General features: G+C 63.4%; 60 protein-coding genes (1 of these 60 only partly in view). 38 read left to right on the top strand and 22 right to left on the bottom strand.

Annotated features, from left to right (window positions below):
• The 4 genes in view from V3B30_RS01275 to V3B30_RS01290 are tightly spaced (each overlapping or abutting the next) and all read left to right on the top strand, a layout consistent with a single transcriptional unit that may run on beyond the window.
• Positions 1 to 207, top strand: the end of a protein-coding gene (locus V3B30_RS01275; protein WP_262082551.1) for an acyl-CoA dehydrogenase. Its footprint begins 735 nt before the window's first position; 207 of the gene's 942 nt are visible here — the last part of the coding sequence; its start codon lies beyond the left edge, outside the window; it ends in the stop codon at positions 205 to 207.
• Complete coding sequence (locus V3B30_RS01280) at positions 195 to 953, top strand: PIG-L family deacetylase (RefSeq protein ID WP_262082552.1); 759 nt, start codon at positions 195 to 197, stop codon at positions 951 to 953. The genes V3B30_RS01275 and V3B30_RS01280 overlap by 13 nt, the downstream gene beginning before the upstream one ends.
• Positions 950 to 1,537 carry a class I SAM-dependent methyltransferase gene (locus tag V3B30_RS01285; protein WP_262082553.1) on the top strand — a complete coding sequence of 196 codons (588 nt, stop codon included), beginning with the start codon at positions 950 to 952 and terminating at the stop codon, positions 1,535 to 1,537. The genes V3B30_RS01280 and V3B30_RS01285 overlap by 4 nt, the downstream gene beginning before the upstream one ends.
• On the top strand, positions 1,534 to 2,226 hold the full coding sequence (locus V3B30_RS01290) for a glycosyltransferase (protein WP_262082554.1): 693 nt from the start codon (positions 1,534 to 1,536) through the stop codon (positions 2,224 to 2,226). Before V3B30_RS01285 ends, V3B30_RS01290 begins: the two co-directional genes overlap by 4 nt.
• Positions 2,227 to 2,457: 231 nt before the next feature.
• Here the strand turns inward: V3B30_RS01290 and V3B30_RS01295 are convergent, their stop codons facing one another.
• Complete coding sequence (locus V3B30_RS01295) at positions 2,458 to 2,850, bottom strand: response regulator (RefSeq protein ID WP_100472367.1); 393 nt, start codon at positions 2,848 to 2,850, stop codon at positions 2,458 to 2,460.
• 319 nt (positions 2,851 to 3,169) lie between these two features.
• Between V3B30_RS01295 and V3B30_RS01300 the strand changes: the two genes are divergently transcribed.
• The 4 genes from V3B30_RS01300 (at position 3,170) to V3B30_RS01315 (ending at position 5,447) form a co-directional block, all read left to right on the top strand.
• Positions 3,170 to 3,388 (top strand): hypothetical protein, encoded by a 219-nt coding sequence (locus V3B30_RS01300; protein WP_262082675.1) that lies wholly within the window; start codon positions 3,170 to 3,172, stop codon positions 3,386 to 3,388.
• 100 nt (positions 3,389 to 3,488) lie between these two features.
• Positions 3,489 to 3,956: a BLUF domain-containing protein gene (locus V3B30_RS01305; protein WP_262082555.1), complete on the top strand. Its 468-nt coding sequence runs from the start codon at positions 3,489 to 3,491 to the stop codon at positions 3,954 to 3,956.
• A complete protein-coding gene (locus tag V3B30_RS01310) occupies positions 3,953 to 4,720 on the top strand; it encodes a DUF72 domain-containing protein (protein ID WP_262082556.1) in 768 nt (255 codons plus the stop codon). The genes V3B30_RS01305 and V3B30_RS01310 overlap by 4 nt, the downstream gene beginning before the upstream one ends.
• Positions 4,713 to 5,447 (top strand): DNA-formamidopyrimidine glycosylase family protein, encoded by a 735-nt coding sequence (locus V3B30_RS01315; RefSeq protein ID WP_262082676.1) that lies wholly within the window; start codon positions 4,713 to 4,715, stop codon positions 5,445 to 5,447. The genes V3B30_RS01310 and V3B30_RS01315 overlap by 8 nt, the downstream gene beginning before the upstream one ends.
• 39 nt (positions 5,448 to 5,486) lie before the next feature.
• On the opposite strand, the gene V3B30_RS01320 is transcribed toward V3B30_RS01315, so the two are convergent.
• Together V3B30_RS01320 and V3B30_RS01325 are read right to left on the bottom strand one after the other, a co-directional pair.
• Positions 5,487 to 5,984: a ferritin-like domain-containing protein gene (locus V3B30_RS01320; protein WP_180834663.1), complete on the bottom strand. Its 498-nt coding sequence runs from the start codon at positions 5,982 to 5,984 to the stop codon at positions 5,487 to 5,489.
• A 326-nt stretch (positions 5,985 to 6,310) separates the two neighbouring features.
• Complete coding sequence (locus V3B30_RS01325) at positions 6,311 to 6,592, bottom strand: hypothetical protein (protein WP_262082677.1); 282 nt, start codon at positions 6,590 to 6,592, stop codon at positions 6,311 to 6,313.
• A gap of 174 nt (positions 6,593 to 6,766) precedes the next feature.
• Between V3B30_RS01325 and V3B30_RS01330 the strand changes: the two genes are divergently transcribed.
• Positions 6,767 to 9,415: an excinuclease ABC subunit UvrA gene (locus tag V3B30_RS01330; protein ID WP_262082557.1), complete on the top strand. Its 2,649-nt coding sequence runs from the start codon at positions 6,767 to 6,769 to the stop codon at positions 9,413 to 9,415.
• 220 nt (positions 9,416 to 9,635) lie between these two features.
• On the opposite strand, the gene V3B30_RS01335 is transcribed toward V3B30_RS01330, so the two are convergent.
• On the bottom strand, positions 9,636 to 10,523 hold the full coding sequence (locus tag V3B30_RS01335) for a LysR family transcriptional regulator (protein ID WP_262082558.1): 888 nt from the start codon (positions 10,521 to 10,523) through the stop codon (positions 9,636 to 9,638).
• Positions 10,524 to 10,748: 225 nt separating this feature from the next.
• Between V3B30_RS01335 and V3B30_RS01340 the strand changes: the two genes are divergently transcribed.
• From V3B30_RS01340 to V3B30_RS01350, 3 genes are read left to right on the top strand one after another with little or no spacing between them, the layout of a single operon-like run.
• A complete protein-coding gene (locus V3B30_RS01340) occupies positions 10,749 to 11,711 on the top strand; it encodes an alpha/beta hydrolase (RefSeq protein WP_262082559.1) in 963 nt (320 codons plus the stop codon).
• Between the two features lie 2 nt (positions 11,712 to 11,713).
• Positions 11,714 to 12,922: an MFS transporter gene (locus tag V3B30_RS01345; protein ID WP_262082678.1), complete on the top strand. Its 1,209-nt coding sequence runs from the start codon at positions 11,714 to 11,716 to the stop codon at positions 12,920 to 12,922.
• Positions 12,923 to 12,933: 11 nt separating this feature from the next.
• Complete coding sequence (locus V3B30_RS01350; protein ID WP_329809607.1) at positions 12,934 to 13,449, top strand: cyclophilin-like fold protein; 516 nt, start codon at positions 12,934 to 12,936, stop codon at positions 13,447 to 13,449.
• 99 nt (positions 13,450 to 13,548) lie between these two features.
• On the opposite strand, the gene V3B30_RS01355 is transcribed toward V3B30_RS01350, so the two are convergent.
• The gene (locus V3B30_RS01355) at positions 13,549 to 14,502 is read right to left on the bottom strand and encodes an alpha/beta hydrolase (RefSeq protein ID WP_262082561.1); all 954 of its coding nucleotides are present in this window, start codon (positions 14,500 to 14,502) and stop codon (positions 13,549 to 13,551) included.
• A 169-nt stretch (positions 14,503 to 14,671) separates the two neighbouring features.
• On the opposite strand from V3B30_RS01355, the gene V3B30_RS01360 reads away from it, so the two are divergent.
• The 3 genes from V3B30_RS01360 to V3B30_RS01370 all read left to right on the top strand — a co-directional run bounded on the left by V3B30_RS01360 (position 14,672) and on the right by V3B30_RS01370 (position 16,971).
• Positions 14,672 to 15,241 (top strand): TetR family transcriptional regulator, encoded by a 570-nt coding sequence (locus V3B30_RS01360; protein WP_262082562.1) that lies wholly within the window; start codon positions 14,672 to 14,674, stop codon positions 15,239 to 15,241.
• Positions 15,242 to 15,302: 61 nt separating this feature from the next.
• Positions 15,303 to 15,779: a nuclear transport factor 2 family protein gene (locus tag V3B30_RS01365; RefSeq protein ID WP_262082563.1), complete on the top strand. Its 477-nt coding sequence runs from the start codon at positions 15,303 to 15,305 to the stop codon at positions 15,777 to 15,779.
• A gap of 271 nt (positions 15,780 to 16,050) precedes the next feature.
• Entirely contained in the window at positions 16,051 to 16,971 is a 921-nt protein-coding gene (locus V3B30_RS01370) for an MBL fold metallo-hydrolase (RefSeq protein ID WP_012511063.1), read from the top strand.
• Between the two features lie 115 nt (positions 16,972 to 17,086).
• Here V3B30_RS01370 and V3B30_RS01375 read toward each other — a convergent pair whose 3' ends face one another.
• The 3 genes from V3B30_RS01375 to V3B30_RS01385 all read right to left on the bottom strand — a co-directional run bounded on the left by V3B30_RS01375 (position 17,087) and on the right by V3B30_RS01385 (position 18,983).
• Complete coding sequence (locus V3B30_RS01375) at positions 17,087 to 17,968, bottom strand: RNA polymerase sigma-70 factor (RefSeq protein WP_262082564.1); 882 nt, start codon at positions 17,966 to 17,968, stop codon at positions 17,087 to 17,089.
• A 75-nt stretch (positions 17,969 to 18,043) separates the two neighbouring features.
• Entirely contained in the window at positions 18,044 to 18,448 is a 405-nt protein-coding gene (locus tag V3B30_RS01380) for a cupin domain-containing protein (protein WP_262082565.1), read from the bottom strand.
• A gap of 55 nt (positions 18,449 to 18,503) precedes the next feature.
• A complete protein-coding gene (locus V3B30_RS01385; protein WP_071228236.1) occupies positions 18,504 to 18,983 on the bottom strand; it encodes a carboxymuconolactone decarboxylase family protein in 480 nt (159 codons plus the stop codon).
• A gap of 89 nt (positions 18,984 to 19,072) precedes the next feature.
• Here V3B30_RS01385 and V3B30_RS01390 point away from each other — a divergent pair, with 89 nt between their 5' ends.
• The 10 genes from V3B30_RS01390 (at position 19,073) to V3B30_RS01435 (ending at position 28,135) form a co-directional block, all read left to right on the top strand.
• Positions 19,073 to 19,381, top strand: a complete 309-nt coding sequence (locus V3B30_RS01390) for a sigma factor-like helix-turn-helix DNA-binding protein (protein WP_262082566.1) — start codon at positions 19,073 to 19,075, stop codon at positions 19,379 to 19,381.
• Entirely contained in the window at positions 19,378 to 20,403 is a 1,026-nt protein-coding gene (locus V3B30_RS01395) for a LysR family transcriptional regulator (RefSeq protein ID WP_262082567.1), read from the top strand. Before V3B30_RS01390 ends, V3B30_RS01395 begins: the two co-directional genes overlap by 4 nt.
• 129 nt (positions 20,404 to 20,532) lie before the next feature.
• Complete coding sequence (locus V3B30_RS01400) at positions 20,533 to 21,300, top strand: SDR family oxidoreductase (protein WP_262082568.1); 768 nt, start codon at positions 20,533 to 20,535, stop codon at positions 21,298 to 21,300.
• A gap of 21 nt (positions 21,301 to 21,321) precedes the next feature.
• A complete protein-coding gene (locus V3B30_RS01405) occupies positions 21,322 to 21,837 on the top strand; it encodes an Ohr family peroxiredoxin (protein WP_262082569.1) in 516 nt (171 codons plus the stop codon).
• 126 nt (positions 21,838 to 21,963) lie between these two features.
• Positions 21,964 to 22,296: a hypothetical protein gene (locus V3B30_RS01410; RefSeq protein ID WP_262082570.1), complete on the top strand. Its 333-nt coding sequence runs from the start codon at positions 21,964 to 21,966 to the stop codon at positions 22,294 to 22,296.
• 367 nt (positions 22,297 to 22,663) lie between these two features.
• Entirely contained in the window at positions 22,664 to 23,311 is a 648-nt protein-coding gene (gene paoA, locus V3B30_RS01415; protein ID WP_262082679.1) for an aldehyde dehydrogenase iron-sulfur subunit PaoA, read from the top strand.
• Entirely contained in the window at positions 23,308 to 24,258 is a 951-nt protein-coding gene (locus tag V3B30_RS01420; RefSeq protein WP_262082571.1) for a xanthine dehydrogenase family protein subunit M, read from the top strand. The genes paoA and V3B30_RS01420 overlap by 4 nt, the downstream gene beginning before the upstream one ends.
• Positions 24,258 to 26,462, top strand: coding sequence for an aldehyde oxidoreductase molybdenum-binding subunit PaoC (paoC, locus tag V3B30_RS01425; RefSeq protein WP_262082572.1), 2,205 nt, complete (start codon positions 24,258 to 24,260; stop codon positions 26,460 to 26,462). Before V3B30_RS01420 ends, paoC begins: the two co-directional genes overlap by 1 nt.
• A gap of 9 nt (positions 26,463 to 26,471) precedes the next feature.
• Entirely contained in the window at positions 26,472 to 27,533 is a 1,062-nt protein-coding gene (locus V3B30_RS01430) for an XdhC/CoxI family protein (protein WP_262082573.1), read from the top strand.
• Positions 27,509 to 28,135: a nucleotidyltransferase family protein gene (locus tag V3B30_RS01435; protein ID WP_315973618.1), complete on the top strand. Its 627-nt coding sequence runs from the start codon at positions 27,509 to 27,511 to the stop codon at positions 28,133 to 28,135. The genes V3B30_RS01430 and V3B30_RS01435 overlap by 25 nt, the downstream gene beginning before the upstream one ends.
• 90 nt (positions 28,136 to 28,225) lie before the next feature.
• On the opposite strand, the gene V3B30_RS01440 is transcribed toward V3B30_RS01435, so the two are convergent.
• The 3 genes from V3B30_RS01440 to V3B30_RS01450 all read right to left on the bottom strand — a co-directional run bounded on the left by V3B30_RS01440 (position 28,226) and on the right by V3B30_RS01450 (position 30,265).
• Positions 28,226 to 28,615 (bottom strand): hypothetical protein, encoded by a 390-nt coding sequence (locus V3B30_RS01440; protein ID WP_262082575.1) that lies wholly within the window; start codon positions 28,613 to 28,615, stop codon positions 28,226 to 28,228.
• A gap of 81 nt (positions 28,616 to 28,696) precedes the next feature.
• A complete protein-coding gene (locus V3B30_RS01445) occupies positions 28,697 to 29,053 on the bottom strand; it encodes a hypothetical protein (protein ID WP_262082576.1) in 357 nt (118 codons plus the stop codon).
• A gap of 456 nt (positions 29,054 to 29,509) precedes the next feature.
• The gene (locus V3B30_RS01450) at positions 29,510 to 30,265 is read right to left on the bottom strand and encodes a tetratricopeptide repeat protein (RefSeq protein ID WP_262082577.1); all 756 of its coding nucleotides are present in this window, start codon (positions 30,263 to 30,265) and stop codon (positions 29,510 to 29,512) included.
• 426 nt (positions 30,266 to 30,691) lie between these two features.
• On the opposite strand from V3B30_RS01450, the gene V3B30_RS01455 reads away from it, so the two are divergent.
• Genes V3B30_RS01455 through V3B30_RS01465 form a run of 3 tightly spaced genes read left to right on the top strand, consistent with a single transcriptional unit; the run spans position 30,692 to position 31,904 of the window.
• The gene (locus V3B30_RS01455; protein ID WP_262082578.1) at positions 30,692 to 31,276 is read left to right on the top strand and encodes a TetR/AcrR family transcriptional regulator; all 585 of its coding nucleotides are present in this window, start codon (positions 30,692 to 30,694) and stop codon (positions 31,274 to 31,276) included.
• Positions 31,276 to 31,590 (top strand): SMR family transporter, encoded by a 315-nt coding sequence (locus tag V3B30_RS01460; protein WP_262082579.1) that lies wholly within the window; start codon positions 31,276 to 31,278, stop codon positions 31,588 to 31,590. The genes V3B30_RS01455 and V3B30_RS01460 overlap by 1 nt, the downstream gene beginning before the upstream one ends.
• Positions 31,587 to 31,904, top strand: coding sequence for an SMR family transporter (locus V3B30_RS01465; RefSeq protein WP_201119173.1), 318 nt, complete (start codon positions 31,587 to 31,589; stop codon positions 31,902 to 31,904). Before V3B30_RS01460 ends, V3B30_RS01465 begins: the two co-directional genes overlap by 4 nt.
• Positions 31,905 to 32,026: 122 nt before the next feature.
• Here the strand turns inward: V3B30_RS01465 and V3B30_RS01470 are convergent, their stop codons facing one another.
• The gene (locus tag V3B30_RS01470; protein ID WP_262082580.1) at positions 32,027 to 33,355 is read right to left on the bottom strand and encodes an ATP-binding protein; all 1,329 of its coding nucleotides are present in this window, start codon (positions 33,353 to 33,355) and stop codon (positions 32,027 to 32,029) included.
• On the bottom strand, positions 33,352 to 34,020 hold the full coding sequence (locus tag V3B30_RS01475) for a response regulator (RefSeq protein ID WP_262082581.1): 669 nt from the start codon (positions 34,018 to 34,020) through the stop codon (positions 33,352 to 33,354). The genes V3B30_RS01470 and V3B30_RS01475 overlap by 4 nt, the downstream gene beginning before the upstream one ends.
• A 140-nt stretch (positions 34,021 to 34,160) precedes the next feature.
• Between V3B30_RS01475 and dsbD the strand changes: the two genes are divergently transcribed.
• Genes dsbD through dsbG form a run of 3 tightly spaced genes read left to right on the top strand, consistent with a single transcriptional unit; the run spans position 34,161 to position 37,714 of the window.
• The gene (gene dsbD / locus V3B30_RS01480) at positions 34,161 to 36,098 is read left to right on the top strand and encodes a protein-disulfide reductase DsbD (protein ID WP_262082582.1); all 1,938 of its coding nucleotides are present in this window, start codon (positions 34,161 to 34,163) and stop codon (positions 36,096 to 36,098) included.
• Entirely contained in the window at positions 36,095 to 36,913 is an 819-nt protein-coding gene (locus V3B30_RS01485) for a TlpA disulfide reductase family protein (protein WP_126928425.1), read from the top strand. The genes dsbD and V3B30_RS01485 overlap by 4 nt, the downstream gene beginning before the upstream one ends.
• A gap of 27 nt (positions 36,914 to 36,940) precedes the next feature.
• On the top strand, positions 36,941 to 37,714 hold the full coding sequence (dsbG, locus tag V3B30_RS01490) for a thiol:disulfide interchange protein DsbG (RefSeq protein ID WP_126928426.1): 774 nt from the start codon (positions 36,941 to 36,943) through the stop codon (positions 37,712 to 37,714).
• 249 nt (positions 37,715 to 37,963) lie between these two features.
• Here the strand turns inward: dsbG and V3B30_RS01495 are convergent, their stop codons facing one another.
• Positions 37,964 to 38,332 carry an H-NS histone family protein gene (locus V3B30_RS01495; RefSeq protein WP_262082583.1) on the bottom strand — a complete coding sequence of 123 codons (369 nt, stop codon included), beginning with the start codon at positions 38,330 to 38,332 and terminating at the stop codon, positions 37,964 to 37,966.
• Between the two features lie 295 nt (positions 38,333 to 38,627).
• Between V3B30_RS01495 and V3B30_RS01500 the strand changes: the two genes are divergently transcribed.
• From V3B30_RS01500 to V3B30_RS01510, 3 genes are all read left to right on the top strand, one after another.
• Entirely contained in the window at positions 38,628 to 39,725 is a 1,098-nt protein-coding gene (locus V3B30_RS01500) for a hypothetical protein (protein WP_262082584.1), read from the top strand.
• Between the two features lie 51 nt (positions 39,726 to 39,776).
• Positions 39,777 to 41,756 (top strand): choline BCCT transporter BetT, encoded by a 1,980-nt coding sequence (gene betT, locus V3B30_RS01505; RefSeq protein WP_262082585.1) that lies wholly within the window; start codon positions 39,777 to 39,779, stop codon positions 41,754 to 41,756.
• Between the two features lie 122 nt (positions 41,757 to 41,878).
• Positions 41,879 to 43,150, top strand: coding sequence for a DUF2254 domain-containing protein (locus V3B30_RS01510; RefSeq protein ID WP_126928429.1), 1,272 nt, complete (start codon positions 41,879 to 41,881; stop codon positions 43,148 to 43,150).
• 73 nt (positions 43,151 to 43,223) lie between these two features.
• On the opposite strand, the gene V3B30_RS01515 is transcribed toward V3B30_RS01510, so the two are convergent.
• Genes V3B30_RS01515 through V3B30_RS01535 form a run of 5 tightly spaced genes read right to left on the bottom strand, consistent with a single transcriptional unit; the run spans position 43,224 to position 46,172 of the window.
• On the bottom strand, positions 43,224 to 44,000 hold the full coding sequence (locus V3B30_RS01515) for a sulfite exporter TauE/SafE family protein (RefSeq protein WP_262082587.1): 777 nt from the start codon (positions 43,998 to 44,000) through the stop codon (positions 43,224 to 43,226).
• A gap of 3 nt (positions 44,001 to 44,003) precedes the next feature.
• Entirely contained in the window at positions 44,004 to 44,441 is a 438-nt protein-coding gene (locus V3B30_RS01520; protein ID WP_262082588.1) for a TIGR01244 family sulfur transferase, read from the bottom strand.
• Complete coding sequence (locus V3B30_RS01525; RefSeq protein ID WP_262082589.1) at positions 44,438 to 44,869, bottom strand: DUF6691 family protein; 432 nt, start codon at positions 44,867 to 44,869, stop codon at positions 44,438 to 44,440. Before V3B30_RS01525 ends, V3B30_RS01520 begins: the two co-directional genes overlap by 4 nt.
• On the bottom strand, positions 44,866 to 45,306 hold the full coding sequence (locus V3B30_RS01530) for a YeeE/YedE family protein (RefSeq protein WP_262082590.1): 441 nt from the start codon (positions 45,304 to 45,306) through the stop codon (positions 44,866 to 44,868). The genes V3B30_RS01525 and V3B30_RS01530 overlap by 4 nt, the downstream gene beginning before the upstream one ends.
• Positions 45,303 to 46,172, bottom strand: coding sequence for an MBL fold metallo-hydrolase (locus V3B30_RS01535; protein ID WP_329809632.1), 870 nt, complete (start codon positions 46,170 to 46,172; stop codon positions 45,303 to 45,305). Before V3B30_RS01535 ends, V3B30_RS01530 begins: the two co-directional genes overlap by 4 nt.
• 248 nt (positions 46,173 to 46,420) lie before the next feature.
• Between V3B30_RS01535 and V3B30_RS01540 the strand changes: the two genes are divergently transcribed.
• Both V3B30_RS01540 and V3B30_RS01545 read left to right on the top strand, forming a co-directional pair.
• Positions 46,421 to 46,714, top strand: a complete 294-nt coding sequence (locus V3B30_RS01540) for a metalloregulator ArsR/SmtB family transcription factor (RefSeq protein ID WP_126928434.1) — start codon at positions 46,421 to 46,423, stop codon at positions 46,712 to 46,714.
• A 402-nt stretch (positions 46,715 to 47,116) separates the two neighbouring features.
• Positions 47,117 to 48,322 (top strand): hypothetical protein, encoded by a 1,206-nt coding sequence (locus V3B30_RS01545; protein ID WP_262082593.1) that lies wholly within the window; start codon positions 47,117 to 47,119, stop codon positions 48,320 to 48,322.
• A gap of 275 nt (positions 48,323 to 48,597) precedes the next feature.
• Here V3B30_RS01545 and V3B30_RS01550 read toward each other — a convergent pair whose 3' ends face one another.
• Complete coding sequence (locus V3B30_RS01550; protein WP_262082594.1) at positions 48,598 to 49,467, bottom strand: hypothetical protein; 870 nt, start codon at positions 49,465 to 49,467, stop codon at positions 48,598 to 48,600.
• Positions 49,468 to 50,258: 791 nt separating this feature from the next.
• On the opposite strand from V3B30_RS01550, the gene V3B30_RS01555 reads away from it, so the two are divergent.
• A complete protein-coding gene (locus tag V3B30_RS01555) occupies positions 50,259 to 50,975 on the top strand; it encodes a hypothetical protein (protein WP_262082595.1) in 717 nt (238 codons plus the stop codon).
• Positions 50,976 to 51,349: 374 nt separating this feature from the next.
• Here the strand turns inward: V3B30_RS01555 and V3B30_RS01560 are convergent, their stop codons facing one another.
• Together V3B30_RS01560 and V3B30_RS01565 are read right to left on the bottom strand one after the other, a co-directional pair.
• A complete protein-coding gene (locus V3B30_RS01560; RefSeq protein WP_262082596.1) occupies positions 51,350 to 52,486 on the bottom strand; it encodes a hypothetical protein in 1,137 nt (378 codons plus the stop codon).
• Positions 52,487 to 52,568: 82 nt separating this feature from the next.
• Positions 52,569 to 53,654 (bottom strand): site-specific integrase, encoded by a 1,086-nt coding sequence (locus V3B30_RS01565; RefSeq protein WP_262082597.1) that lies wholly within the window; start codon positions 53,652 to 53,654, stop codon positions 52,569 to 52,571.
• Positions 53,655 to 53,757: 103 nt separating this feature from the next.
• Here V3B30_RS01565 and V3B30_RS01570 point away from each other — a divergent pair, with 103 nt between their 5' ends.
• Positions 53,758 to 54,663, top strand: coding sequence for a DNA-binding protein (locus V3B30_RS01570; protein ID WP_262082598.1), 906 nt, complete (start codon positions 53,758 to 53,760; stop codon positions 54,661 to 54,663).
• The last annotated feature ends 3 nt before the right edge of the window (positions 54,664 to 54,666 follow it).

A 54,666-nucleotide genomic window follows, 5' to 3' on the forward strand; every position in this document is an offset into this window, starting at 1 on the left:
CGGGTACGTTGCGTGGTCGAGCGTGCAGCTACGCGCGTGCTGGATCTGGCGGGTCGGGCCCTGGGCCCGGCGCCCATGTGCCTGGAAGACGCCCATGCCCACCGCTGCGCGGACCTGGCCGTGTTCCTTCGCCAGAACCACGCCGACCGCGATTGGGAATGGTTGGGTGGGCAGCGGGCGGCCCAGGAGGCGACATGGGCGCTGTAGCCAAAGCACCGCTGCAAGGCGAAGGAACCCAGGAGCAGGCATGGCTGCGCTGTAATTGGCTCTGGCAGCAGCCGATCACACCGGCAAGCGCACTGTGCACCGGGCATGACCGCCTGGTAGTGGTCGCGCCGCATCCGGACGACGAGATCCTCGGTTGCGGCGGGCTGCTCCATCACGCAGTGGGGCAGGGCATGGATGTGAGCGTCGTTGCAGTGACGGATGGCGAAGCATGCTATCCGGGCGAGCCGTGGTGGACGCCAGAGCGCCTGCGGTCGGCACGACGGGCGGAGCTTGCCGCGGCACTTCGCGAACTCGGCATCGGGGCCGGCTCGGTGTTTCATCTGGGCATCTCCGACGGCGCGGTCAGCGCGCACGAACAGGGCCTGGAAGGCTGGCTGCAACAGCATCTGCAGCCGCGCGACCTGGTCCTCGCGCCCTGGCGGTTTGATGGCCACCCCGACCATGAAGCGGCAGGGCGTGCTGCCTGCAGCGCTGCGCGGGCAGTGGGTTGCCGCCGGCTGGAGTACCCGGTATGGGGATGGCACTGGCTGGATCCGGCCTGCGCACATATGGCGTGGGAGGTCCCCAGGCTGGTCGACATCTCAGCCGTGGCGGCCGCGAAACGAAACGCGATCGCCCAGTTCCGGACGCAGACGGGCGAAGTGCCGGAGCTGAACAGCCCTCCGGTGCTGCCCGCGCATGTACTGGCCCGGTTTTTCCGAACCTACGAGGTATTCCTTGCATGAGCGCACAGCCGTACTTTGATGAACTGCATGAGCAGGAGGACCCCTTCGGCTACCGCAGCCGCTGGTATGAAGAGCGCAAGCGTGCACTGCTGCTGGCAAGCCTGAGCCAGCGTCAATTCAACCGTGGCTGGGAGCTGGGTTGCTCCAATGGCGTGCTGACCGAGGCCCTGGCCGCCCGCTGCGAGCGCTTGCTGGCGACCGACATAAGCCCGCGAGCGGCATTCCAGGCCCGCCGCAACCTGGCCCACCTGCCGCACGTGCAGGTCCACTGCGCCAGCCATCCTGAGCAATGGCCGCCGGGCCGCTTCGATCTGATCGTCTGCGGCGAGATGGGCTACTACCTGGGAGCCGGCGCACTGCGTGAGCTGCGCGCCGGTATCGGGGAAGCACTTCGCGATGACGGGCTGCTGGTGGCCTGCCATTGGCTGCCTTCGTTCCCGGGACGCGCGAGCCGCACCGAAGTCGTGCATCGATACCTGGGTGAAGGCCTGCAGGAAGCCTTCCACTATCGCGACGCAGACTTCGTACTGCAGGGGTGGACGCGCGGCGCGATGTCGTTGGCCCGTCTGGAGGGCCTGCGGTGATAGGCGTGCTGGTTCCGGCCCACAACGAGGCAGCCAGCATCGAGCGGTGCCTGCAGTCGATCAGGAGGGCGGCCCTGAATCCTGGCCTGGGCGGTGAAGCGGTGGAGGTGATTGTTGCGCTGGACGACTGCTCGGACGCCACGGAATTCATCTGCGGCCAACAGCGGGTCGATACGCTGCGGTTGGATGCACGCTGCGTCGGCATCGCCCGGGCCGCGGCCGCCGCTGAACTGCTGGGGCGGGGTGCGAGGTGGCTGGCGAGCACGGACGCAGACAGCGAGGTGCCCGCGGAGTGGTTGGTTGCACAGCTTGAGGGGCGCTGGGACGCTTTCTGTGGGCTGGTGGACATTGCAACGACCTGTAGCGCCGAGGAGCGCCTGCGCAAGGCGTTCCGGAGGCGGCAGCAATGGGGGGACGATCATGGGCGTATCCACGGTGCGAACCTGGGTGTTTCCGCACAGGCCTATCGTGCGGCAGGCGGCTTTGCGCCACTGCACTGCGGGGAGGACGTCCAGCTGGTGAGGACATTGCAGCGCCTCGGCGCTGATGTGCGATGGGCCGGTGCGCCCGTGGTCATGACCAGTGCGCGCCTGGCAGGCCGCGCGGCAGGAGGGTTTTCAGCCTACCTGGCGGAGATGGGAGTGGCGGGATCCGCCTCGGCGGCAGGCCGGCCGATCGTACTGGCCTGACGATCGGCCGTTCTGGCGCGCCGTGGCAGGCAACAGCGGAAATGCGGTGACGTCCCCAGCTCACCGGGCAAAGTGTGCCCAGTTCACGTTTGGCGTTTGCGGTCTCTCAACCGCACCGCCCTTGGACTGGAATCGATCAGCGGGGTCACCCGGTTCCTGTTGCCAGGACCGGCCGCATCTTCCCACCCAAGCGCCCGGACACTGGAACAGCCGGGTGTCCAGGCAGCACAGTCAGTGCGTGGCCGAAGAGGTGCAGGTGTTACCCACCACATGTTGAACGGCTTGCTGCAACTGGTCGATGTGGAACGGCTTGGCCACAAAGGCCGCACGCCGGTGGCGCTGTGGGACCAGCTGGTCATACACCGCAGAGACAAACAGGAAGGGGATGCCGAGCTCGGCCAGCCGATCGGCAACGGGAAAGACCACACCGTCACGAAGCTCCACATCCAGAACGGCGCCATCAAACGTCTGTGTTTCCAGCAGACCCATCGCATCAAACACGCTGTAGGCATGGGTCACCTGGCCACCGCCGTCTTCCAGCGCTTGCTCCATCAGCGCGGCCAGGTCGAACTGGTCTTCCACCAGCAGCAGGTTGCATCGGTGCTGGTTCGTATCGCGTTGCATGCATGAATGCCTGTCTTGCCTGGGGAGCTGCAGTGTGTGCTGCGCAGCATCAACGCCGCGAGTGTGGAATGTCAGCCCGGTGCGAAGCCACGCAGGTGGCACTGCTGCCGTCGATGTGGCGTGGAAAGAGGCCCGGCGTTTCTTGACGGCGTTTTGGCAGGGGCCATGGATTACTGCCGCCAACTTCGGCAATGGAGCTTCTGACATGCATCGCCCTGATCCTGCTTCGCCACGTGTGCTCCGTGTTGAGAGCATGTCACTGGACTGCGGCGGTGCCGCCGTGGTTGCAGAGCTGGACCGCACACCTGAACGGGCGTGGATGAAGTCGTTGAAGCGAGCCCTTCAGGCTGACAACGTTCTGGACGGCGCGCAGGCCAAGTTTGATGGCCGCTTCGTGTACGTCGTGGGCATGGAAGAGAGCGGGCATCGCGTCCAGCATCGCGTGGTGCAGGCGCTGGTGTCGGCGGAACCGGGGCGGGACCCGGCCAGGCTCAAGGGTTTCCCGGGTGCGGCACTCTCCGGTTCGGTGACCGCCTGAGTGCGGCCAGGCCACAGCTCAACGCAGCCTCCACACGGATCTCACCGCGCGTACGATCCGCGTAGCTAAGGTAGCGCTGTCTGCAGCAACCGGTGGTGTCATGCCCCTTCGTGCGATTGCCTATGTGAGTGAAGCCTCCCGCAACCTGACCGCAGAGCGGCTGCAGCAGCTTGTGGCGGAGGCAGTGCTGTTCAATGAATCTGTCGATGTCACCGGCACGCTGTTGTTCGATGGCTCGCGCTTCCTGCAGTATCTGGAGGGCCCGGAGTCCGGGGTCAATGCGGCATACGCGCGCATTCTGGCGGCCAGCAGCCACAGCGGGATGGTCGAACTCAACCGGGGCAGGCTGGGACGGCGACAGTTTCCGCACTGGCGGATGAACTGCGTGAGGGTGGATGAGCTGGCCCTTGGAAAAATCGCCATTTCCGACTGGACGGGTTTCGTGCGCGGCGGGTCGATGCTCGCCCTTGGGACCAGCGCGCTCGATCGGCTGCAGTGGGTGGCGCAGTCGCCTTCGGAAGGCGGGGGCGGCAGGTTGCTGGAACCGGACGGCCCGACGGCGCGATGAACGCAGTGCCTTCCCCGAATGCGCCAGGCCTGATACGCATCGGCTGCGCCGGCTGGTCGTTGTCGCGGGCTGGGCAGGCAGCCTTCGGCGCAGGCGCCAGCGTCCTGCAGCGCTATGCCACCCGCTTGCCCATGGTGGAGATCAACTCTTCCTTCTACCGTCCCCATCAGGCCGGAACGTATGCGCGGTGGGCCGCGAGCGTGCCAGGCGGTTTCCGCTTCGCTGTGAAGCTGCCACGCACGATCAGTCATGAACGCCGGCTGCGCAACGCGATGCAGCCGCTGGAGCAGTTCCTCGGCGGCGTGATGGCGCTGGGTGACAAGCTGGGTCCGCTGTTGCTTCAGCTACCGCCCAGCCTGGAATACGACCCAGCGACAGTGGCGGAGTTCCTGCAGGGCCTGCGTGTACGCACCACGCGTGATGTCGCCTGTGAGCCACGCCATCCCAGTTGGTTCACCCCGGAAGTGGACGCCCTGCTGAGTGACCATGGTGTCGCCCGGGTTGCGGCAGACCCTGCACGGGTGCCAGCGGCGGCGATTCCCGGCGGAGACCGCACGTGGAGCTACTGGCGCTGGCACGGGCAACCGCAGATCTATCGGAGCGCTTACAGTGAGCAGGTGCTTGAGGGCCTGGCACAGCAGCTGCAGCGTGAATCCGATGCGCAACGTCCCATCTGGTTCGTGCTGGACAATACCGCGCTGGGACGCGCCTCCGGCAACGCCCTGCGCCTGCAGGCCCTGTTGCGTGAGCCTGCGCATGCCTGAGGGCCCGTCCATCGTCCTGCTTCGGGAGGCTGCGGCTCACTTCAGGGGGCACGTGGTACGCGCCGTATCGGGGAACAGCCGGATCGACCTGTCATCGCTGCAGGGCCGCAGGGTCAAGGCGGTCCGCAGTTGGGGCAAGCACTTCCTGCTGGAGTTCAGCCGCCAGACCCTGCGCATCCATCTGATGATGTTCGGCAGCTGGCGCATCGACGAACGGAAGCCAACCCCGGCGCGGGTATCCCTGGTGCTCGACAATGGGGAGCTGAACTTCTATGCCTGTTCCGTAAAGCTTATCGGCGAGCCACTGGACGACGTCTACGACTGGCGCGCGGACGTGATGAACGATGCCTGGGATCCGAAGCTGGCCCGGCGCAAGCTGAAGGCAATGGTGGACGTCCTGGTCTGCGACGCGCTTCTGGACCAGACCGTCTTCGCCGGCGTGGGCAACATCATCAAGAACGAGGTGCTGTTCCGCATAGGCGTGCATCCGGCCACCCGCCTGGGTAACCTGCCGCCACGCAAGCTCACCGCCTTGATCACGCAGGCACGCGCCTACAGCTTCGATTTCCTGGAGTGGAAGCGCCGCTTCGAGTTGAAAAAGCACTGGCAGGTACACACACGCAGGATCTGCCCGTCGTGCGGCGGCCCGGTCAGCAAGCTTTACATGGGGACCACCCGGCGGCGCACCTTCTTCTGCCCGAACGACCAGGTGCTGTACGAACCCTGAGGCCGCCTTCCTTGGCGGCCGGTATGCCAGCAACGTGGCTCAGGCAGCCTGCGCCGCCTTGGCATTGCCGCCACCCTTGGCCAGCAGGGTCAGCTTTTCATCGGTCGCCTTCTCTTCCTCCAGCGTCTCCAGCAGCAAGGGGAGGGCATCCTTGTAGCCCAGCTGTTTGGCCAGCGCGGCGATGGTGCCGTAGGACGCAATCTCGTAGTGCTCGACCTTCTGTGCGCCACCGATCAGTGCGGCATCACGCACAGGGCCCTTGTCGATGCTGTCGATCACTTCCTTGCCTTCTTCCACCAGTCCCTCCATCGCGGCGCATTTGATGCGCTTCAGGCGGATCCCAAGTACCTCCACCACCTGGTCGATGCGCTCGATCTGGCCTTGGGTTTCTTCCAGGTGCGTTTCGAAGGCCGCCGCCAGATCCGGGTTGTCGGCCGCACGGGCCAGGCGTGGGAGAGCCTTGGTCAGCTGCTTCTCGGCGCTGTAGATGTCCGAGAGTTCGTGGATGAACAAGTCTTCCGCCGTCTTGATAGCCATAGTGAGCTCCGTGGTGGATGGAGCACTGAAAATAGGTCCAACCCGGTTGCGATCAGGCGCGTGGCAAGTGAAGACGGCATGTGAGCTCCTGCGGGACCCTACGCACAGTCTTCACGAATGGGGTGCCTGCCGCTTTTCGGCTGGCCGGTGATGGAACCGGCCTTTGCGCTGCCGCAACGGCAACGGGTCATATTCGTGATGCAGCGGCACAACGCCAGCCGCAGGCACGATGACGTTCGTCTACAGGCTGGGTGAGGGGTTGAAGGGCTGGGCAGTGCCCGACGAGATCAACGGCGAAGCAACGCGGCGTCAAACTTTCACCACCATCAGCGGGGTGGGGGTGTTCGGGGTCGGCCGCGACGGCGCCAGGCCATCACCTGGCCAACCACCGCCGTCAACAGCAACATCGCGTTGGTCACCACGAAGACGGTGCTGCCCAGCATCGCGCTGTACACCGTAAACAGCGCGGACGCCGTCATCTGGCCCACGAACAGCCACTTCGATACCGCCTCGGGGTTCGGCGACTGCCACTGTTTCACCATCTGCCGGATCAACGTCGCCATCAGGACCGCCGTGGCGACCCAGCCAAGTACATCGGGGTGCATGATTGCCTCCCATCGTCCAGATTGCCCACGCTAGCCCTTGGTCGGGCAACGGCGTAGGAAGGGGACGTGAAGGCAGCATTCCGCCTCCGGCGCCCTCACACCATTCACCCCGCAGCGGCGAGAATGTCGCATCGGCGTGCCATGCACGTCGCGCCCACCGACTGCAGGAATGCTGAGATGTCCAACACCCCCTTTGGTGAATCGTCATGCGCTGCCGCCGCCAGCGGTTGCGTCGAGGTGCGTGGTGCACGCGAGCACAACCTCAAGAATGTCGATGTCTCCATCCCGCGCAATGCACTGGTGGTGTTCTCCGGCGTATCAGGTTCCGGAAAGTCATCGTTGGCTTTCGGTACCGTCTTCGCTGAGGCGCAGCGGCGTTACTTCGAGTCCGTTGCGCCCTACGCACGCCGCCTGATCGATCAGGCGGGCGTGCCCGATGTGGACGCCATCGATGGCCTGCCGCCGGCAGTGGCCCTGCAGCAGCAGCGCGGCGCCAGCAATGCGCGCTCATCGGTGGGCAGCGTCACCACCCTGTCCAGCCTGGTGCGCATGATGTACTCGCGTGCGGGGGCGTACCCGGCCAACCAGCCCATGCTGTACGCCGAGGACTTCTCACCCAACACGCCCCAGGGCGCCTGCAGCACCTGCCATGGCCTGGGGCATGTCTACGAAGTGACCGAAGCGCTGATGGTTCCGGACCCCTCGCTGAGCATCCGCGAGCGCGCCATCGCCTCCTGGCCGCCGGCCTGGCATGGCCAGAACCTGCGCGACATCCTGGTCACGCTGGGCTACGACATCGACGTGCCGTGGAAGAAGCTGCCGAAGAAGGACCGCGACTGGATCCTGTTCACCGAGGAAGCGCCCAGCGTGCCCGTCTATGCCGGGTTCACGCCCGCCGAGACCCGTGCCGCGCTGAAACGCAAGCAGGAGCCCAGCTACATGGGCACCTATACCGGCGCGCGGCGTTACGTGCTGCACACCTTTGCCAACACCCAGAGCGCGCTGATGCGCAAGCGCGTTTCGCGCTACATGGAAGGCCGGTTGTGCCCGGCCTGTCACGGAAAACGCCTGAAACCGGAGGCGCTCTCGGTCACCTTTGCCGGCGTGGATATCGGCGAGTTCATGCGGCTGCCGCTGGATCAACTGGCGGCGCTGCTGGGGCCCATCGCGCAAGGCGACTTCAGTGCCCACAGCACCGGCGCGCGTACCAGCAGGAGCGCGACACCCCGCGATCGCGCCCGTCGGGCCGCGAGTGGCCAGGCGACCCACGAGGGTGCCCCCGACGTGCGGCTGACCTCCGCCCTGTCGGAAGAGAAGCGCCTGGCAGCACAACGACTGGCAGGCGGGGTCATGGCCCGTGTACGGCAATTGCGTGACCTGGGCCTGGGGTACCTCTCGCTGGACCGGGCGACGCCAACCCTGTCGGCCGGCGAACTGCAGCGCCTGCGGCTGGCCACGCAGCTCAGCTCGCTGCTGTTTGGCGTGCTGTACGTGCTTGATGAACCCTCGGCCGGCCTGCACCCGGCCGACAGCCAGGCGTTGTACGACGCGCTGGAGCGCTTGCGCGACGGCGGAAACTCGGTGTTCGTTGTTGAACACGATCTGGAGCTGATGCGCCGCGCGCAGTGGCTGGTGGATGTTGGGCCAGAGGCGGGCGAGCACGGTGGCCAGGTCCTCTACAGTGGCGAGCCCGACGGCCTGCGCCAGATCCAGGGGTCGCGTACGGCGCAGTATCTGTTCGGCCAGGTGCCCGCACCCGCCAGCCGGCAGCGCAACGCCAGCAGCTGGCTGGAACTGAAGGGCATCCACCGCCACAACCTGCGGGGCGTGGACGCACAGGTGCCATTGGGGCTGTTGACCGCAGTGACCGGCATTTCCGGATCGGGCAAGTCCAGCCTGATGGCGCAGGCGCTGCCCGAGCTGTTGCTGCTGCACCTCGGGCATGAGCCCGCGGACGACAGTGCCGACAGCGCACCCTCTGACGGGCCAACCGTGATTGAAACGACGCGGGGCACATTGGCGGGCGATGTAGACGCCATCCAGCGGGTGGTGCAGGTCGACCAGAAGCCCATCGGACGCACGCCACGCTCCAACCTGGCCACCTACACCGGCTTGTTCGATCACGTGCGCAAGCTGTTCGCCGCGACACCCGCCGCGCGCCGCCGCCGTTTCGATGCGGGGCGCTTCTCGTTCAACGTGGCCAAGGGCCGGTGCGAGACCTGCGAAGGCGAGGGTTTCGTCAGCGTCGAACTGCTGTTCATGCCCAGCGTCTACGCGCCGTGCCCCACCTGCCACGGTGCGCGATACAACGAAGCGACGCTGAAGGTGCAGTGGAACGGCCGCAACATCGCCGAGGTCCTGCAGATGACGGTGGACCAGGCGCATGCGTTCTTCAGCGAGGAAGAGGTCATTGCCCGGCCGCTGCAGTTGCTGCAGGAGATCGGCCTGGGCTATCTGAGGCTGGGCCAGCCGGCCACGGAACTTTCAGGCGGCGAAGCGCAGCGCATCAAGCTGGCCACAGAGCTGCAGCGCAGCCAGCGCGGGCGCACGCTGTACGTGCTGGACGAGCCCACCACCGGCCTGCATGCGTCGGACGCGGACAGGCTGCTGGTGCAGCTGCAGCGGCTGGTGGACGCGGGCAATACGGTGGTGATGATCGAGCATGACATGCGCGCGGTTGCGCAGGCGGACTGGGTAATTGATGTCGGGCCTGGCGCAGGCGGGGCAGGGGGCACCATCGTGGCGAAGGGCACGCCGCAACAGGTGGCTCGGGCCAAGGGCAGCAGGACGGCGCCGTTCCTGGCGCGGGAGCTGGCTTCCGCGTAGCGCCGAGCCATGCTCGGCTGTCGATTTCCGCCGCATCGAGCCTCCCAAGTAGCGGGTGCTGCGAACTCCAGTCCAGCCATGGCACCGGAAGGACAACATCGAGGCCGCGCTTCCAGATCTCGACTTGACCGAGAGTGTCCGCGGCTGACCGAAGTCAGAGGTGCCGGCGCCAGACAACCCGGCCAAGAGTGCTGGAGCCCCCGATCGATCCTGGGCAGGCCTAGACGCGCAGCGCATCGACCACCAACCGGAATGCTGGCGATGACTGCCGTCGGCTGGGGTAATACAGGTGGTATCCGGGAAACGGCGGACACCAGCGTGCCAGCACCCGCACCAGTTCGCCCGTTTCGATGTGGGGCGCGAACTCATCTTCGGGCAGGAAGGCGACACCCAGGCCCTCCAGCGCCGCAGCAACGATATGGTGACTGGCATTGAAGATGACTTGCCCTTCGACGCGCACGTTCTGCTCTCGCCCGGCTCGCTCGAATTCCCAAACGTAAAGGCCGCCATGGGTCGGGAACCGGATGTTGATGCAGCGATGGCCGACCAGATCACGCGGCGCCTTCGGCGGCGGATGCTCTTCCCAGTACGCAGGTGAAGCCACTGCCGCCATGCGCAACTGCGGCCCGATGGGCACGGCGATCATGTCCCTGTCGATCTCTTCGCCCATCCGCACGCCAGCGTCGAAACGATCCGCCACGATGTCCCGCAGGCCATAGGAGACGTCGAACTCGATATGGATGTCAGGGTACTGGTGCATCAACGGCGTGAGCTTGGGCAACAGCGTCGTGCGCAGCACGTGGTCGCCGCTGGTGATGCGCACCGTTCCGGCAGGCTTCTCCCGCAGTTCGGTGATGGCGTCGAGTTCGGCTTCGATCTCGTCGAAGCGATGCCCGATGGCCCGCATCAGGCGCTCGCCGGCAGGTGTCGGCGCCACGCTGCGCGTGGTTCGGGTGAGCAGGCGGATCTGCATCCGCGCCTCCAAGCCGCTGACCGCCTGGCTGACCGCCGATTGGGTGACTCCCAATTGGGCGGCTGCGCGCGTGAAGCTGCCCTCGCGCGCTACCGCGATGAATGCAAGCAGATCGTTGAGGTTGCTCCTGGCCATGGGGCCCAGTGTGCCATGCACATTAATTAGAAGCACTAATAGACGCATTCACTAGTTAGTACCTAGTCGCAGAAGCGTCCTGGGACCAGACTGCACCGGCAATGGTGGTCGCCCGACCCCCAGGAGAGCCATATGAAAGCCCTTGCTCTGTCCGCCGCGCTGCTATTGGCCCAGGTGCCTGTCGCTGGCAGCGCCCAGGACGCCCCGACATCAGGAGGATATGCCATGACACTGACGCAGACCTGGGACAAGGTGTTCCCGAAAAGCGACAAGGTCGATCACCGCAAGGTGATGTTCAAGAACCGCTATGGCATCACGTTGGCGGCCGACCTGTATCGGCCGAAAAATGCCAGTGGCAAATTGGCGGCGATCGCCGTCGGCGGCCCGTTCGGCGCGGTGAAGGAACAGTCGTCCGGCCTGTATGCGCAAACGATGGCCGAGCGCGGTTTCGTCACTCTGGCGTTCGACCCGTCCTATACAGGCGAAAGCGGTGGCGAGCCGCGCAATGTCGCCTCGCCAGACATCAATACCGAGGATTTCAGCGCCGCCGTCGATTTCCTCGGCCTGCAACCCAACGTCGATCGCGAGCGCATCGGCATCATCGGCATCTGCGGCTGGGGCGGAATGGCCTTGAATGCCACCGCCGTTGACAAGCGGGTCAAGGCCGTCGTGGCCAGCACCATGTACGACATGACGCGCGTCATGTCCAAGGGCTACAACGACCGCGTGACGCCGCAGCAGCGCACGCAGACGCTGGAGCAACTGAGTCGGCAGCGCTGGAAGGATGCGGAGACCGGCAAGCCCGCCTACCAGCCACCCTACAACGAACTGAAGGGTGGCGAGGCGCAGTTCCTGGTCGAGTACCACGACTACTACCGCACGAAGCGCGGGTATCACGCACGCTCGGTCAATTCCGGCAACGCCTGGACGATCACGACGCCGCTGTCCTTCATGAACATGCCGATCCTGACCTACATCAAGGAAATCTCGCCGCGCCCGATCCTGTTCATCCACGGTGAGAACGCCCACTCCCGCTACTTCAGCGAAACCGCGTACGCCGCTGCGGCGCAGCCGAAGGAACTGGTGATCGTACCGGGCGCCAACCACGTCGACCTGTACGACCAGATGGACAAGATTCCGTTCGACAGGATGGCGGACTTCTTCAATCAGAACCTGGCGGCGAAATGAGCATGCCGGTGGATATGCCGGCGGTCGTCGGCCAAGGCGGGGGGGCGGCGCAACCTGCACATTGGGGCGGGGTCTTCGCCATGACCCTGTGCGTGTTCGCGCTGATCGCGTCCGAATTCATGCCCGTGAGCCTACTGACGCCGATGGCCGCCGACCTTCGCGTCAGCGAAGGTTGGGCGGGTTACGGCATTGCCATTTCCGGGGCGTTCGCCGTGCTCACGAGCCTGTCCATCTCCGCGCTGGCCGGCAGCAAGAACCGCAAGACCGTGCTGCTGGCACTGACCGGCCTGATGGCCTTGTCGGGCACCGTGGTCGCGCTGGCGACGAACTATTTTGTCTATATGGCCGGGCGTGCGCTGATCGGCGTGGTGATCGGCGGCTTCTGGTCGATGTCGGCGGCCACCGCGATGCGCCTGGTGCCGCCGGACCAGGTGCCGCGCGCATTGGCCATCTTCAATGGCGGCAACGCCCTGGCCACGGTCATTGCCGCGCCCTTGGGCAGCTACCTGGGTTCGGTCATCGGCTGGCGCGGGGCCTTCTTCTGCCTGGTGCCGGTGGCGGCGATGGCGCTCGTCTGGCAGTGGATCAGCGTGCCAGACATGGACGTGGAGCCGGCAAGCAAGCCGGCGAACGTGTTCCGTCTGTTCAAGCGCCGATCGGTCGCATTGGGCATGGCTGCCTGTGGTGCGTTCTTCCTGGGGCAGTTCGCCTTGTTCACCTATGTGCGACCGTTCCTGGAAACAGTGGTGCGCGTGAACGTATCCACGCTGTCGCTCATCCTGCTCGGGATTGGTGTGGCCGGCGTCATCGGCACCGCAATCATCGGGACATTCCTCAAACAAGGTCTGTATCGAACCCTGATTGTCATTCCCGTCCTGATGGCGGCCATCGCCCTGGCCCTGATCCCCTTCGGCACCGGGCTCGGCACCTCGGCCGCCCTCCTGGCAATGTGGGGCCTGCTCGCTACGGCGGCGCCAGTGGGCTGGTGGAGCTGGATCGCGCAGGCCTTGCCGGGGGATGCCGAAGCCGGCGGTGGATTGATGGTAGCGGTGATCCAGTTGGCGATTGCCTTGGGCTCCACCATTGGCGGGATGCTGTTCGACGGCAGCGGCTATCAAGGCACCTTCGTGGTGAGTGCAGCCGTCCTCCTTTTGGGTGCCTTCCTGACCCTGCTGGCATCGCGCTCACAAGCGCCGCGGGGCGTTGCATGAGCGGCACGACCATGACCTCGAATTACTCTCGCCCCACCCTTGGACCGTCGGAGAAGAAGGCTCTGCGCGCGCTTGGCGTAGTGCTCGGCCTGTCGGTCATGGGTGGGTGCAAGGCCAGCCAGCCAGAGGCGTCCGTAGCCGTCGCCCAGGATGCAGTTACGGCATCCACCAGGCAGGAGGAGTCCCGAATGTGGATGACCATCGGCGAACGCCGCTTCGCCATCACCTTGGCCGACAACGAAACCGCAAGGACTTTCGCCACGCGATGCCCATTAACGCTGGACATGGCCGAGCTCAACGGCAACGAAAAGCACGCTGAACTCTCGCAAGCGCTTCCGGCCGATGCCAGTCGCCCCGGGACGATCCACAGCGGCGACCTCATGCTCTATGGATCGAGTACGGTCGTCGTCTTCTACGGAACCTTCCGCTCGTCTTACGCCTACACCCCGCTGGCGCGCGTGGATGATCCTGTTGGCCTGGGTCAGGAGCTCGGTCAAGGCAGTGTACAGGTGACTTTTTCGCAATGACCGCTCCTGGCCGAGAGCGGAAGCACACCAGGGCAGGGCGCCGTAATGACACTCTGCGGCCCGGGACGGGCTCCGGCGCGGTGCCGGAGCCCCTGTTGCTCACTTTTCCTGCAGGAACGTCAGCAGATCCTGGTTGACCTTGTCCTTGTGGGTATCGGTCAGGCCATGCGGCGCACCCGGGTACACAATCAGCCTGGCGCCCTTGATCAGCTTCGCCGACTGGCGGCCAGAGATGTCGATCGGCACGATCTGGTCGTCATCACCGTGGATCACCAGCGTCGGCACGTCGAACTTCTTCAGGTCGGCGCGGAAGTCGGTGGCCGAGAATGCAGCGATCGAATCGTACGTGTTCTTGTGGCCACCCTGCATGCCCTGCGCCCACCAGGCATCGATCAGGCCCTGCGACACCTTCGCGCCCGGGCGGTTGAAGCCGTAGAACGGGCCGGACGGGATGTCCTTGTACAGCTGTGCGCGGTTGTCCATCTGCGCCTTGCGGATGCCATCGAACACTTCGATCGGCAGCCCATTGGGGTTGTCGGCGGTCTTCAGCATCAACGGCGGCACCGAGCTGATCAGCACCGCCTTCTTCACCCGGCCGGTGCCATGGCGACCGATGTAGCGCGCCACCTCGCCACCACCTGTGGAGAAGCCCACCAGGGTGACGTCGTGCAGGTCCAGCGTGTTGATCACCGTGGCCAGGTCATCGGCGTAGTGATCCATGTCGTTGCCATCCCAGGGCTGGCTGGAACGACCGTGGCCGCGACGGTCATGCGCGATGACGCGGTAGCCGTGGTTGGCGAGGAAGATCATCTGCGATTCCCAGCTGTCCGAGTTCAGCGGCCAGCCGTGGCTGAAGGTCACCACCGGGCCGTCCTTCGGGCCCCAGTCCTCGTAGTAGAGCTGCACGCCATCGGCGGTGGTGATGTAGCTGGCGGTGCGCGCGATGCTGGTGACTGCCGCCGGCTTGGCCGGTTCGGCGGCTTGCGCGGACAGGCCGGCCTGGACCGACAGGGCGAGGGTGGCAATGGCCAGGGTGCGGGCGAAGGTGTTCATGCGGAAACTCTCATGGGTGGGTGGTGAGGCGTAATTTGCGCCTGCAAGCAGGCGCCTGGGTGATGAACTGTCCTGATTTCTTGATGGATCGTCTTGCATGGTTGTGCGCGTACGAACCGCCCGCCATGGCTTGTTGACATGAGTAGAACGCGCGTTCTACCTTATGGCCATGAGCAAGGCTGGCACCGACACCCAACAGAAGATCCTGGCTACGGCCGAGGCGCTGATCTACCAGAACGGGATCCATGCCACCGGCATGGACCTGCTGGTGAAAACTTCCGGCGTTGCCCGGAAGAGCATCTACCGTCACTTTGAAAACAAGGACCAGGTAGCCGCTGCGGCACTGAGCGCGCGCGATGTTCGTTGGCTTCAGTGGTTCCAGCAGGAGTGCGACAAGGCCGAGACCCCGGAGGCGCGCATCCTCGGCATGTTCACCGTGCTCAAGGACTGGTTCCAGTCCGAGGGCTATCGCGGGTGTGCCTTCATCAACACTGCAGGCGAGGTCGGCGACGCCGACGATCCGATTCGCCACATCGCCAAACATCACAAGCAGAAGTTGCTGGATTACACGCTGGAACTGACCGCACAGCTGGATATCGAGCAGCCGGCTCCCTTGGCGCGGCAGCTGCTGGTTCTCATGGAAGGCGCCATCACCGTCTCGCGCGTGATGGGCGACTACGGCGCCGCAGACACTGCAAGGGATGTTGCAGCGGTGTTGTTGGAGCAGGCCAGGCGCTGACGCCTGAGTCATCAAAACCCGTCAAAGCACCCCGTTCATCCACTTGATTGGAGGTCCCACCGTGTCCACTGAAGCACCCCGTCCGCCACTCCCCCCGTTCACCCGTGAATCGGCCATCGAGAAAGTGCGCCTTGCCGAGGATGGCTGGAACTCCCGCAATGCCGACAAGGTTTCGCTGGCCTATTCGCTCGACACCGAGTGGCGCAACCGTGCCGAGTTCACTCATGGCCGCGAAGAAGCCCGGCAGTTCCTGGCCCGCAAGTGGAACAAGGAGCTTGAGTACCGCCTGATCAAGGAACTGTGGGCCTTCACCGACAACCGTATTGCCGTGCGCTACGCCTATGAGTGGCATGATGACTCCGGCAACTGGTTCCGCTCCTATGGGAACGAGAACTGGGAATTCGGCGCCGATGGCCTGATGCAGCGCCGCTTCTCGAGCATCAACGACATGCCGATCAAGGAAAGCGATCGCAGGTTCCACTGGCCACTGGGGCGTCGCCCCGATGATCACCCGGGGCTGTCTGATCTGGGCATGTGATTCGCATTGCTTCCCCGAATGCAACATCACGTCCGCCTCCACGGGCCTACCGCAGCACCGGGGCGCTGCCTAGGCTGATCGCACACGGCACACGCCGTGTTCCGGGCCCACCGCTTGCGCAGTGGCCCGTCTTCCCATGAACCCTGCAGCGCTGGCCGCCAGGCATCCGTGCCCTGGCAACGCCACGCCCTGCGCCGTGGGAAAGCGCCCGGAATCGTTCGCGCCAGCCTTGCATCGCTGCCCGCCCAATGCCCTTTCGTGGAGATCCCTCATGTTCAGCCTGGAAAACACCGCCGCGCCCATTGCCCCCGCCCTCGATGAACTGGTGCCCTCGCGCTACGCCCTGAAGGTGGGCGACGTCGAAGTGCTGGTGATCAGCGATGGCGTCCTGCCGTTGCCCACCCAGATGCTCGGCCACAACGTTCCGGCCGCCGACCGTGCCGAATGGTTCGAAGAGATGTACCTGCCGCAGGATGCCTTCGACTGGGCATTGAACGTGATGGTGGTGCACAGCGGTGATCGCACCATCCTCATCGATGCCGGCCTGGGCATGGACCCGGACCTGCAGCTGCCACGCGCCGGCCAGTTGATCCGCCGCCTCGGTGCCGCCGGTATCAACCTGGGCGAAATCACCGACGTGGTGATCACCCACATGCACATGGACCACGTCGGCGGGCTGCTGGTTGAAGGCGTGAAGGAACAGCTGCGCCCGGACCTGAAGATCCACGTGGCCGCGGCGGAGGTGGAGTTCTGGAAGTCGCCGGACTTCAGCCGCACCAACATGCCGCAGGGGTTCCCCGATGCACTGCGTGCCACGGCCAAGCACTTCTGGGCCGAGTACAGCAGCTATGTGCACACCTTCCAGGACGAACAGCAGATCGCGCCGGGCGTGACGGCCCGCCGCACCGGAGGGCATACCCCAGGCCACTGCGTGGTGCGCGTGGCGTCTGCCGGGCAGGCCCTGACCTTCGCCGGTGACGCGGTGTTCGCGGTCGGCTTCGACCAGCCGAACTGGCACAACGGCTTCGAGCACGATCCGGAGGAATCCGCGCGCGTCCGCATCGCCCTGCTGAAGGAACTGGCAGGCACCGGCGAAATGCTGGTAGCCACGCATCTTCCGTTCCCGTCAGTGGGCCGGGTGTCACTGGAGGGCGAGACCTTCCGCTGGGTACCGGTGTTCTGGGACTTCTGATCGGATCCTGCGGCCGTTGCGCAAGCAGACCTTCACGACCGGGGCGCATCGGCGCCCCGGTCGAATCCCGCAAGAACGAGGTCGACAATGGATGCCATCCACGCGGGGCGCGGATCTACTGGATGGCGGTGGGCAGTGCCAGCCGCTGCAGCTTGTGCGGGTTGCGCTGCACCAGGACCTGCGTGATCCGTTCGCCATCGGTCTCGAAAGCCATCGCCGCTTCCAGCTCACCATCGAAATAGCGCAGCAGTCCCAGTCGTCCGTTGAGCATGGCCGGCACCATCCGCAATTGCGCGCTGCGCCGCAGGTGCGGGGCATACAGCAGCTGGGCAATGCGTGCGCCCCCGACCATCGGTTTGGGGAAGCTGGTGACGATGCCGCCGCCGTCACCCACCAGCTGGGCCGACTCGGCCATCAGTGCCTTCATCGCGCGGAAATCGCCACTGGATGCGGCCTCGGCGAAACGGCGCAGCAGTTTCTGGTGCACGTCCTGCGGGACGTTGTAGCGCGGGCGCTCCTGCCTGAGCTGCTGGCGCGCACGATGCACGATCTGCCGGCAGGCGGCTTCTGTCTTGTCCAGGGTGCGCGCGACCACCGCGTAGTCCTGATCGAACACGTCGTGCAGCAGGAAGGCCGCACGCGCGTCCGGTGCCAACCGCTCCAGCACGCTGAGGAAGGCGACCGACAGATCACTGGCGGTTTCCAGCACATACTCAGGGGTGCTGGTGTCATCGGTCAGCAGCGGCTCGGGCAACCACATGCCGACATAGTGTTCGCGCGTATGCCGTGCCAGGCGCAGGCCATCAATGGCGCGACGGGTTGTGGTGGCCACCAGCCAGGCTTCGGGATTCTCGATCTGTGACGGGTCGGCGCCATGCCAGCGCAGCCAGACATCCTGCACCACGTCCTCGGCTTCGTGCGAAGATCCGAGCATGCGGTAGGCCACGCCGAACAGGCGTGGGCGGAGGCGGGAGAACAGCGCAGTGAAATCGTCCATGCCAGCGTAGACGGGACAGGTCCCCGGATTGTGACACCCGGGGACCTGTCGTTGGTGCCAGCGCCGGACGTGCGATCAGTGCGGCGGCAGAACCGCCGGCTTACCGATGTCCTTGATCAAGAACACCACGAACTTCGCCGGCTCGGTAGCGCTGGCGTTACGACCCACGGTGTGCAGATCGGCCGGGCCTTCATGGAAGGCCTCACCCGGGCCGAGGGTGACTTCCTTGCCGCCGGCCACGCCCATCACGATTCGTCCTTCCAGGACGTAGACGAAGCCATGGGCATCGTGGCGATGCACCGGATCGGCGCCACCCGGCGGGTATTCCACGGTAAGGATCAGCGCTTCCTTGCCGGGCTGCTCCGGCAGGGCGCGGGTCATCACCTCGTGCACCAGGGGCCCGGGCGCAGCAGGGGGCGGGGAGGCGGCAGCGCTGCACAGTGGCAGCAGCGCAAGCAGGGCCAGAACAGAACGACGCATGGCAGGTCTCCAGTGCGGTAGGGGAGGGCCGCTGCATGGGGCAGCGGCGGATCGATCAGGCCAGGCCGGCCTTGTCCAGGCCAAAGGCCGCGTCCAGGATGCCGGGCGTAGTACGGAAGGCGACGTTGGCGCGGTTCCAGGCGTTGATCGCCATCACCGCGTGGGTCAGGTCGACGATCTCCTGCTCGGACAGCTGGCCGCGCACGCGCGCGTACAGCTCATCGGGCACACCCTGCGCCGGCAGCTGGGTCAGCACCTCGGTCCAGGCCAGGCAGGCGCGCTCGCGCGGGCTGAACAGCGTCGATTCACGCCATGCCGCCAAGTGATGCAGGCGCAGTGGGCGCTCGCCGCGCAGGGTGGCCTCCTTCACGTGCATGTCCAGGCAGAAGCCGCAGCCGTTGAGCTGCGATGCACGGATGTTGACCAGATCGATGATGGCCGCTTCGATCGAGGCGGTGTGGGCGGCATGCGAGTACAGGCCGAGCTTCTTGAACAGTTCCGGCGATTGCGCGGCGTAATCCAGACGTGCGGTCATGGCGTGTTCCTGTAGCGAGTGAAGGACACAGCGAGGCTAGGCCTGCGTCCGCACAGCCGGTAGGCCGGGGCCGGGCCGCACGCTGTTGCATGAAAAACACCAATGGCCTGTCACAGCGGCCGATGCTCGGCCGTCTGCCGGGCATGGACACCTCATCGCACCTGCGCACCGCATTCCGCCCTGCCAGCGAACAGGTCTGGCAGACCTTCCTGGCCGCACTGCGTGAATTGCCGCCCGATGCACGTGCGGTGCTGTTGCTGCACGACGTACTGGGCGCCGGGTTCGAGGACATCGTGCCCCTGCTGGGGCTCGACCTGTCCGCGTGCAGGCAGCGCCTGGCGCTGGCGCGGAACCACCTGCAGGCGCAACGTGCCCGCCTGGAGCCAGGCCGCCCATGAACACCGCACAGCCCAGCCCGGCCAGCGACGGCCACGATGCGCTCAATGCATCCTTCTCCACCAGCTACGCCGGCGTGCTGGCCTTCATTGCAGTGGCGGCCGAGGGCAGTTTCGCCCGCGCGGCCGACCGCCTCGGCATCGGCCGTTCGGCCGTCAGCCGCAGCGTGCAGAAGCTGGAAAGCCAGCTGGGCGTGCGGTTGTTCCTGCGCACCACGCGCTCGACCACGCTGACCCGCGAAGGGGAGCTGTTCCTGGAGGGCTGCAACCCGGGCGTGAACTGCATCCTGCAGGCGCTGGAGGAAATGCGCGACCTGCGCGAGGGGCCGCCGCGCGGGCACCTGCGCATCAGTGCCAGCCACGGCTTCGGCCGGCGGGTGATCGCCCCCTTGCTGGCCGCCTTCCGCGCCGAGTACCCGCAGGTCTCGGTAGAACTGCTGCTGGACGAGCAGGCCCCCGACCTGGCGGGTGACCGCATCGACGTAGCGTTTCGCGACGGCCTGCTGGAAGACAGCCAGGTGATCGCCAAGCAGCTGGTGCCGATGCAGCTGGTGGTGTGTGCATCACCAGCGTACGTGCAGGCGCAGGGTCTACCGGCCTCGGTGGATGCGCTGTCCACGCACGCCTGCATCGGGCGGCGCCTGCCGGGCGGACGCATGCAGCCCTGGGAATTCCGGGTCGACGGCACCGATGTGCACCTGCAGCCGCCGGCGGCACTGGTGTTCAATGATGCCGACCTGGCGCTGCAGGCAGTCATCGACGGGCTGGGCATCGCCCAGCTGCCCAGCTATCAGGTACGTGAAGCGCTGTGGGCGGGCAGGGTGGTGACCTGCCTGGATCGGCATGCGCCGCTCGATCGCGGCCACTACCTGTGCTACCTCAGCCGCCGCCAGCTGCCCAAGCGCGTGCGGGCCTTCATCGACTTCAGCACGCAGCGGGTGCGCGCGCTCGAACTGGATGTGATCTCGCACTGGGAAGCACGCCAACAGGCCGCCCAGCCAGGCGCACAGCCCGCCTGGGCCTGAACGCATTGGTGCGTGCCGGGCAACAGTGCGCGCCCCAGCGCGGACCTACTGCCCCGCACCCACGCTGCCTACGCTTCCAGCATGCCCGGCCACAGCCGGTCGCCCCTTCTACATTCCAGGAGACACGTCATGAAATTCCTCGTCATCGGTGGTACCGGCCGCATCGGCAGCAAGGTGGTGGAGCGCCTGCGCACCGCCGGGCATGACATCGTGGCGGCCGCGCCCTCCACCGGCGTGGATGTGCTGACCGGTGAAGGCCTGGACGCCGCCATGGACGGCGTCGACGTGGTGGTGGACCTGGCCAACTCGCCCTCGTTCGAAGGCGCAGCAGTGCTTTCGTTCTTCGTCACCGCCGGCCACAACATCCTTGCCGCCGCCGCCCGTGCCGGCGTACGCCACCACGTTGCGCTTTCCGTCGTAGGCACCGACAAGCTTGCGGCCAGCGGCTACTTCCGCGGCAAGATCGCCCAGGAGCGCCTGATCCGCGATTCGGGCCTGCCATACACCATCATCCATTCCACGCAGTTCTTCGAGTTCCTGCCGGGCATCATCCAGTCAGCCGGCAATGGGGCGACCCTGCGCCTGCCCGCCGCCGACGTGCAGCCGATTGCCGCCGAGGATGTTGCCGAAGCGGTGGCACGCATCGCGCAGCAGCCACCCCGCAATGGCGTCGTGGAAATTGCGGGCCCCCAGCGCGCCGCGATGGCGGATCTGGCCAGGCAGTATCTGCAGCAGACCGGCGACCCGCGGCAGGTCGTGGCAGACGCCGAGGCCCTGTACTTCGGTGCGCCGCTGCAGATCGATACGCTGGTGCCGGTGGGGCGGGCGTGGCTGGGGCAGGTCGGCTTCGAAACCTGGCTGCAGCAGTCCGGCCTGTTGCAGCGGCAGCCCGCCTGAGCGGCCATCGATCGCCTGCCAATGACCGAGCTGAAGCCACCTTCGCCCGCCATGCTGGACCGCTACCAAGGCGACGACGTGCAGCCGGTGTACACCGGCCGCGTGCGGGTGAGCGGCGGCCAGACCCGGCACGGGCGCGCGTCCGGCGTGGTGCGATCGGACGACGGTGCACTGGCGGTGGACCTGCGCCTGCCGCCGGAACTCGGTGGGCCTGGCGGCGGCTCCAATCCCGAGCAGCTATTGGCCGCAAGCTACGCCGGCTGCTTCCACGGTGCCATGGTACTGGTGGCCGCGCGTGCCGGCCTGCTGCTGCACAACCCCAGCGTCGAAGTGGCGGTCACCTTCGCCCGTGATCCGGCAGATGGGCTGTACCTGCTGTCTGCCGAGATCGTGGTCCATCTTCCCGGCATGGATGCGAACCTGGCCTGCGAACTGGTGCGCAACACCGAACGTGTCTGCCCATACGCCAAGATGTTCCATCGTGGCATCAGCCATGTGGTGCATGTGCGTGTCGGCCCGCAGGCTGCGCCTCTGTAGAGTCGAACCATGCTCGACTATTGCCCTGACGTCCGCTTCCGGCCAACGGATGCACTCCTCATGTAAATCCGGCTAAGCTGCGGGGCGTCTACGCGTGGAAACGCCAGATCCCCTCAAGAGGCTGCCATGGAACCGCACTATCAGCTGCTGGCGAGCGTGCTCATGGGGGTGTTTGTCTTCCTGTTCTTTCTTGCACGTGACTACTTCAAGAGCCTCGGCTGGATGCTCGGCCCGTTCGACCCCAATCTAGGGTATTCCTCTGAAGCCAAGCTCATCTCAGCAGCCAACAAGACCATGCTCGTGATTGGGGCGCTCCTGCTGATCTGGGCCGTCATCGGGCCTTCTGCGTACCGCAGGAACTGGGAACTCGAGCCCATGGGCCTGGCCCTGGGGGCGTTGGCCTGCTATGTGCTGCTCATCCTTCTGGCGTCTACCCGCAGCCGATCCACACGGCAATGAGTCCAGCATCATGCACGGCCGTGGCAACTCGCCCGGACCACAGCGGTTGCTGACCACCGACGCGACACCATATCCGAGCGCCGCATGGCGCAGTTCCGCAGACCAGCCCACGGCGCGCCGTGGGCCTATCCGGGCGGCTTTACCTGGGCATCACTACGCTGTCCACCAGGCGCACGTTTGCCAGAGGCGGCGTTGAAGATGACCGGCCAGTAGGCTCGGCCGACGATGCCGGCACACCCTGGACAGGCTTCACAGATCTGTACTACCCAGCCGGGCATAGTGCCCCTTGGGTAGTCTGAGCGCGTCCATCCAGCCACGGGGTTTCCCCGAACGCCAGGAGGTCACTGTGCCAAGTTGGGACGAAGGAATGAAGTTGACGCGTCGCCAGGTGATCGCCGGCGGCGCCACGACCATGGCGATGTCCGCCGCACCGGGGGCGTCATCGCTCGCCGCCGAACTGGCGGCGTCCCCGCCGCCCAGGCCGCCGGTCATCAGCACGGTGGCGTTGACCGTCAACGGCGCGCGCCGGGAGCTTGAGCTCGACACGCGGACCACGCTGCTCGACGCCCTGCGCGAACATCTGAAGTTGACCGGGACCAAGAAGGGCTGCGACCACGGTCAATGCGGGGCCTGTACTGTGCTGGTCAACGGTGAGCGCATCAATGCCTGCCTCAGCCTGGCAGTGCAGCACCAGGGCGATGCCATCACCACCATCGAAGGCCTCGGAACCCCTGATGACCTGCATCCGATGCAGGCCGCCTTCATCAAGCATGACGGCTACCAGTGCGGGTATTGCACGCCGGGGCAGATCTGCTCGGCGGTGGCGGTACTGGACGAGATCAAGCGGGGTGTCCCCAGCCATGTGCAGGCGGACGTCAGCGCACGGCCACGGGCCACCAACATGGAAATGCGCGAACGCATGAGCGGCAACCTCTGCCGCTGCGGCGCCTATTCCAACATCGCCGAGGCGATGGAAGAGGTCGCTGGCGTGACGCCTGAAGGGAGGCGCTCATGAGGGCCTTCAGTTACGAACGCGCGAAATCCTCGGCCGAGGCCGCCAGGGCCGTCGCCGGCACCGAGGGCGCGAAGTTCCTGGCGGGAGGAACCAACCTGCTCGACCTGATGAAGCTGGAGGTCGAGACGCCCACGCACCTGGTCGACGTGCAGGACATCGGCCTGGACAGGATCGAACCCACCGACGACGGCGGCCTGCGCATCGGCACGCTGGTCAGCAATACCGCGCTGGCCTCGCATGAGCGCGTGCGCCGCGACTACGCAGTGTTGACCCGCGCGATCGTGGCAGGTGCGTCCGGGCAGCTGCGCAACAAGGCCACCACCGGCGGCAACCTGCTGCAGCGCACCCGCTGTCCGTACTTCTACGACCCCCATCTGCCCTGCAACAAGCGCCTGCCCGGATCAGGCTGCGGCGCGCTCGAAGGGTTTTCCCGGCAGATGGGCGTGATCGGTACCTCGGACAGCTGCATCGCGACCTATCCGGGCGACATGGCGGTGGCCCTGCGGGTGCTGGACGCCTCGGTCCAGACCGTCAAGGGTGACGGCAGCACGCGCAGCATCCCGATTGCCGATTTCCATCGTTCCCCGGGCGACAAGCCACAGCAGGACAACGTGCTGCAGCGCGGTGAGCTGATCACCCACGTCACGCTGCCGGAACCGCTGGGCGGCCGGCACGTGTACCACAAGGTACGTGACCGCGCGTCCTATGCGTTCGCACTGGTGTCGGTCGCCGCGGTCGTGCAACGTGACGGCTCGGCGCGGTTCGCCTTCGGTGGGGTCGCGCCGAAGCCGTGGCGCATCGAGGCAGCCGAACCCCTGCTGCGCGACGGCGTGAAGGCCGCGACCCAACAGGTGTTCGCCGGTGCCCGTCCAACGCGGGAGAACGCGTTCAAGATCGCGCTCGCCGAGCGCACACTCGCCGCCGTGCTGGCCGAAGGAGAGCGCTGATGGCCCTTGAATTCAACGCCCCCGCCGGTGACAACCTGTTCGACAAGGCCAAGGTCGTCGGCAAGTCGACGCCGCGCATCGACGGCCCCCGCAAGACCACCGGCACCGCCCCCTATGCCTACGAGCGTCATGACGTCGCGCCAAACCAGGTCTACGGCTACATCGTCGGCGCGGGCATCGGCAAGGGACGCATCATCTCGATGGATGCCTCCCGTGCACGTGCCGCCCCCGGCGTACTGGCGGTCATCACCGCACCGGAAACCAAGCCGGTCGGCAAATCGAACTGGAACAACGCGCCGCTGTTCGGCGGGTCCGAGGTCGCCCATTACCACCAGGCCATTGCCTGCGTGGTAGCAGAGACCTTCGAGCAGGCCCGCGCCGCTGCGGCGTTGATCCGCACCCGTTACGAGCGCGGCAAGGGGCGCTTCGATTTCCCAGCGCTGGCGCCGTCCGCGCCGCCGGCCAAGGGGCGCGACGGCAAGCCCGACCGGCAGACGCTCGGCGATTTCGACAGCGCCTACGCGAGCGCGGCGGCCAAGCTGGACGAGATCTACCACACAGCCGACGAAAGTCATTCGATGATGGAGCCGCACGCCACCATCGCCGCCTGGGAAGGCGACACGCTCACGCTGTGGACGGCGAACCAGATGATCGACTGGGCCAGGCAGGGCATGGCGGCGATCCTCGGCATCGATCCCGACAAGGTGCGTGTGGACTCGCCCTATATCGGCGGCGGCTTCGGCGGCAAGCTGTTCATCCGCGCCGATGCAGTGCTGGCCGCACTGGCCGCCAAGCAGGTCGGGCGGCCGGTGAAGATCGCGCTGCAACGCCCGTTGATGCCCAACAACACCACGCACCGGCACGCGACCATCCAACGCGTCCGGATCGGTTGCGCGAAAGACGGCAGGATCTCCGCCATCGCTCATGAGAACTGGTCGGGCAACATCAACGGCGAGGACGGCGAGAACGGCACCCTGCAGACGCCCAAGCTCTATGCAGGCGCCAACCGCCTGGTGGCCAACTACATCGCCACGCTCGACATGCCCGAAGGCAATGCGATGCGCGCGCCGGGCGAAGCACCGGGCCACATGGCGCTGGAAGTGGCGATGGACGAAATGGCCGAGAAGCTGGGCCTCGACCCGATCGCATTCCGCATCCTCAACGAACCCGAGGTCGTACCCGGCGATCCGAGCAAGAAGTTCTCCGACCGCAACCTGGTGCGCTGCCTGCGCGAGGGCGCGGAACGCTTCAACTGGAACAAGCGCAGCGCCAAGCCGGCGCAGGTAAGGGAAGGGCACTGGCTGGTCGGCATGGGCGTGTCCGCAGGCTATCGCGGTGCACCGACGATGAAGTCGGCGGCGCGGGTCCGGCTTGACGGCCAGGGTGGGGTGATCGTGGAAACCGACATGACCGACATCGGCACCGGCTCCTACACGATCATCGCGCAGACGGCGGCCGAGACCATGGGCGTACCGCTGGACCGGGTCCAGGTCACCCTCGGCGACTCCCGCCATCCGGCCTCCGCCGGTTCCGGCGGCCAGTGGGGCGCGGCAAGCTCCACTGCAGGCGTGTACGCGGCGTGCGTCAGCCTGCGCCGCAAGGTGGGCGAGCAACTGGGCTTCGACGGCGACACCGCAAACTTCGCCAATGGCCTTATCCAAGCGGGTGGGCGGACCATCGACTTGGCCGAAGCAGGCACACTGTCGGCAGAGGACGGCATTGCCTTCGGCAAGTTCAAGCAGGGGTACGACGTCGGCACCTATGCAGCGCATTTCTGCGAGGTCGCCGTGCATGCCTACACCGGAGAGACGCGCATCCGCAGGATGCTTGCCGTATGTGATGGAGGCCGGATTCTCAACCCACTGTCTGCACGCAGCCAGGTCATCGGCGGGATGGTGATGGGTGCGGGCGCGACCCTGATGGAGGAACTGGTGGTCGACAAGCGGCTTGGCTTGTTCGTCAACCACGACCTTGCGGGCTACGAGGTTCCCGTGCACGCCGACATTCCGTACCAGGAGGTGGTCTTCCTCGACACGCTGGATCCGGTGATCTCGCCGATGAAGGCCAAGGGCGTGGGTGAGCTGGGCATCTGTGGGGTCGGGGCCGCGATCGCCAATGCGGTCTACAACGCCACCGGTGTGCGCGTGCGCAACTATCCCATCACCCTGGACAAGCTGTTGCCCGGCTTGCCCGACGTGGGCTGACCCTTGCGCATGGATCGAACCGTCGCCTCACCCGCCCTGGAGGCCTCTGCGGCAGAAGGAGTGGAGCCCAGGGATCCTGCCGGTCACCTGGCCGCAGCGCCGGGCTTCCTCACCGAAGGCAGCCCACGCGGCGTGCTCGAGACGGCCTTGACGCACCTGCGCGCGGGGGAGCAGGCCGTGCTCGCGCTGGTGCTGGAAACCGATGGCTCCACCTACGCCGGTGCCGGCGACATGGTGCTGTTCTGCAACGGCAGCCAGGTCGGCTGGCTGAGCGGCGGATGCCTGGAGCCCGAGCTCGCGCGACGCGCGGAGCAGGTGAGCGCGGCAGGGCAGGTCGACTGGATCGAGATCGACACCCGCAGTGACAACGACCTGTTGAGTGGGTCCGCGCTCGGCTGCCGCGGCCGGCTTCGGATTGCGCTTCTGCCATTGCGTGCCATGTCCGGCATCGACGACGTGATCGAGGCTTGGCTGCGCGAGGGCGTGTCACTCCAGCGCGACCTTCGCACGTCGGGGCAGATCGTCTTCCGCGCCGGCCGTCGTGAGCAGGCATGGCAGCTGAACCCGATGGACGACACACAGCCCTTTGGAGAAGCAGCGTGGCGTTTGCCGTTGCCCCGGCTTCCGCGGGCCCTGGTGTTGGGGGGCGGTCCCGAAACGCCCTTCCTGGTTCCGTTACTGCGGGGCCTGGGATGGCGGGTCGGCGTGGCCGAACGGCGGGCGCGCTGGGCCTCAGCGGGGCAGGGCGCGGATGCGCATCTCCAGGCCAGCCCGGCCGAGGCCCTCCATGCCGACCCGTGCGACGCGGTACTGGTGATGCATCACGATTTCGAACTGGACCGCGAGGCGCTGGTGGCCCTGGCCGATACCGAGGTTGCCTTCATTGGACTTCTGGGTCCGCGGCGAAGGCGTGAGGATCTGTTCAAGCTGCTGACACCGGATCAGCGCCACCGCCTGTCTTCCAGACTTCGATCGCCCATCGGCCTGAACATCGGCGGGCGGGGACCGGAGGCGATTTCGCTCAGCATCGCGGCGCAGCTGCAGCAATGGCGAAGCACCGCCGGCACGTGACCGCCGCGCATGCAGTCGTCGTGCTTGCTGCGGGCGGGAGCACCCGGCTTGGCCAGCCCAAGCAGCTGCTGACCCGGCAGGGCGAGACCCTTGTACATCGCGTAGTGCGGTTGGCCTTGGAGCTCGCGCCTTCGCAGGTGCTGGTGGTGGTGGGCGCGAACGCACAGGCCGTGGCATCCAGCATTGCCGGGCTGGATGCCACCCCGGTAACCAACCACCACTGGGAACGCGGCCTGGCCAGCAGCCTGCAGGTTGCAGGCACACACCTGCTGCCCACGGTGGCCGCCGTGATGGTCGTAGCATGCGACCAGCCCGCGATCGGGCACTCCCATCTGCAGGCGTTGCTTTTGGGTGCCCGCGCCTCGGCGTCAGGGTGCGCTGGCACCCGTCATGGAGACGCGCTTGGCGTTCCTGCAGTCGTGCCGCGCGCATGGTTCAATCAGGTGGGTGCAAGCGGTGACCACGGCTTCGGGGCGCGCTTGAGGCAGCTTCCCATCGATGCCGTGCATGCCCTTCAAGCGCCGGAGCTGGGCCTGGACATCGACACGCCAGAAGATCTCGCGCGTGCGCGCCTTGCGGGCTGGATCGATGCCGTGCGGTGAGTCGCGTGATCACTGGACCAATGCCCGTCGCGCAGGTGACTAGCCCCGAACCCTCGCAGCCGCGGCTCTGTAGAGTCGAGCCATACTTGACTACTGCATGCCACATCGCACCCCCTCATGCACCTCGCCCGCGAACATCTGCAGCACCCGCTCCAACAGAACAGGTTCCGGCACGCCAGCCAGCACCTGCTCAAAATAGCCCATCGGCTGCAGCTGCCATTGAAGCAACGCACGAAGCGGCAGAACGGCGGGCGCCCGCTGCTCCGCGTCCAGCGAGACCCGCAGCAGCAGATGTTGTGAGCGCCTCTCCAGCCACAGCACTGGTATGCCTCGGCAATGAACCTGGAACTCGGCATCTCGATGCCGCTCGACGAACTGGAAGCCCTGTCGTGGCCGAGACTGCACGAACTGCATCGCTTGGCGGCGCAGTTGTGAGAATCGATCGTCGTTGATGCTTTGGAACGCGAGCTGCTCAGGCACGGGCGGCGCCGACCACCAAAGCTGTGCCGCGACCACTGCCGTGAGGCACAGTGCTGTGGCCGCCCAGCGGCAGCAGGCCACTCAACCCTCCGGGCGCACCCGATCGATGGCATGCGCCGTGAGTCCCAACCCGGCCATGATCAGGCCTTCCATGACGCGCGGGCCGACGTACTGCTCCAACTCGCCGTTCTCGCGGGCACGTTGTGCGGCCAGCAGGATTTCCAGCACCACGCGAAGACCGGCCAAGGAGCAGTCGGTGTCGGCCAAGGCGATGCGTCGGCCTGGCATCTGGTGGCGCTCAGGCCAGGGCTGGCCGTCGGAGGCGGCGCCGGAGCCGATGCTGTGCAGCAGGGCGATGAGCGTGTTCGGATCCAACGCGGGGCCGTTGGCCGGCGCGTCGTGGATCGGGTGCGGGGCAGGGGAGTGGGGCTGGGCCATGGCTGGGCTCCTTGCGTGCATGCAGAAGCCGCCACCTAAAAGGTGGCGGACGGTGCGTGGTTCGAAACCCCGTGTGTGGATGACCGGGCAGGCGCAAGGCCTCCACGCACCGCCCGCCATAGCCGACTGACGGATTGCCAGCCGGCACCGCGCGAAGCAGTGCCGGCTGGCAAGTGCGAGCAACATCCACACAACCGGGGTTTCGAATCCCGACCACCGATGCACGGTGGCAGGGCAAGGAATACGCGGACCTATGCGTGATGCCAATGCAGTAAGGCCGATGCCGTCACCACATTCAACATTTTCAGAATCGTTGCATACGGCTCAATGAGGCTGGAGCCTTGCGCCGCAAGGCTGTTGTCGATGTCGGCGGTGCACGCCTGACGAGTGTCGGCATCCGCCCGGTGGAGCCGTGAGCGAGGCGGATGCGACAGGATTGCCAAAGGCCGCCAGGCGTCAGTAGCCCTTCAACGCGGCCTTGGTCCGCTCCAGCCATGCGGCATTGTGGCTGCGCGCGTGGCGCGACCAGTGCTGGGCATCGTCGATGATGCTGTCGAACAGGCTGCGGGCCTGCTCACGGTCGGCGGGCTGCGGTTGTGCCATCAGCCACTCGGCGTAGAGGCAGCGCGCAGCCGCATCGTTGCCACATTCCACAGCACGCTCGAACGCGGAGCGGGTGCCAGGTGCCTGTGCAGCAGCTAGCGCCTGCGCATGGAGCAGGGTCTGTTCCGGCTTGCGACGCACATCCGGATGGCGGGCAAACAGGCCGTCCAGCGTCTCGACTGCAAGTGCGGCGTGCCCGGACTCCAGGCGGGCACGGGCAAGGCCGGTCAGGATGTAGGGGTCGTCGCCCAGTGGCGAGCTTGCCGCCTGCTCAAGCAGGTTTCTGGCTTCCTCCGCCTGGCCGACATCAAGCAGTGTCATGCCCAGGCGAACACGGTTCTGCACGGTGGGCGTGCGCGCCAGCTCGGCGCGAGCGTTTCGCAGGTCCTGGCCCGGGTCCATGAGCTGCTTGGCGGAGCGGACGACCTGCCGGGCGCCGCGCGAGTGACGGACTTCCGGGAAGTAGATCGCCAGGAAATAGACGACGCTGCCGAGCAGTGGAAACGAGAAGAGCAGGATGAGCCAGTAGAGGCTCTGGCCCGAGCGGATGGCGTGCACCGCGAAGTAGATGGCCGCCAGTACGTGGAGTCCGATTCCGATATAGGGCATGTGTGCCGCCTCGTCCTTATGAGGGGTGGAACTATAGTGGGGGAGGGGTGGGGCGCCAATGGGCTGGGCGACGTGGCCAGGCTGAAGATCACGCGAATGGCCCCGCTGCCCGCCAAGCCTCTCAAGTCGCGATAAGCGCGCGTTATCGGGGGGGGGGGGCGGCCTGCGCTTCTGACAGGAGCGCAGGCTCAGCAGGAGAAAGAACGGGTATGGAATAGCCCCTTACAACCCGCAGCAAACTTCAGTCTCCTAGCAACGGCTGCAGGGCTCGTTCTCCTTTGGGGTGGTCGCTCACCCCAATTCACTTAGCCGATTGCCGACACTGTAAGACGGAGACCAACCAGGCGATCTGTTTCTTGAACACTCCGATAGCCCGGCCGAGGCTTGACATGCGGTGCTCCTCATATTGAAATACGTCCGTATGTATTGAAATATGCTGAAATGGGAAAGACAAGAACAATCGATCGGGACCACGTCCTGGACATGGCAGAGCAGATAGTCGGCGAGCAAGGCGCGGCCGCGCTATCGATTGACGCCTTAGCGAAAGCAGCCGGCATCAGCAAGGGGGGTGTGCAGTCATGTTTCGGCAATCGTCATGGACTGATCCAGGCCATGCTCGATCGCTGGGCTGTCCAATACGATCAGCGCCTTCAGGCTATGGCTGGCACTGCTGCTAACACGTTGACGGCCGAGGAGCTTATTCGCCATCACGTCGCGATTACAGATGATGAGCACGAACTAAATACCCGAGCAGCGTGTCAGATCATCGCCCTCATGGATGAGCGTCAGTTCACTTCATGGCTGCGGAGTTGGCATGACAAGCGGCTACTGGCGTTGGATGTCCGCACCCCAGAGGGGAAGCGGATGCGCCTTGCATATCTGGCCACAGAGGGCGCGTTTGTTCTTCGCTATTTTGGACTCTCTTCGCTTAATGACAATGACTGGGCATCCATTTTCTCTGAAATTGCGGATCTTTCGGAGAATGGATCGATGATCCGGAGCGGTCGATAGTGACTAAATGGCTTTATCTAGTCATCGCAAGTGGCCTCGAAGTCGCGTGGGCAATTGGACTCAAATGCGCAAGCAGCCTGGCGGAGTGGGTTGTCACCCTGGTGTGTATCGTTGGTAGCTTCCTCTTCCTGGTAATGGCAACCAAGCGTCTGGGGGCCTCAACCTCCTACGTGTTCTTCGTGACGTTCGGCACCATCGGAACCTACATTCTGGATACCGTGTGGTTCGGAAAGCCCTTCAGCGCGGTAGCTGCGGCGGCTATCGCCGTTGTCCTGTTCTGCATTGTCCAGATCAAGCGCGAGGTCAAAGAATGATTGGCTGGATCTATCTTCTGCTCGCAGGCTTGCTGGAAGTCGGGGTCGTTGTCGGCATACGGGAAGTGTCGGCAGGTCGATACCTCAGGGGAATCCCGCTGCATGCACTGGGCATGTCCAGCTCGCTCTATCTGCTGTACCTGGCAATGAATACAATCGACATATCCATCGCCTACGCTGCGTACACAGGCATCGGCGTCCTGGGTACAGTCGTCGTAGGGATGGCCTTCTGGGGCGAGAAAGCCTCATTGAGAAAGATTGGCTACCTCGCCCTGATGGTGAGCGCGTTGACTGTCATGAAGCTCGCAGGCTGAAAACCTATAAGGCACTGATCGAAATTCGACCTTCTTTCAGGAAGGTCGGATGCCGTTGAGCTCAGTCGAAGGAATTCAGAATCGTCCACAATCCACGCGGCGGTAGGGAAGCTCGCCCGTGGCTATGGCAATGGAACAATGAGCTCCGCGACCAATCCGCCATTCTCTCTTGGCCTCATATCCAGTCGCCCCCCGAAGCGCTCAACGATGATGCGGACAATTGAGATGCCCAGGCCCGCGCCATCACCGCGTTGTCGCCCCTGGTCTCCACGCCAGAATCGTTGTCCGATTTGCTTGGTTTGCTCTGAAGTCAGGCCAGGGCCACGGTCGGCAACGCACACGGAGCAATATCGCCCAGAACTGTTGAAGCTCACTCGGATTTCGACCGCGCTGCCTGGTAGCGAGTAGCGCAGAGCATTGTCCACCAGGTTTCGAACCGCGATTTCAAGCATCGATCTAGGAACGGTGCTGCCTGCATCCCCCCCTTCCATGATCAACGTGATGCGATCTCGGGAGATGTCGCTGTTCTGCAGGGCGACACTGTTGACGACCTCAACAATCGAGAGGCACTCGTCCCCTTCGATGATCGAGGCCTCTGCGCGCGCAAGCATCATCATTTGATGCAGCGTCCGTTCCAGGCGCTTCACTCCTTCCTGTGCACTGGCAAGCGAGAGCATCACGTCCTCACCCTCGCTGAGTCGAGCCACCTGCAGATGCGTATCTATCACAGTGAGTGGTGTCCGCAGCTCGTGCGCGGCGGCATCGGTAAATGCCCGCTGGCTGGACAGTGCCTGTGCCAAGCGCTTCAGCAGGCCATTCATTGCGTCCAGCACCGGACGCAGCTCCGAGGGGGAATCTCTCACGGCAATTGGAGACGTATCGTCCGCATGCTTGTCACGCAATTGCTGGGACAGTACTTTCAGCGGGACCAGCCCCCGTCCAATGCCCATCCATAGCGCGGCCAGTCCGCCGAGAAAGGCAATCAGAAACGGCACTCCAGCAGCCCCCAGCAACTCGTTGGTCAGCGCGTCCCGTCGATCAACGCGATCGGCTGTCATGATCTGATAGCCATTGGCGTGAAGAACGTAGATTCTCCACTTCTGCTCAAGCACCTCTCGGGTGCTAAAGCCAAGGGGCAATGATTCGAGATCCGAATGGGGGCCTGTCGTGGTTCGAGCCAGCAGCTGTCCGCGCATGGACCTGATCTCGCATGCGATGCCTTCCTCGCCACTGAAGCGCACCACATCGGCGAAGCTTGAGTTTCCTGGACTCGGCGCCAGTGCCGCTCGCTCAAGAAGTCCCGACACCATGCGCGCCGACATGGCGAGGCGGCCGTCAAGGGTCCGGTCGAGCTTGGAGTGGATGTCGCGCATCATCCAGCCGGCGGCAGATACCCAAAGAAGGATCAGCGAAACCCCAGTAATCATGACTGCCCGAAGCCGCAGACTCATGATGTGGGCCTCCATCCCAGTCGGTAGCCCAACCCTCTTGCCGTCTCGATCGCGTCGGTACCAAGCTTGCGCCGGATGTTGTGGATATGCACATTGAGTGCATTGCTGCTGACATCTTCATTGAGCCCGTAGAAGCGCTCATTCAGAAGATCGGGGGGGACCCAGCGCCCCTCAAGACTGGCCAGGTGCGTCAAAAGATCAATTTCCCGCCGAGACAAGGCGACAGGTTCGCCGCGCAGCCAAGCCAATCCGCTCTCCGGCTCCAGACGCAAGGGGCCCGCCACGATCACCTGAGCTGCTCGGCCCTGCGTGCGCCTGACCAGCGCGTACAGCCTGGCCGCAAGTTCACGCAGATCGAATGGTTTGACCAAATAGTCGTCCGCGCCTCCATGCAGGCCCTTAAGCCTATGCTCGATTGCGTCACGTGCGGTGAGGATCAGTACCGGGAGATTTGACTCAAAAGACCGCATGCTGCTGAGCAGGTCCATGCCATCTCGATCGGGAAGACCGAGGTCGAGTATCAAGGCATCAAAAATTTCTTCCTGTTGAATGACTTCAGCGTCTTTTGCCGTCCCAACGTGATGCACAGCAATGCCATGCACACGCAAGCCAGCCACAATGCCTTTGCCAATCAGCTCGTCATCCTCAACCAGCAGCACTCGCATGCCCGCCTCGCCTTGCTTCGATCGAGTAGTGATGTTAGGCGAGGAGCCAGCATTGTGTCAGCTGCCCGGCAGTCCTTCACGCTGCTTTATTCTCACTTAATCGAGTGGATGCATGCTCCACGTACCCCAAATTGGAGTGCGTGGGTTTGGCTTTCTATCGTCGTTTAGCTGCGGCCGTTCTACTGTTCTGCTTCGCGATTGGCAGCACGTGGGCGAACGGTCTCTTTTCATCATGGGGTAGTAACGAGCAGACTTTCCTGGACGCTGCAGAAGTCTTCCGACTGCAGCCTGTGCAACAGGACGGCCGCTTGTACTCGGTACAAGGGCATGTCGCAGATGACTACTATGTGTATCGCCACTCGATCAAGTTGGTTGACGCAAGAGGTCAAGAGATAGGCTTGAACCTTCCTGCCGGGCAGCCGAAACATGATGAATTTTTCGGCGACACAGAAATCTATACGGGTGACGCCTTTCGCTTGAAGTGGCCGGCGTTGGAGTCCGGCGTATTGACGTTGCACTGGCAAGGCTGTGCAGAAGCCGGTGTCTGCTACCCACCGCAAACCATGCAAGTAACGCTTCCGGAGCTCAAGGAAGTACCTTCGGCGCCCGCAAGCAAAGCACACACAGCGCCCGCGTCAGAGATTTCCAGCCGACGAGCCACATTGTCCGCCAGCAATGGCCCGGCTGCCACGTTGCCGCCAGCAGGTGCAGCTGGAAGAGAAAAAGAGAGGTCATCTTCGGGGGCAATCGACGCCAGTGCCGCTACGGAATTGGCTGAAGATCAGTCTGCTGCTCAGAAGCTCGCAACACTCGGGCCAGTGGCCGGAATAGCGCTGTTCTTTGGCTTCGGATTGCTACTGGCGTTCACGCCCTGCACGCTGCCGATGATTCCTATCGTATCCACCATGGTCGTTGGGAGCCAGGCGAACACACGGCGTGCGGTGTTGCTCTCTCTCTCATATGTCCTGGCGATGGCCGGAACCTATGCGGCGGTGGGGGTTGCGGCGGGACTGGCTGGCGCCAACATCCAGGCGACACTGCAATCCCCTTGGCTCCTTGGGGCTTTCGCTCTGTTGTTTCTTGTCTTGGCAAGCTCGCTGTTCGGCCTGTTCGAGCTGCGCCTACCTTCTGCACTGGCCAATCGTCTCAATGCAGCAGGGCAGGGACGGGCCGGCGGGAGTATCACGAGCGCTGTTGCACTGGGCTTCCTCTCGGCGCTACTTGTTGGCCCCTGCATGACCGCGCCTCTGGCTGGCGCGCTGCTATACATAGGCCAGACCGGCAGCGCGTTCTATGGCGGGCTTGTGCTGTTCGCCCTTGGCATCGGCATGGGGCTGCCACTCCTGGCCATTGCGGTGTTCGGCGCCAGAGTCCTGCCCAAGCCTGGAGCATGGATGGATAGGGTGCGCGTTGCGTTCGGCTACGTGATGGTCGGCATGGCGATCATGATGCTGACCCGATTCCTGCCTGATGCCGCAAGCTTGGTCCTCTGGGGCGCATGGGCACTTTCAGTTGCTATCGGTCTGCTCGCCTGGGGTCGTGCAGTACCGGAAAAGCCGCGATTGGCATGGACGCTTCGCACCGGTGCGGCCCTTGGGGGGCTCTGGTCTGTCCTCATGCTCTTGGGAGGTGCATCCGGTGGCGAGTCGGCATGGCAGCCGTTGGCGCATTTGCGTACACACGCTTCAGTCGCTGCAGCAACGACCCAGAAAATTGACTACGTTCAGGCTAAAACGGTGGACGATGTAGATGCACGCTTAACGGATGCGGTCGAACGTGGTCAGTGGACCCTGATCGATTTCTACGCCGACTGGTGCATCAGTTGCCATGTGATCGAGCGCAAGGTGTTTGGGAATCCGGATGTGGCTGCGCGGTTGGCACGCATGCAGATCATTCGTCCAGATGTGACTCGCAACGATGCCGAAGATCAGTCACTACTCAAGCATTGGCAGGTCCAAGGGCCGCCCACGCTGATCCTGATCGATCCTGATGGCAAGGAGCGCAGGGCGCAGCGCGTGGTAGGCGAAATAGATGCGGGCAGCTTCCTGGACCGGCTTGATGCGGCGGGGGCACCATGATCAGCATCGGTCCGTTCTCCGTTGACATAGTGATCGTCGCCATCTCTGTGCTGGTTGCCTGGCTGGCGGCGCGCATACTGGCCTCCAGGTCGCCCGGCTCACCCCGCAAGATTGCGGGAAGCCTGCTGTTCGATGCCGTTCTCGTAGGACTGTTGGCTGCTCGGCTTGGATACATTGCGTTTTGGTGGAAGGAGTACGTCCAGTCTCCATGGTCGATGATCGCGATCGGCGATGGCGGCTACTCGCTGTGGGTAGGCGTACTGGCTGCCCTGCTTTTTGTCGTTTGGCGCACACGATCGGCACGCCCGCTGCGACTGCCAGTAGCGGCTGGCGTGATGGCCGGAGTCGTTGCCTGGTTCACCGCGGGCGGAGTGATCGCGCTGCTGCAGAGTTCTGCGCCTCCTCTGCCAGATATTCAGCTGACGACGCTTGATGAACGTCAAGTTGCCTTGAGCTCGTATGCGGGCCGACCTGTCGTAGTGAATCTATGGGCAACCTGGTGCCCTCCCTGTCGTCGGGAGATGCCGATGTTGGAACGGGCGCAAGCGGACTTCCCGGAGGTCGCCTTCGTCATGGTCAATCAAGGCGAGCACGCGCCAGAAATTCGAGCCTTCCTTGAGCGAGAGGGCCTCTCGTTTGACCATGTCTTGCGTGACCCAACATCCACCGCGATGCACGTGATGGGGGCGAGAGCACTGCCTACGACGCTCTTCTTCGATAGCGATGGGCGCTTGGTGGATTCACACCTCGGTGAGCTGACGATGGCGAGCCTGAAGAACACGATAATGCGCCGCTTTGCGCAAGACTCGCAGTAGCCAACAAAAGTATGGAGCAATTGATTCATGTCTCAGAACCAGAATGAGTATCGCCTTCCCTTGGCAATCTGTTTCTTGCTGGTTAGTGGTTGCAGTCAGGCACAGAATTCGGAGAACCCGCCTGCCGTGAGGGCATTGGAGCAGCAAGGTCTCACCATCATGAAAGAGTTCGATGCAGGAGGGGGGATGCGCGCCTTTGCTGCGGCCGCAGGCGACGAGCCGATTGCGGCATACCTCATGAATGACGGGAATGTGATCGTCGGCACGCGTCTGGATGCAAATGGCAATAGGATCGACAGTGCAAAACTACAGCAACTGGTGGCCAAACCGACAGCGGATCGCGTTTGGGCTGAATTGGAATCATCCACCTGGGTTCTAGACGGGAAGGCGAGTGCGCCGCGCGTCATTTACGCGTTTGCCGACGCCAACTGCCCCTACTGCCACCTCTTCTGGAAAGCTGCTCGCCCTTGGGTGGATGCCGGCAAGGTTCAACTGCGGCACGTGCTGGTTGGGGTCATCAGAGAGGACAGTCCGAACAAGGCCGCGGCGATTCTAGGTGCTCCCGATCGATCCGCAGCATTCCGGGAGAACGAAAACAAGTTCGATCGCGGCGGGATCACGCCGGCCAAGAGCATTCCGGCCGATGTAAGGAAGGCCCTGGATGAGAACCAGATGCTGATGACTGCGCTGGGCTTCCGTGGAACCCCCGGCATCGTCGTTCGCGATGAGGATGGCGCGCTCAAGAAGTACAACGGAATGCCACGCCCAGAAAAATTGCCTGAAGTACTTGGTTCGCGTTAGTTCATTGGCAAGGACGCAACAGAAGTCCGCTTCTGGCCAGAGGCGGACACTTCAGGGTTGCCTGCCGGATTCACTTTTGAGGGGCGAGGGAACGCTCGCTCCTCGTAGAGCTGTCACATCTACTGCGAATAGCTCCAGTCTTTGATCATCAATTGTGCGCAGCATTCCGCGCGCAGCATTCATTTCGATCTCATGTCTAGTGGCTGGGAGCATTGGCTGCAGTGCCGCTGAGCAGCTGCCCGGTGCTGACTACTTGATCAGAAGATCACTCAGTGATCTTCCATTCGCTACCAGCTCGGCTATCCATCGCGGTTGCCTCCCGCGACCGGACCACGTCTGGCCGCGCACGGCGGGATTACGATATTTGGGAGCGGTCTTGGGCACTGTCGATCTGGCGGGCCTCCGATTGGCTCGCTTCCTGGCGGCTTCGGAGGGCGCGATCACTGAAGTGCCGTAGAGCTCATCTATCGTGTAGCCATGATCCTTGACGTACTTGTTGATCTTGGCTCGCATTGCAGTGGCCTTAGGGCGTGTCAACACTTTCAACTGCTGCTTCTCCGCTTGAGCAATCAGGGAGCGAAGTTCCTTGGCCGAAAGGCCGCAAATATCGATGGTCATGTATTCCTCCCAACGTTGAGTTCCAAGCCTATTCTCAAATGACACTGTGTGTCACCCCGACGGTACAGTGAATTGCCTATTCACAGGATAAGCTGCTCCCATGGTGTGTATTAGCTGCTCGTGCTGCACATGCTCTTCACTTGGCATATGGGCATGTCGATTGAAGAGGACGTGGTCAGTGCTTGCTTCGCCTATCGCCAGGCGCGCTTTGAGATCGCCTGTTTGAGGCATTAGGTGAATCGACGTTAGAATCAAGAGCTTTCCGTGGCAAATCAGGGAGGCAAGGCGCACAACCGTGAGATCAATTCCCTTCATTATCGCTGCCACGCTGGCGGGAACTACGCTGGCTGCAGATGCTTCTGAGGATGGCCTCCATACAGATCCATACTTTGATCCAGGAGGCGCCGTCAGGTTCAACTATGGCTGGCTCGACTACGGGCCGACCAGCCGCTTGCAGCTCGAATTGTTGCGCGCAGACCTCGACGCTGGAGCCGGGCCGCTCTCATTCTCCGCCCAGTACCGTTGGTACGATGGCTTCGACGCCGTGCATCACGTCTACGTAGGCTGGCAGTTCTCCGACGCCACCCAGCTGAAGGCAGGTATCCAGCAGGTTCCCTTCGGGCTGCTTCCCACCGTTTCGCAGAGCTTCTGGTTTGGCTCCGGCTACTACTTGGGCATTGAGGATGATTACGATCCGGGCCTTGTAGTGATTCACCGCAGCGGCAGCACGACCTGGCATCTCGGCTGGTTCTCCGGAGACGAATACGGGTCGGGGGCTCGCTACGATCGCTACTCCTTTGATGTAGCGCAGACCGAAGCGTTGCCGTATCGCGAGCGGCAACGGATGCATGCACGCTTGGAGAATGCACGCGGCTGGGCCGGCGGCGAACTTTTGCTGGGCGTATCGGCGTTCGCTGGCAAGGTGCAGAACACTCAGACACGGCGCCACCACGTTCATCAGGGCGCGGCCCTTCATGCACAGTGGAAGCGCGATGGTTGGACCGCGCAGTTGCAGTGGGCGCGGTACCGGTATGACGTGCCCGGCGATCGCATCGCGATGTCGGCGTTCCAATCCCCCTTCGAAATTGCCGCACAGGCGGATGTGCCAAGCGCCAACGTGGCCTATTCGTTCGGCCAGAAGGGCTGGCTGGATGATGTCACCTGCTACAACAACCTCAGCATGACCCGCCCGGTCGGGCACCGTGCAGGCCTACGTGACTCGTGGCAGAACGTGACCGGCTGCAGCCTGCAGAAGGGAATCATGCTCACCTATGTCGACTGGATCGCTGGCCGCAACATGTGGTTTGCCGGTGGTGATGGTATCGGCATCGACGAAACAGGCCCTTCCCGCTGGCATTCACGGCTGAATTTAAACATCGGCTTCTACTTCTGATCGGCCTCACGCAAGCCATAGGCATTTTCACCCAACAACACGGAGGTATCCATGCAGAGCACGGCTCCGCAACATCCCCCCGTTCGCCAGCGGATCCTTCCGCAGGTGTTCATTCCCACGGCAGCCATCGTCATCTCACTGCTGGCGCTTGCTGCCATCGCGCCCGATACGGCCACGCGGTGGTTCACCGCGGCCAAGTCATGGGCTGCCAATGATGCAGGCTGGTTCAGCATTCTCGCAGTGGCCGGCTTCCTGGTCTTCGTCGTCGGCATCGCCATAAGCAGTTACGGCCGCATCAAGCTCGGCCCTGACCACAGTACGCCGGACTACAGCTACGGCTCCTGGTTTGCCATGTTGTTCGCTGCCGGCATGGGTATCGGTCTGATGTTCTTCGGCGTTGCCGAGCCCATCATGCACTACGCCACGCCACCGGTCGGTTCTCCAGAGTCGGCCGCCGCTGCCCGTCAGGCCATGCGCATCACCTTCTTCCACTGGGGCATCCACGCATGGGCGATCTATGCGGTGGTGGCCCTGTCGCTGGCGTACTTTGCCTACCGGCACAATCTCCCGCTGCGTGTCCGGTCCGCGCTGTATCCGCTCATCGGCGATCGTATCCACGGCCCGCTGGGACATACCGTAGACACGTTTGCTGCCCTGGGCACCATCTTTGGCTTGGCAACGTCGCTGGGCCTGGGTGTCATGCAGATCAATGCCGGCCTGAACTACCTGTTCGGCCTGGATGTCAGCACGCTGGTTCAGGTTGGCCTGATCACCGTCATCACCCTAGTGGCCACCGGCTCGGTCGTGGCCGGCCTGGACAGCGGCGTTCGAAGGTTGTCCGAGCTGAACATGATCTTGGCAGCGGCGCTGCTGGCGTTCGTGCTCGTCTGTGGACCGACCGTGCACCTGATGCAGGCACTGGTGCAGAACACCGGCATGTACGTTTCCCAGCTGTTCTCGATGACCTTCAACCTCTATGCCTACGAACCCACCGGCTGGCTGGGTGGCTGGACGCTGTTCTACTGGGGCTGGTGGATTGCCTGGTCGCCCTTCGTCGGCATGTTCATCGCGCGCATCTCACGGGGACGCACCGTTCGTGAATTCGTGGTGGGGGTGCTGCTCGTGCCGCTCGGCTTCACGTTCCTGTGGATGACCATCTACGGCAACACCGCGCTGCACATGGTCAGGGTGGAGGGTATCCAGCAACTGGTGCAGACGGTCTCGACGGACAGCTCCATGGCGCTGTTTGAGTTCCTCGAGCATCTTCCCCTCACCATGCTCACGTCTTCGCTGGCGGTCATCCTGGTGGCCCTGTTCTTCGTGACGTCGGCAGACTCCGGCGCCCTGGTGATCGATATGCTCACGTCCAAGGGCGAGGAAGAGTCGCCGGTCTGGCAGCGGATCTTCTGGGCGCTGCTGGTCGGCGGCCTGGCAATTGCCCTGTTGGTGGCCGGCGGGCTGGAGTCGTTGCAGGCAGCCACCATTGCCAGCGCGTTGCCATTTACGATCGTCATGATCCTGATGTGCTGGGGACTGCTGAAGGCCATGCATCTCGATGCGACCAAGCGCTCGATCCTGCGCGAGGCACGGATTCTGCCCGGCACCAGTGAGGATTGGCGAGCACGCTTGCGCCTGCTGGCACACAACCCGCTGAAGATCGAAGTGACTGGATTCATCGAACAGCGCGTCATTCCTGCGCTGGAAGAGGTTGCGGCTGAGCTGCGCAAGCAGGATCTGCCAGTGCAGGTCTCCAAGGGGGAGGACGGTCGTGCGTGGCTGCAGGTTGGCCATGGCGAGGAGATGGACTTCTTCTACTCAGTACGGCCCCAGCCCTATGAGCCGCCGACGTTCGCCCTGCAGGATCCCCGTCGGCCGGTCAGCGAGGGCACCCGTCATTACCGTGCGGAGGTCTACCTGCGGGAGGGCGGGCAGGACTACGACATCATGGGGTGGACGAAGGTTCAACTCATCCACGATGTGCTCGATCAGTACGAGCGCCACCGTCAGTTCCTGGACAAAGTGCGCTCGTAGAATCCGCACAACAGATGCCGCCCAAATGGCGGCATCTACCTTGGGCCGGGCAAGCCCCTGCGTTGACGTGGCCTCGGCGCCCGCCCGTGCTATTGATGGTCGAACGGCCCAGGAAACAGCCCATGCTCACCAGATTGAGGCTTGCAGCCAGCAAAGTTACCAAGCGGATGTGGTTCCGCTCGACCCTGTATGGCGCCCTGGGCATCATCACGGCCCTGGCCGGTGCGTTCCTTAAGTTCCTCATTCCCACCGGCCTGGCTGCAAGGATAGGCGCTGACTCCGTCGGCAACATCCTTGGTATCCTTGCCGCGTCGATGCTGACGGTCACCACCTTCTCGCTGTCCACCATGGTCTCGGCATACGGGTCCGCGTCCAGCAGCGCCACCCCGCGTGCGGCCCGGCTACTGATCGAAGACACCCGGGCGCAGGGTGCGCTGGCTACCTTCATTGGTGCCTTCCTGTTCTCGATCGTAGGCCTCATCGCACTCAGCACGGGAATTTACGGGGACAGCGGCCGGCTTGTATTGTTCGGCGCAACCATCGCGGTCATCATCGTCATCACTGTGACGTTGCTTAGGGCCATTGAGCAGCTCTCGCGCTTTGGCCGCGTTGGCGAAACCATCGATCTTGTGGAGCGCGCGACCAAAGCGGCAATGAAGCGTCGGACCAGGGAGCCGCGGCTCGGTGGAGTCAGTGCGGTTCCGGTAGGGGAAGGGGCGGTGCATCTGGTCGGAGATCAGGTTGCCTACGTTGAACATGTGGACGTCGGGCGGATCAACGCCATTGCGCAGGAACATGATCTACGCGTTCATCTGCTCTGCCAGCCGGGTACGTTCGCAACCCCAGCCCGTCCCTTGATAGCCGTCGAGGGAAATCCACTTCCGGAAGTGCAGAGTGAAGTTATCTCAGCCATTTCCTTTAGTGACGCGCGCTCCATTGAGAATGACCCACGGTTCGGGCTGGTCGTGCTTGCGGAAATTGCCCAGCGCGCAATGTCACCTGCGGTGAACGACCCTGGCACCTGCATCGACGTCATCGGGACCTGTGTCAGGCTGCTGTGTGCATGGTCCAGCCATGCAGGGGACTCTGCTTCAGTTGAGGTGCTGTATCCGCGCGTGCACGTGCAGTGTCTCGACGTCCGCGACATGTTCGAGGACGCGTTCACGCCGATTGCCAGGGATGCAGCCGCGTCCTTGGAAGTCAACATCCGGCTGCAGAAGGCCTTCGCAGCGTTGGCGGGGTCCTCGAATGAAGCGACAAGAGTCGCGTCACAGGCGCATGCCCGCATCGCGTTGAAGCGTAGCCTGTTGGCCATGGATTTCGAAGCTGATCGCAAAGCGCTTCGAGCCAGCGCATCTGATTTGAGTCTGCAAGATGTGGACCAACGTTTGTAGTGTCTTTTGATCATTGCCTTTGAAGCGCTGCGCTGACTATCAGTGCTCGGCAGCGGGTCTGGCACACATCCGGTCAGCTCACCTTCCACAGCATGTATGCGGCAGTAATGAAGATCAGTACTGCAAATACCGTGTTCAGAGCTCCACGATAGCTGGCCAGCTTCGTCGAAGTTGCTGCTCCTGCAGTACCGCCAGCCATGCCGGCAACGACGAACACTGCCGCGAGCGTCCAGTTGACCAGACCTGCTTGCGCGTAGTTCAGTGCGGTGGTCATGCCGAATGCGGCAACGGCGACGAGCGAGCTTCCGACTGCGGCGATCATCGGCATCCCCGTCGCGGCCACCAGTGCGGGCACGATGAGGAACCCTCCGCCAATACCAAAAAAGCCGGAAAGCCCGCCGGCGGTGGCGCCCAGCCCAATCAGTGCGGGCGCGTTGCGTCTACCAAGCCGAGCGTCCGCGAAGCCAAGCGTGTTGCGCCTGCGAAGCATGGCGATGCCGACAACGACCATGACCACAGCAAACAGCGCCAATAGCCTCCTGCCGTCGAACGCCTTGCCCAAGCTGGAACCCAGGTATGCGCCCGCGACCCCCGCCAGGGCGAAGACCAAGGCACAAGGCCAGCGAACGTTACCTCTACGGGCATGCATCACCAGATTCGACACCGCATTGACCGCCACTGCTAGGGCGCTGGTGCCGATAGCCACATGCGGATCTTCCACTCCGACCACGTAAAGCATCAGTGGTACCGCCAAGATGGATCCGCCTGCACCGACCACCCCCAGGACGAAGCCGACCAGGACGCCAGACAAGCCGCCCAGCACCAACTGCAGCGGAGACAGCGCTTCCATATATCAGTCGCTGGATGCCGGACCTTGCTGCAGCCGTGTTGCTATGGAAGAAAGGTCATAGCCTGCATCCGAAGCAACAGACAGGACGTGGGCAAACGCCGCGCCATTGCGAACGACTTCCGACAGCGCCCAAAGCATCGCAACACGGGTGCCGGTTCTGCAGTACGCGGCAACAGGGCGTGGCAGCGCTTCCATCAACTTTGCAAAGGTGTGCACCTGATCATCGGAGATGACCCCAGACGCCACAGGTAGATAGGCAAACTGCATGCCCGCCTGGTGGCAGGCATCGTGCAGCGCGTGGTGACTGGGCTGCTCCGGCTGTTCATTGTCGGGGCGGTTGCAGATTACACTCGCAACACCCTGCTCCTTCAGGGTTTCAATGTCCTTTGGCAGGAGCTGTCCGGACACCTTGAGGCTGGCGGAGAGTGGCTTGAGATTCATGGTTTTCCCGTAGTTGCAGCAGGGCGGTGAATGAGGCCATGCAGGAGTACGCCAGCGATCATTGCCGTGGCGAAGATGATCGCGAAGGGCTGGCCGGTTCCCAGCAAAGCGATCGCTGGGCCGGGACACACTCCGGCCAGTCCCCAACCCAGGCCGAATATCGCCGCACCGATGACCAGGCGCCGATCAATGATCCGATGGGTGGGAATGTGCAGCGATGCGGCAAGCAGCGGCGTTCTGCGGGCGCGCATCCATAGGTAAGCTGCGGCGGAAGGGATCAGTGCACCCACCATGACCAGTGCCAGAGAAGGATCCCAAGCGCCGCTCACATTGAGGAAAGCAAGCACGCGAGCTGGGTTGGCCATATCCGAAACGATCAGCCCGAGCCCAAACAGTGCGCCGCATAGGAACGCGGCCAGGCGAATCATGCCGTGCCCCCGGTCGCAATCCGCACCAGTGTTGCCGTGGCTATGCCCATGAGCATGAACACGCAGGTAGCCACCACCGACCGGGGCGATGCCCGGCCCAAGCCGCAGACACCGTGCCCGCTGGTACACCCGGCGCCAAGGCGCGTTCCGTAACCCACCAGCAGTCCAGCGACCACCAGCACCACTGTTCCATTTGCGGAGAGCACCGGCAGTGGTATGGGCCTGACCGCCAAGGCGAAGCCCGACGCCAGGGCAAGTCCTGCCAGGAACAGGGCGGCAGTCCCGCGTCCGCCGTCACCCGGCATGCCCAGTGTCTTGGCAAGCAGGCCCGAGACGCCGGCAACCCGGCCGAGGAGGATCAGATAGGCGCCGGCTGCTGTACCGATCAGGGCGCCACCAATGAGCGGCCAATACCAAGCCAAATGAGAGAGCGTCATAGCAGGTCCATCGGCAGCTTGAGGTAGCGCACGCCGTTCTCCTCGGGTTCGGGCAGATGGCCTGCGCACATGTTGACCTGCACGGAAGGCAGGATCAGTCGCGGCATCGGGAGCGTGACATCACGCGCTTCCCGCATTTCCACGAACATGGCTTCGGTCACACCCTCGTGCACATGAAGGTTGGTTGTCTTCTCAGCACCGATGGTTGTTTCCCATGCGAAATAGTCTCGGCCGGTGGCTTTGTAGTCGTGGCACAGGAATACGCGGGCAGCGTCGGGCAGGGACAGCAGGCGCTGGATCGAGCGATACAACTGGCGGGCCGAGCCGCCTGGAAAATCGCAGCGGGCGGTACCGTAGTCCGGCATGAACAGCGTGTCTCCAGGAAACACGGCGTCGCCGATCACGTACGCCAGACATGCAGGGGTGTGGCCCGGCACGTGCAGCGACATCGCCTGGAGGTTGCCGATACGGAAGGAGGCACCATCGGCGAACAGGCGACCGAACTGGCTGCCATCCCGCTTGAATGCAGTACCGGCATTGAAGACCTTGCCGAAGGTTTCCTGGACGGTGGTGATTCGCTCGCCGATGGCCAGCGTACCTCCCAACTGGCCCTGCAGCCATGGCGCCGCGGAGAGGTGGTCGGCATGCGCATGGGTTTCCAGCAGCCATTGCACCTGCAGGCGCTCGGCCCGCACGTAGTCCACCAACGCCGCCGCGGAGGCGGTGGAGGTGCGGCCTGCGGCCATGTCGAAGTCAAGGACGCTGTCGACGATGGCGCACGCTGACGAAGATGGATCGCGTACAACGTGACTGGCAGTGAAAGTGGCAGGATCGAAGAAGGTCTTTACATGAGGCGAGGGGAGCAGGCCGGCACGCGCATCGTTGACGAGGCGGACAGCCTGCTCCAAGGGGGAGTCTACGACTGAGGATGAGTTCAAGGCTGGCTCCCGATAAACTGGTTGATTTAACGTATACATAGTTTCGTAATATATGTAACTATGGAGTCCATGGTAGATTGAGTCAAGGCCCATGGTGCCTTCCCACCACAATTACGACTCGCAAGTTGCCAGCGCACGTGACCAGCCCTCCGTTCAGCCCGTCAGATCTAGCCACGATGAAGGAGCGCGTGCCTGAAGTAGCCGAGCTGCTGCGCTTCATGGCCACACCTTCGCGCCTATTGCTGCTATGCCAGCTCGCACAAGGTGAAATGACGGTGGGCGGACTCGAGGAAGCGACCGGCATTCGGCAGCCGGCACTCTCACAGCAGCTGGCCGAACTCCGTCAACGAAAGCTGGTTGCGACCCGACGGGAATCGCGGTCGATCATCTACCGCATGGCAGACCCACGCGTTGCAGCTTTGCTGGGTGCGATGCATCGGATCTTCTGCGCGGACGATGCATCGACTTAAAGTGACCTAAGGCATCCGAAATGAGGGCAGGCTAGCTTCGCTGACCCTGGGCACTTAGACCATTGGCGTAGTCTGTCTCTAAGTCATGGGCCGCTGCAGGCTCAAGGTCAGCCGTGGATTAGGGATGTTTATCGGGAGTAGAGGGGTCTGCGCTTACGGGCGAGAGTGGCCATTTCGGACGCTTACGCTTCTTCTAGGAAACAACTGCTATCCACCACCCTCCATGTCGGGAGCAGGGCTCTTCAGTTGCACCCTTCTTGCCGAGCATTATCCTTCCCCGAACTACGGATCGCACCCAGTGCTTGAATCAACTCCCGAACTTCCGGCCGCGATCAACGAGCCCCAGGTATAATTCTCATCGCGGCTCACGACAATTCCATTGCTTTGTTGGAGATTGAATTGATGGATCAGATTTCGCTCACGTTTGAAGAGGGTCTGTTGCTGCCGGGAACTTACATCATAAGCAAGGAAGACTTCATTGCGGAGTTCTGTAGCAGTCCCGAGAAGACCTTCGGCCATTATCAAGAGATGGCTCGCTCGAAATTCCTCAAGCCATTCCTGGATATTTACGAATGGGCCGAGGAGGCTGGGGCAACTTCAATTGTCGTCGGAGGGTCGTTCGTCTCGCGCAAAAATGATCCCAATGACCTGGATGTAGTGATCTTTTTCGCCACATCTTCGCAGGTCCCACACGGTCGGGAACGCTACGACATAGATGGCCTCATGCTCGATGTGCAGCTTCTTGCGGAGGACCAGCCCGAGATCGCTAGTGCATACCTTGAATTACTGGGGACCACCCGATTCGGCGCTAGGCACGGCTTGGTCCAGATAAAGATGCACAGCTCAGTACAAACCTTCTACAGGCCTGAGCAGTCGTCACAGAGTCTTGAGATAGTCAAGGTTGCATACTTGGGCCGGCGTTGGTCGAAGCAGCAGACAACGAAGGGGGTTATCGTACCGTTGCACGGGATTCGAACGCATGCGGACGGATGGCTACCACGTCTGTGTCTATCTGCGAGCACGTCAGGATGGGCTGTTGCTCCCTATGTGTACGGGTATCGATCTGCAAACGTCCTTCGCAATGAGGAGGAGAAGGCTGAAATCGTTGAGGGGTTTAGATCCTGGCTGATTGATGTCCGAAAGGAATATGAGGGTCCAATTTCCATCGTGGCGCACTCTTTCGGGAGCTACATAGTGGGGCGTTACCTATCCAATGCCGGTGATATTTCAGAGAAATTCGAGTGCGTAATCCTGTGTGGTTCGATACTCACAACCAATTTCGATTGGGGTGATTTTATTGATCGAGGCATCGTAGGGCGAGTCTTGAATACTATTTCAGAAGAAGATGAGTGGGTTAGGTATATTCCAGACGGCGGCATACGTTTTCTGGCGAAGGACGATCTGTTTGGCGCCGCCGGAAAATCTGGCTTCGCCAAGGAACATCCTCAGCTGTGTCAAATTCGGAGCGCATTGCTGACTCATAACAATGTGTTTCGTGAGGACGTAGTGACCGCTCAATGGCTACCCTATCTGGAAGCATCGAAGGGAGCTCTAGAGCAAAAGGCCTTCCAGCTCTTGGTAGAAAGGCTTAATTCCGAGACTATGTAACTGGTTGCCAATGTGCATAGGCTTGTTCATGCTGCACACGGCCTCTCGCCAAGGAGCCCGGGCACCCACAGGGAACTGTCGGTCCTTGTTTGTGTGCATGGCCGTCAGACTTATTCGCTAGCTCGGCAACTGGATAGTCCGCTTCTGGCCGAGTGCGGGCCTTGAGCGGGGACGGAGATTATGAAGATTTATCGGGGGTAAGGTTGAGGGCGACAGGCTATCACCCGCAATTGGGACGGTCTGGATCAGCCCCGCTCCTTGAGAATAAGAAGCGGCTACGGACCCATGTGCTCTTCGTCCTCCCATTCCAGCGATGACTGTTCCTTCAGGAGGCGCGACGCTTTGAAAGAGGGGACGGGGGGAGGGCGCCGAGCTTCATTGAGCAGCCGATGAAACCACCAGTGCTCGGGAGAATCGGGGGCCACTCCCGGAAGAGGAAGAAAACGATACATCCCGGGTATCGGTCCGTCCTCATAGACCACCGACCGGTGGTAGACGGGTTGGATGTAGCGATACAACGCCCATGTGATGTTATTGATCAGTTCTGCCAGCCAGCTTCCGTAGTAGATAAAGACGTTCTCTCCCAAGTGCTCACGGAAGTCATCCAACGCGAACGGGATCTGGGCCAATGGAACGTTGTGGCCATGCTCAGCAAGCAGGGCTTGCACCTGCTGCGCAACGCCCGTCAGGCGCGCCAGGTTGTGCTTGGCTTGATTCCCCGCGATTTTCAGTAGTTGCAGACGGGTGACTGACAGCCTCGCATGGACGTTTATGTTTCCCAGCCAGAACTTTGGATGAATCACTTCATCGAGCCAAGTGCGTAGATCTGCGACGGCGTCGGCAAGAGCGTGAGCGTGCCCCGCGCCGGATAACCTCGGGTTGGCGCCGGCCCGCTCCAGCACCTCCAGGCACGACATCTTTTCGCCTAGAAGTGCCTTGCTACCCCCCTCATGAACGAAGTCCAGCAAGCGGATGTAGAACAGATCGCGATGGGGCGTCGATTTGAAGAGCACCTGCACTTCCCCGGGGTGGCCGGTCAAGGGCAAGAACTCCATCAGCAGCCGGTTCACCAAATCGCGCAGCGCTTCAAAGGCAACGCTCAGGCCGATGGCTTCCAAGGTTTCTGGGGACGAGGAGCTGGACATGGCTTGCTAAGAGAGGAAAGCTTCATGCAATTATGGCCCATCCGCACTCTGGCGGACAGCGATGGGCAAGGCTAAGCATTCCCTCAAGACGGTGAACGTCTACACGGACTCCTTTCGGGATATGGTCAACGCGTGTGTGCGGTGGCGAGCAGAGCCAGCCATGCGGCTCCGGTGTCTGCTTCGACATCTTCTGCGTCCCAGTACTTGCTGTGGGCGAGTGGCATGGTATCGGCGGTCCCCGAGCAACATGCCGTTGGCGGAACGATAGCTACCGAACTGCCTACCGGCACCCTAGCGAGCCGCACCGCCATCTCAGCAGTCGCGACGGCGCTAATCGAGACCAGGGTGCTGGCGGACTGAAAGTGGTCCTTCGCCTGCGTGATCGACCGATGGTCGGTCGGGACCATCAGTGTGGTTAGAGCGACTCCCTGGCGACCACCCTCAAGGCTTTGAAGGCCCGACTCACCATGCTTGGCCCGGAAGCAGTCGGCCGGCTCCGGGCCAACGAGCAGGGGAGGGGGCATGCCGAGACCAGCCGAACGAGGGCCGCGAGCGGCCTCGCGACGGCGCAGGCCCGCTTGGCGACGCGGTTCGGGCCAAGCCTGCGGGAGCGCCAGGCCCGGGACAAGCCCCCCCCCCCCGGATTGGCCAGACTTCGCGCCCGCGCGCAGCGATAATGTGCCGGCCATCTACACAAACACCCCGCTCTCGAGCACGCGCGCAAGTTCCTAGAACATGCCACCAACCAAGAGAATCGCGGCATCCCGCACCGCCAATATACGGAGTCCGAGTTGAGCGTCATCAATATTCCTCGCGATGAACAAGAGGCCCTGCGAGAGGTCAATGTGCAGGCGTTGGATCGGGAGATTTCAGCTTCCCTGGACGCCCGGCGACTAGGATCGCCATTGCGCGACTTACGGCTGGACAGTTGCGGGCCGTTTATCGCCGCCAGGCTTCGCGAGTTCGATGTGGCGCTACAGGCCTACGCGGGAGCCAAGGCGACGAAGAAGTTAGCTGACACCGGTGAGCGCGCCCGCCGTGCCGGCAGCAACTTGGGCAACGCGGTTCGGCAGATGCAGCAGCGGGTTGAGACGCAGGAAAAGGAAGGTCAGCGCTTCTTCGTCGACGACCAAATCATTCCACCGAGCAATTTCACGAGGACGCTGTCGGTGCGGGTGCACTACCGCTGGCGCCCGTCGGCCGAGGCCGAGTGGGCGCACGGTACTATCACGTTCACTCACTCGCATGATCCACGCCCTGACTACCCAGTGCCGGCCCCAAAGCGAAAACCGAGCGCCAGTCAGCGTGCGCAGGATTTGCAGGACGAGCTTTGGCGCGAGTGGGAGCAACTAATGAACAACGGGCTCCATTCGCTTGCCGAGTACTTTCGGCAGGGCGGCGACGGCGCAGCGATCCCGAAAACTTTCCAGGCGCGCGCCGACGCCTTCCATCGTCGGCTCAACAACTTCAGCTGCCGGTTTTGGCTCGAGCCAGCAGGTAGGACGTAGCGGGCTACGGAGCGATGGATTCTGGAGGCGCCATGGTTCGCACCGAGGCAAGGTCGGCGCGTACGGGGCGCCGCTGGGATGGCCATCGGCATGTGACTCCGCGGTCGCCAAAGCGCCGGTGACGAGCGATCCTTGCTTTTCCGAGAAGATGTCCGAATCTTCGGGAATCTCGCCAGCGACAGGGACAGCACCGAAAATGACGGTGGCGGATGCAGAGCGTGCCCAAGTTGTTGCCGAAGTCGGGCCGCCCAAGTGGCTCTCCCAGCAGACCATTCCGACTCGGGCCTTGCGCGCCCTCAACGGATGCACCCAAGATCCCTATGCCGCCGCCAAGTCCGCCATCCATGAACAGGGACCTGCGCTGGCGCTTCAGCTCAATTTAGCAGTCGGGCGACCTTCGTCTTGAGCGCGGCGATGCGTCGCGAAACCGACGCGTGGCCGCGCAGACCCGACTCGCGCGCGATGGTGGAGGCACTCTTGCCGAGCCGCAGGGCTATCACAAGGCGACGCTCTTTCTGATCGAGCATTGCGATCACATCGCGGAACAGAACCTGCTCGTACGGCTCGTTGGGCTCCAGCGCATAAGCCGGTGCATCGTCGATGGTCTCGACTAAGTCGACTTTCAATTTCGCCCGTTTGGAATAGAAGCTGCGCTCGAAATCCTCTTTGATCCAGGAGTTCGCGGCCGAGAAGTCCTCGTGCGTCCGGTGGCGGTGCAGTAGCTCAACCACCGGATCGAGCGACTCGAGGACACCGTCGCCGTCGATCGCGCTCTGAAGCACCTCCTCGCGCTCGTCGGCATCAAACTCGTCCCAGACGTCGCCGCCCATCAGAGGCCGCTGGATATCGAACAGGTGTCTCTCTTCCTCAGGCAGGCCGGCCAAGATACCGGCGCGTAACTCTGCGAGCGGCTTCCAGGTCTCGTCTTCGTGCGTCGTGGGAGCGAAGAATTCATCGCGCCTGGCCAGTGCCAGGCGATATAGGCGGTGTGCCCAGTATGGGGTGTCGCCGGCGAGCAGTCGCAGTGGCGAGCGCGCGTTGAAGGCGCCTTGACCCAAACGCGCTCGCGGAGACAAGCGCGTCCAGATGTAGTGCGCAAATGCAGCTCGTGCCCGCGCACCGTAGTCTGCAGGCAAGTCGTTGTGCATGTACATCAGGCCCATCATAGAGCGTCGGCGTTCGAGACCAGCCTTGGCCAGGATGTCGTCGGGCAACAGGCCGGCCAGCATGACGTCGAGCTCGGAGTTCCCGCCGTAGGTTGGCACCAGGATCATGTTCGGGTTGCGCCGTTCCTCGAGGTAAGGAACGAACGGCTTCAACCCTTCGATGGCTTCTCCCGACCGCACAAATCCGGCCCTTTGCGTGGCATTCCAATTGTGCAGGTGGGCTGTCCATTCTAGGCGACCTGTCGCTGGCTCGGACAGGAACGCGAGCTCGAGTGGACCGTGCTCCCATCGATCTATCTGGGTAATTTCGGCCTGGTGAAAGAACGCATTGGAAATTGAACGCATGGAGATCCTCGGAATAGGGGCTGTACTCCTATCCGGCACAAGTATGAGCAATTGTGACCTCGAGTTGGCAGCATCGCGTTAATCAGTCTTCGAGCAGGCGGGCAGCCGGGTTGGCTGTTGCTCCGCCTGCTTGAAAATACCCCACGACACTCGACACCGACCTATGCTCGGTCAACTGCATGATCGCCGGCAGCGACACGCCTTGGCGACTGGCCTCGGTCACGAACCCAGACCGCAAGCTGTGCCCGCCAAAATCCCCCTCCAGCCCCGCCAGGCGTGCCCGCCGCTGCACGATCTCACCCACGGCGGCTGGGGACAGGGCAGGGCCGACCCGCTGCTTCCACAGCCGCCGGAAGATAGCCCCCTCGGCGAGGCTTGAGGCATCCAGCCAGCCCTGGAGGGCGAGGGCGGCCCGATCGAGCACCGGCTTATCCGGGGTCGAGGTGGCCGTAACCCCGGCCTGCTGGGTCTTGCTGTGCTCCAGCCGGTAGATATAGCCCGCCTCGCCAATCCGGCGCAGGTCGCGCAGGTCGGCAGCGGCGATCTCGCTACGCCGGCGGCCGCCACTGGCGAACCCGAAGCAGAGTAGGGCGCGATCCCGAATTCCTTCCAGGCTGTCGTCACAGGTGGCCAACATGGCCTCCAGCTCGGCCAGGGTGATCGCAGTCTTCTTGCGTGGGCGCTCGCCGCGTTTAACCGCGGCCCGCGCCGCGCGGCTGAGTACGGTGCGAATTGCAGGCTGCTCGCAGGGATTGGCCACGTGCTTGAGTCGGTGCGCGGTGGAGAGCACGGCAACGCGATGGCGCACGGTGGCCAAGGTCCACGGGCCGACCTTGGCTTTGAGGCCAGCGGCCACCAAGGCCTGGTCGACAGCTGGGGGAAGTTCCCAAGCCAATTCGCCGTCGGTCGAGCGGCGCTGTACGTGATCGACTACGAACTGCAGCACGGTGGCTTCGGGTACCGGCAAGGTCAACTCGATGCCGTAGCGCGCCGCATGCCAGCCAGCCCAGTAGCGCAGGGCGCTGGTGTAGCTGCGAGTGGTGTTCTCGGCTGCGGCTTCGGCCAGCAGCTCGCGGACCGCATCGGCAGCCTGTTGGGTCAGCTGTTCGGGCAGTGCTAGGCAGGTGGCCGTCGCGGCAAGTGCGGGAATTGTAGAATTATCTTTCATACTATGTAATGTACGCTACGCTTAGAAGTCCGTACCCGCGATAATCATCACTTATCGCAAGTACGTTATCAGCAGAGTAGGGTGCCAGTACAGGAGACTTCGCATGGCCCGCGGCATCACCGAAACTGACGTCCATACCGCCGCCGACGAGTTGGTCGCCAAGGGCGAACGCCCAACCGTAGAGCGTATCCGGGCTCACCTGGGAACAGGCTCACCGAACACGGTGACCCGCTGGCTGGAGACATGGTGGAACCGACTTGGCACGCGCCTGCAGCCAGCGCGTCCGGACCTGGAAGATGCGCCAGCGGTGTTGGCAGAACTTGCCGGGCAATGGTGGGAGTTGGCGCTGAAGCATGCCCAGGAGGCCGCCCGTCAAGAGCTTGCATCGTCCGAGCAGGCCCTGGCTGCCGAGCGTGATGCGCTGGCGGCTAGTTCCCGACTTGCGGCTGAAGAGCTGGCGCAAATGCGGGAAGAGCGTGACGTTGCAATCACCGGGGAGAGAATTGCAACGGCCCAAGCTTCAGAGCTACAGCACCTGGTCGACCAGCTTCAGCTGCAGATCTCTGAACTTGCAGAGCAGCGCGATCTCGAGCGTCGAAGAGCCGACCGAACCGAGACAGCGAGACAGCAACTCGATGTCCGGCTTCATGACGCCCTGGAGACGGCGAAATCTGAGCGGGAAGACTGGACCGAGTACGTCAGATCTGTCGAGAATCGGGCGCTAAACGATGTTGATCGAGCACGCCAGGAGGTGAAGGAACTCCAGACGCAGCTAAGCAAGACATCCGAAGAACACAGGGCCCTTGAGAAGCAGCTGCGTCAGGATATCCAGGCCGCCCAATCGGCGGCAGCAGCCGCCAGCCGGTCTGCGGATATCCTGCGCGGGAAGTGTGACGCTCTCGAGGGACAACTTTCAGCGCTTCAAAACTTGCCGGCTCAGCTTGAAGTGGCACTAAAGCGGTCCAAAAGGGTTCCTTCGCCTACGACTCGGAAGCGCCCCAAGCAATAGGGC

The sequence above is a fragment of the Stenotrophomonas sp. SMYL41 genome (assembly GCF_036319965.1).
Taxonomy (GTDB): domain Bacteria; phylum Pseudomonadota; class Gammaproteobacteria; order Xanthomonadales; family Xanthomonadaceae; genus Stenotrophomonas; species Stenotrophomonas maltophilia_R.

Coding starts and splice junctions, on each gene's coding strand:
- V3B30_RS01280 (WP_262082552.1), top strand. CDS start 195: ATGGGCGCTGTAGCCAAAGCACCGCTGCAAGGCGAAGGAACCCAGGAG.
- V3B30_RS01285 (WP_262082553.1), top strand. CDS start 950: ATGAGCGCACAGCCGTACTTTGATGAACTGCATGAGCAGGAGGACCCC.
- V3B30_RS01295 (WP_100472367.1), bottom strand. CDS start 2,850: ATGCAACGCGATACGAACCAGCACCGATGCAACCTGCTGCTGGTGGAA.
- V3B30_RS01300 (WP_262082675.1), top strand. CDS start 3,170: ATGAAGTCGTTGAAGCGAGCCCTTCAGGCTGACAACGTTCTGGACGGC.
- V3B30_RS01305 (WP_262082555.1), top strand. CDS start 3,489: ATGCCCCTTCGTGCGATTGCCTATGTGAGTGAAGCCTCCCGCAACCTG.
- V3B30_RS01310 (WP_262082556.1), top strand. CDS start 3,953: ATGAACGCAGTGCCTTCCCCGAATGCGCCAGGCCTGATACGCATCGGC.
- V3B30_RS01315 (WP_262082676.1), top strand. CDS start 4,713: ATGCCTGAGGGCCCGTCCATCGTCCTGCTTCGGGAGGCTGCGGCTCAC.
- V3B30_RS01320 (WP_180834663.1), bottom strand. CDS start 5,984: ATGGCTATCAAGACGGCGGAAGACTTGTTCATCCACGAACTCTCGGAC.
- V3B30_RS01330 (WP_262082557.1), top strand. CDS start 6,767: ATGTCCAACACCCCCTTTGGTGAATCGTCATGCGCTGCCGCCGCCAGC.
- V3B30_RS01335 (WP_262082558.1), bottom strand. CDS start 10,523: ATGGCCAGGAGCAACCTCAACGATCTGCTTGCATTCATCGCGGTAGCG.
- V3B30_RS01340 (WP_262082559.1), top strand. CDS start 10,749: ATGACACTGACGCAGACCTGGGACAAGGTGTTCCCGAAAAGCGACAAG.
- V3B30_RS01345 (WP_262082678.1), top strand. CDS start 11,714: ATGCCGGTGGATATGCCGGCGGTCGTCGGCCAAGGCGGGGGGGCGGCG.
- V3B30_RS01350 (WP_329809607.1), top strand. CDS start 12,934: ATGACCTCGAATTACTCTCGCCCCACCCTTGGACCGTCGGAGAAGAAG.
- V3B30_RS01355 (WP_262082561.1), bottom strand. CDS start 14,502: ATGAACACCTTCGCCCGCACCCTGGCCATTGCCACCCTCGCCCTGTCG.
- V3B30_RS01360 (WP_262082562.1), top strand. CDS start 14,672: ATGAGCAAGGCTGGCACCGACACCCAACAGAAGATCCTGGCTACGGCC.
- V3B30_RS01370 (WP_012511063.1), top strand. CDS start 16,051: ATGTTCAGCCTGGAAAACACCGCCGCGCCCATTGCCCCCGCCCTCGAT.
- V3B30_RS01375 (WP_262082564.1), bottom strand. CDS start 17,968: ATGGACGATTTCACTGCGCTGTTCTCCCGCCTCCGCCCACGCCTGTTC.
- V3B30_RS01380 (WP_262082565.1), bottom strand. CDS start 18,448: ATGCGTCGTTCTGTTCTGGCCCTGCTTGCGCTGCTGCCACTGTGCAGC.
- V3B30_RS01385 (WP_071228236.1), bottom strand. CDS start 18,983: ATGACCGCACGTCTGGATTACGCCGCGCAATCGCCGGAACTGTTCAAG.
- V3B30_RS01390 (WP_262082566.1), top strand. CDS start 19,073: ATGAAAAACACCAATGGCCTGTCACAGCGGCCGATGCTCGGCCGTCTG.
- V3B30_RS01395 (WP_262082567.1), top strand. CDS start 19,378: ATGAACACCGCACAGCCCAGCCCGGCCAGCGACGGCCACGATGCGCTC.
- V3B30_RS01400 (WP_262082568.1), top strand. CDS start 20,533: ATGAAATTCCTCGTCATCGGTGGTACCGGCCGCATCGGCAGCAAGGTG.
- V3B30_RS01405 (WP_262082569.1), top strand. CDS start 21,322: ATGACCGAGCTGAAGCCACCTTCGCCCGCCATGCTGGACCGCTACCAA.
- V3B30_RS01410 (WP_262082570.1), top strand. CDS start 21,964: ATGGAACCGCACTATCAGCTGCTGGCGAGCGTGCTCATGGGGGTGTTT.
- paoA (WP_262082679.1), top strand. CDS start 22,664: ATGAAGTTGACGCGTCGCCAGGTGATCGCCGGCGGCGCCACGACCATG.
- V3B30_RS01420 (WP_262082571.1), top strand. CDS start 23,308: ATGAGGGCCTTCAGTTACGAACGCGCGAAATCCTCGGCCGAGGCCGCC.
- paoC (WP_262082572.1), top strand. CDS start 24,258: ATGGCCCTTGAATTCAACGCCCCCGCCGGTGACAACCTGTTCGACAAG.
- V3B30_RS01430 (WP_262082573.1), top strand. CDS start 26,472: ATGGATCGAACCGTCGCCTCACCCGCCCTGGAGGCCTCTGCGGCAGAA.
- V3B30_RS01435 (WP_315973618.1), top strand. CDS start 27,509: ATGGCGAAGCACCGCCGGCACGTGACCGCCGCGCATGCAGTCGTCGTG.
- V3B30_RS01445 (WP_262082576.1), bottom strand. CDS start 29,053: ATGGCCCAGCCCCACTCCCCTGCCCCGCACCCGATCCACGACGCGCCG.
- V3B30_RS01450 (WP_262082577.1), bottom strand. CDS start 30,265: ATGCCCTATATCGGAATCGGACTCCACGTACTGGCGGCCATCTACTTC.
- V3B30_RS01465 (WP_201119173.1), top strand. CDS start 31,587: ATGATTGGCTGGATCTATCTTCTGCTCGCAGGCTTGCTGGAAGTCGGG.
- V3B30_RS01470 (WP_262082580.1), bottom strand. CDS start 33,355: ATGAGTCTGCGGCTTCGGGCAGTCATGATTACTGGGGTTTCGCTGATC.
- V3B30_RS01475 (WP_262082581.1), bottom strand. CDS start 34,020: ATGCGAGTGCTGCTGGTTGAGGATGACGAGCTGATTGGCAAAGGCATT.
- V3B30_RS01485 (WP_126928425.1), top strand. CDS start 36,095: ATGATCAGCATCGGTCCGTTCTCCGTTGACATAGTGATCGTCGCCATC.
- dsbG (WP_126928426.1), top strand. CDS start 36,941: ATGTCTCAGAACCAGAATGAGTATCGCCTTCCCTTGGCAATCTGTTTC.
- V3B30_RS01495 (WP_262082583.1), bottom strand. CDS start 38,332: ATGACCATCGATATTTGCGGCCTTTCGGCCAAGGAACTTCGCTCCCTG.
- betT (WP_262082585.1), top strand. CDS start 39,777: ATGCAGAGCACGGCTCCGCAACATCCCCCCGTTCGCCAGCGGATCCTT.
- V3B30_RS01510 (WP_126928429.1), top strand. CDS start 41,879: ATGCTCACCAGATTGAGGCTTGCAGCCAGCAAAGTTACCAAGCGGATG.
- V3B30_RS01515 (WP_262082587.1), bottom strand. CDS start 44,000: ATGGAAGCGCTGTCTCCGCTGCAGTTGGTGCTGGGCGGCTTGTCTGGC.
- V3B30_RS01520 (WP_262082588.1), bottom strand. CDS start 44,441: ATGAATCTCAAGCCACTCTCCGCCAGCCTCAAGGTGTCCGGACAGCTC.
- V3B30_RS01525 (WP_262082589.1), bottom strand. CDS start 44,869: ATGATTCGCCTGGCCGCGTTCCTATGCGGCGCACTGTTTGGGCTCGGG.
- V3B30_RS01530 (WP_262082590.1), bottom strand. CDS start 45,306: ATGACGCTCTCTCATTTGGCTTGGTATTGGCCGCTCATTGGTGGCGCC.
- V3B30_RS01540 (WP_126928434.1), top strand. CDS start 46,421: ATGAAGGAGCGCGTGCCTGAAGTAGCCGAGCTGCTGCGCTTCATGGCC.
- V3B30_RS01545 (WP_262082593.1), top strand. CDS start 47,117: ATGGATCAGATTTCGCTCACGTTTGAAGAGGGTCTGTTGCTGCCGGGA.
- V3B30_RS01550 (WP_262082594.1), bottom strand. CDS start 49,467: ATGTCCAGCTCCTCGTCCCCAGAAACCTTGGAAGCCATCGGCCTGAGC.
- V3B30_RS01560 (WP_262082596.1), bottom strand. CDS start 52,486: ATGCGTTCAATTTCCAATGCGTTCTTTCACCAGGCCGAAATTACCCAG.
- V3B30_RS01565 (WP_262082597.1), bottom strand. CDS start 53,654: ATGAAAGATAATTCTACAATTCCCGCACTTGCCGCGACGGCCACCTGC.
- V3B30_RS01570 (WP_262082598.1), top strand. CDS start 53,758: ATGGCCCGCGGCATCACCGAAACTGACGTCCATACCGCCGCCGACGAG.